Annotated in this window: 51 protein-coding genes, 3 pseudogenes and 1 CRISPR repeat array (1 of these 55 running past the window's edge); of the genes and pseudogenes, 10 read left to right on the forward strand and 44 right to left on the reverse strand. The window is 51.4% G+C overall.

Going from position 1 to position 57,671, the window contains the following annotated elements:
• Positions 1–1,404, forward strand: a 1,404-nt coding sequence (locus H8S80_RS18545; RefSeq protein ID WP_187049066.1) for a recombinase family protein, incomplete at its 5' end; no start/stop codon positions are given.
• Between the two features lie 21 nt (positions 1,405–1,425).
• Positions 1,426–1,506 (forward strand): annotated as a pseudogene (locus H8S80_RS35120) (Maff2 family mobile element protein); the annotation flags it as partial.
• On the opposite strand, the gene H8S80_RS18550 reads toward H8S80_RS35120, so the two are convergent.
• The 3 genes from H8S80_RS18550 to H8S80_RS18560 all read right to left on the reverse strand — a co-directional run bounded on the left by H8S80_RS18550 (position 1,482) and on the right by H8S80_RS18560 (position 6,432).
• Positions 1,482–2,954: a response regulator gene (locus tag H8S80_RS18550; RefSeq protein ID WP_187049067.1), complete on the reverse strand. Its 1,473-nt coding sequence runs from the start codon at positions 2,952–2,954 to the stop codon at positions 1,482–1,484. The pseudogene H8S80_RS35120 and the gene H8S80_RS18550 overlap by 25 nt on opposite strands.
• Positions 2,926–4,887, reverse strand: a complete 1,962-nt coding sequence (locus tag H8S80_RS18555; RefSeq protein ID WP_181987896.1) for a cache domain-containing sensor histidine kinase — start codon at positions 4,885–4,887, stop codon at positions 2,926–2,928. Before H8S80_RS18555 ends, H8S80_RS18550 begins: the two co-directional genes overlap by 29 nt.
• A 153-nt stretch (positions 4,888–5,040) precedes the next feature.
• Entirely contained in the window at positions 5,041–6,432 is a 1,392-nt protein-coding gene (locus tag H8S80_RS18560) for an extracellular solute-binding protein (protein ID WP_117631047.1), read from the reverse strand.
• Positions 6,433–6,710: 278 nt separating this feature from the next.
• On the opposite strand from H8S80_RS18560, the gene H8S80_RS18565 reads away from it, so the two are divergent.
• From H8S80_RS18565 to H8S80_RS18575, 3 genes are read left to right on the forward strand one after another with little or no spacing between them, the layout of a single operon-like run.
• Complete coding sequence (locus tag H8S80_RS18565) at positions 6,711–7,610, forward strand: carbohydrate ABC transporter permease (protein ID WP_117621366.1); 900 nt, start codon at positions 6,711–6,713, stop codon at positions 7,608–7,610.
• A gap of 15 nt (positions 7,611–7,625) precedes the next feature.
• Positions 7,626–8,993 carry a carbohydrate ABC transporter permease gene (locus tag H8S80_RS18570; RefSeq protein ID WP_117621367.1) on the forward strand — a complete coding sequence of 456 codons (1,368 nt, stop codon included), beginning with the start codon at positions 7,626–7,628 and terminating at the stop codon, positions 8,991–8,993.
• A 32-nt stretch (positions 8,994–9,025) separates the two neighbouring features.
• A complete protein-coding gene (locus tag H8S80_RS18575; protein ID WP_117621368.1) occupies positions 9,026–10,852 on the forward strand; it encodes a right-handed parallel beta-helix repeat-containing protein in 1,827 nt (608 codons plus the stop codon).
• A gap of 46 nt (positions 10,853–10,898) precedes the next feature.
• Here H8S80_RS18575 and H8S80_RS18580 read toward each other — a convergent pair whose 3' ends face one another.
• From H8S80_RS18580 to H8S80_RS18595, 4 genes are all read right to left on the reverse strand, one after another.
• Positions 10,899–12,689, reverse strand: a complete 1,791-nt coding sequence (locus H8S80_RS18580) for an ABC transporter ATP-binding protein (RefSeq protein WP_117621369.1) — start codon at positions 12,687–12,689, stop codon at positions 10,899–10,901.
• Entirely contained in the window at positions 12,679–14,424 is a 1,746-nt protein-coding gene (locus H8S80_RS18585) for an ABC transporter ATP-binding protein (RefSeq protein WP_117631049.1), read from the reverse strand. Before H8S80_RS18585 ends, H8S80_RS18580 begins: the two co-directional genes overlap by 11 nt.
• Before the next feature lie 180 nt (positions 14,425–14,604).
• Positions 14,605–21,045: a right-handed parallel beta-helix repeat-containing protein gene (locus H8S80_RS34650; protein ID WP_117621371.1), complete on the reverse strand. Its 6,441-nt coding sequence runs from the start codon at positions 21,043–21,045 to the stop codon at positions 14,605–14,607.
• Positions 21,046–21,546: 501 nt separating this feature from the next.
• Complete coding sequence (locus tag H8S80_RS18595) at positions 21,547–21,990, reverse strand: PucR family transcriptional regulator (RefSeq protein WP_117621372.1); 444 nt, start codon at positions 21,988–21,990, stop codon at positions 21,547–21,549.
• A 203-nt stretch (positions 21,991–22,193) separates the two neighbouring features.
• Between H8S80_RS18595 and H8S80_RS18600 the strand changes: the two genes are divergently transcribed.
• Both H8S80_RS18600 and H8S80_RS18605 read left to right on the forward strand, forming a co-directional pair.
• On the forward strand, positions 22,194–22,763 hold the full coding sequence (locus H8S80_RS18600) for a hypothetical protein (protein ID WP_002601053.1): 570 nt from the start codon (positions 22,194–22,196) through the stop codon (positions 22,761–22,763).
• Between the two features lie 12 nt (positions 22,764–22,775).
• A complete protein-coding gene (locus H8S80_RS18605) occupies positions 22,776–23,243 on the forward strand; it encodes a GNAT family N-acetyltransferase (RefSeq protein ID WP_002601054.1) in 468 nt (155 codons plus the stop codon).
• Positions 23,244–23,436: 193 nt separating this feature from the next.
• On the opposite strand, the gene H8S80_RS18610 is transcribed toward H8S80_RS18605, so the two are convergent.
• Together H8S80_RS18610 and H8S80_RS34870 are read right to left on the reverse strand one after the other, a co-directional pair.
• Positions 23,437–24,276 carry a hypothetical protein gene (locus H8S80_RS18610; RefSeq protein WP_117621373.1) on the reverse strand — a complete coding sequence of 280 codons (840 nt, stop codon included), beginning with the start codon at positions 24,274–24,276 and terminating at the stop codon, positions 23,437–23,439.
• Positions 24,277–24,289: 13 nt separating this feature from the next.
• Positions 24,290–24,427, reverse strand: a pseudogene (locus H8S80_RS34870) (DUF6783 domain-containing protein); the annotation flags it as partial.
• Here H8S80_RS34870 and H8S80_RS34875 point away from each other — a divergent pair.
• Positions 24,413–24,634: pseudogene (locus H8S80_RS34875) on the forward strand (DUF6783 domain-containing protein). The pseudogenes H8S80_RS34870 and H8S80_RS34875 overlap by 15 nt on opposite strands.
• Here the strand turns inward: H8S80_RS34875 and H8S80_RS18615 are convergent.
• The 3 genes from H8S80_RS18615 to H8S80_RS18625 are packed head-to-tail and all read right to left on the reverse strand — an operon-like array spanning position 24,588 to position 27,013.
• A complete protein-coding gene (locus tag H8S80_RS18615) occupies positions 24,588–26,057 on the reverse strand; it encodes a UbiD family decarboxylase (RefSeq protein ID WP_117621375.1) in 1,470 nt (489 codons plus the stop codon). The pseudogene H8S80_RS34875 and the gene H8S80_RS18615 sit on opposite strands and share 47 nt — an antisense overlap.
• A gap of 31 nt (positions 26,058–26,088) precedes the next feature.
• Positions 26,089–26,445, reverse strand: coding sequence for a prenylated flavin chaperone LpdD (lpdD, locus tag H8S80_RS18620; protein WP_243007863.1), 357 nt, complete (start codon positions 26,443–26,445; stop codon positions 26,089–26,091).
• Positions 26,438–27,013 (reverse strand): UbiX family flavin prenyltransferase, encoded by a 576-nt coding sequence (locus H8S80_RS18625; RefSeq protein ID WP_117621376.1) that lies wholly within the window; start codon positions 27,011–27,013, stop codon positions 26,438–26,440. The genes lpdD and H8S80_RS18625 overlap by 8 nt, the downstream gene beginning before the upstream one ends.
• 208 nt (positions 27,014–27,221) lie before the next feature.
• On the opposite strand from H8S80_RS18625, the gene H8S80_RS18630 reads away from it, so the two are divergent.
• Positions 27,222–28,091: a LysR family transcriptional regulator gene (locus H8S80_RS18630; protein ID WP_029465506.1), complete on the forward strand. Its 870-nt coding sequence runs from the start codon at positions 27,222–27,224 to the stop codon at positions 28,089–28,091.
• 71 nt (positions 28,092–28,162) lie between these two features.
• Here the strand turns inward: H8S80_RS18630 and H8S80_RS18635 are convergent, their stop codons facing one another.
• The 13 genes from H8S80_RS18635 to spoIIIAA form a co-directional block, all read right to left on the reverse strand.
• Positions 28,163–28,549 (reverse strand): Asp23/Gls24 family envelope stress response protein, encoded by a 387-nt coding sequence (locus tag H8S80_RS18635; RefSeq protein WP_002601061.1) that lies wholly within the window; start codon positions 28,547–28,549, stop codon positions 28,163–28,165.
• An 87-nt stretch (positions 28,550–28,636) separates the two neighbouring features.
• The gene (locus H8S80_RS18640) at positions 28,637–29,707 is read right to left on the reverse strand and encodes a siderophore ABC transporter substrate-binding protein (RefSeq protein ID WP_117621378.1); all 1,071 of its coding nucleotides are present in this window, start codon (positions 29,705–29,707) and stop codon (positions 28,637–28,639) included.
• Positions 29,708–29,730: 23 nt separating this feature from the next.
• Positions 29,731–30,483: an iron ABC transporter ATP-binding protein gene (locus tag H8S80_RS18645; RefSeq protein ID WP_002601063.1), complete on the reverse strand. Its 753-nt coding sequence runs from the start codon at positions 30,481–30,483 to the stop codon at positions 29,731–29,733.
• A 34-nt stretch (positions 30,484–30,517) separates the two neighbouring features.
• Positions 30,518–31,504, reverse strand: a complete 987-nt coding sequence (locus H8S80_RS18650) for an iron chelate uptake ABC transporter family permease subunit (RefSeq protein ID WP_117621379.1) — start codon at positions 31,502–31,504, stop codon at positions 30,518–30,520.
• Positions 31,501–32,541 (reverse strand): ABC transporter permease, encoded by a 1,041-nt coding sequence (locus H8S80_RS18655; protein WP_002601065.1) that lies wholly within the window; start codon positions 32,539–32,541, stop codon positions 31,501–31,503. Before H8S80_RS18655 ends, H8S80_RS18650 begins: the two co-directional genes overlap by 4 nt.
• Before the next feature lie 343 nt (positions 32,542–32,884).
• Positions 32,885–33,748 carry a SpoIIIAH-like family protein gene (locus H8S80_RS18660; RefSeq protein WP_002601066.1) on the reverse strand — a complete coding sequence of 288 codons (864 nt, stop codon included), beginning with the start codon at positions 33,746–33,748 and terminating at the stop codon, positions 32,885–32,887.
• A gap of 16 nt (positions 33,749–33,764) precedes the next feature.
• A complete protein-coding gene (locus tag H8S80_RS18665) occupies positions 33,765–34,388 on the reverse strand; it encodes a SpoIIIAG-related protein (protein WP_025529551.1) in 624 nt (207 codons plus the stop codon).
• The gene (locus H8S80_RS18670; RefSeq protein ID WP_117621380.1) at positions 34,342–35,040 is read right to left on the reverse strand and encodes a stage III sporulation protein AF; all 699 of its coding nucleotides are present in this window, start codon (positions 35,038–35,040) and stop codon (positions 34,342–34,344) included. The genes H8S80_RS18665 and H8S80_RS18670 overlap by 47 nt, the downstream gene beginning before the upstream one ends.
• A 5-nt stretch (positions 35,041–35,045) precedes the next feature.
• A complete protein-coding gene (locus H8S80_RS18675; protein ID WP_117621381.1) occupies positions 35,046–36,290 on the reverse strand; it encodes a stage III sporulation protein AE in 1,245 nt (414 codons plus the stop codon).
• Positions 36,287–36,673 (reverse strand): stage III sporulation AC/AD family protein, encoded by a 387-nt coding sequence (locus H8S80_RS18680; RefSeq protein ID WP_002601070.1) that lies wholly within the window; start codon positions 36,671–36,673, stop codon positions 36,287–36,289. Before H8S80_RS18680 ends, H8S80_RS18675 begins: the two co-directional genes overlap by 4 nt.
• Positions 36,674–36,686: 13 nt before the next feature.
• The gene (gene spoIIIAC, locus H8S80_RS18685) at positions 36,687–36,881 is read right to left on the reverse strand and encodes a stage III sporulation protein AC (RefSeq protein WP_002601071.1); all 195 of its coding nucleotides are present in this window, start codon (positions 36,879–36,881) and stop codon (positions 36,687–36,689) included.
• A gap of 12 nt (positions 36,882–36,893) precedes the next feature.
• Positions 36,894–37,424: a stage III sporulation protein AB gene (locus tag H8S80_RS18690; RefSeq protein ID WP_002601072.1), complete on the reverse strand. Its 531-nt coding sequence runs from the start codon at positions 37,422–37,424 to the stop codon at positions 36,894–36,896.
• Entirely contained in the window at positions 37,417–38,421 is a 1,005-nt protein-coding gene (spoIIIAA, locus tag H8S80_RS18695) for a stage III sporulation protein AA (protein WP_002601073.1), read from the reverse strand. The genes H8S80_RS18690 and spoIIIAA overlap by 8 nt, the downstream gene beginning before the upstream one ends.
• Positions 38,422–38,597: 176 nt before the next feature.
• Between spoIIIAA and H8S80_RS18700 the strand changes: the two genes are divergently transcribed.
• Entirely contained in the window at positions 38,598–40,109 is a 1,512-nt protein-coding gene (locus H8S80_RS18700) for a DUF4454 domain-containing protein (RefSeq protein WP_117621382.1), read from the forward strand.
• A 164-nt stretch (positions 40,110–40,273) separates the two neighbouring features.
• Positions 40,274–40,641: a CRISPR direct-repeat array (repeat unit 33 nt; unit sequence ATTTCAATCCGCACCTTCCTCACAGAAGGTGAC).
• Between the two features lie 213 nt (positions 40,642–40,854).
• On the opposite strand, the gene H8S80_RS18705 is transcribed toward H8S80_RS18700, so the two are convergent.
• From H8S80_RS18705 to H8S80_RS18795, 19 genes are all read right to left on the reverse strand, one after another.
• A complete protein-coding gene (locus H8S80_RS18705) occupies positions 40,855–41,373 on the reverse strand; it encodes a flavin reductase (protein ID WP_117621383.1) in 519 nt (172 codons plus the stop codon).
• A 236-nt stretch (positions 41,374–41,609) separates the two neighbouring features.
• Positions 41,610–43,484 carry an aryl-sulfate sulfotransferase gene (locus H8S80_RS18710; protein ID WP_117621384.1) on the reverse strand — a complete coding sequence of 625 codons (1,875 nt, stop codon included), beginning with the start codon at positions 43,482–43,484 and terminating at the stop codon, positions 41,610–41,612.
• Between the two features lie 21 nt (positions 43,485–43,505).
• Complete coding sequence (locus tag H8S80_RS18715; RefSeq protein ID WP_117621385.1) at positions 43,506–44,447, reverse strand: NAD(P)/FAD-dependent oxidoreductase; 942 nt, start codon at positions 44,445–44,447, stop codon at positions 43,506–43,508.
• Between the two features lie 10 nt (positions 44,448–44,457).
• Positions 44,458–45,870: an SLC13 family permease gene (locus H8S80_RS18720; protein ID WP_243007864.1), complete on the reverse strand. Its 1,413-nt coding sequence runs from the start codon at positions 45,868–45,870 to the stop codon at positions 44,458–44,460.
• Between the two features lie 69 nt (positions 45,871–45,939).
• Positions 45,940–46,770: a phosphoenolpyruvate hydrolase family protein gene (locus H8S80_RS18725; RefSeq protein ID WP_110321500.1), complete on the reverse strand. Its 831-nt coding sequence runs from the start codon at positions 46,768–46,770 to the stop codon at positions 45,940–45,942.
• 19 nt (positions 46,771–46,789) lie between these two features.
• Positions 46,790–48,013, reverse strand: coding sequence for a Tm-1-like ATP-binding domain-containing protein (locus tag H8S80_RS18730; RefSeq protein WP_117621387.1), 1,224 nt, complete (start codon positions 48,011–48,013; stop codon positions 46,790–46,792).
• A gap of 343 nt (positions 48,014–48,356) precedes the next feature.
• Complete coding sequence (locus H8S80_RS18735; protein WP_038256803.1) at positions 48,357–48,725, reverse strand: hypothetical protein; 369 nt, start codon at positions 48,723–48,725, stop codon at positions 48,357–48,359.
• Positions 48,726–48,762: 37 nt separating this feature from the next.
• Complete coding sequence (locus H8S80_RS18740; protein WP_117621388.1) at positions 48,763–49,218, reverse strand: GNAT family N-acetyltransferase; 456 nt, start codon at positions 49,216–49,218, stop codon at positions 48,763–48,765.
• A 16-nt stretch (positions 49,219–49,234) separates the two neighbouring features.
• A complete protein-coding gene (locus tag H8S80_RS18745) occupies positions 49,235–50,068 on the reverse strand; it encodes a creatininase family protein (protein WP_117621389.1) in 834 nt (277 codons plus the stop codon).
• A 1-nt stretch (position 50,069) separates the two neighbouring features.
• A complete protein-coding gene (locus H8S80_RS18750) occupies positions 50,070–50,375 on the reverse strand; it encodes a hypothetical protein (protein ID WP_147338533.1) in 306 nt (101 codons plus the stop codon).
• 41 nt (positions 50,376–50,416) lie between these two features.
• Positions 50,417–50,746, reverse strand: coding sequence for a YqfO family protein (locus H8S80_RS18755; RefSeq protein ID WP_117621391.1), 330 nt, complete (start codon positions 50,744–50,746; stop codon positions 50,417–50,419).
• Positions 50,747–50,793: 47 nt separating this feature from the next.
• On the reverse strand, positions 50,794–51,651 hold the full coding sequence (locus tag H8S80_RS18760; RefSeq protein WP_029465494.1) for an alpha/beta fold hydrolase: 858 nt from the start codon (positions 51,649–51,651) through the stop codon (positions 50,794–50,796).
• Positions 51,638–52,846, reverse strand: a complete 1,209-nt coding sequence (locus tag H8S80_RS18765) for a phosphoenolpyruvate hydrolase family protein (protein ID WP_117621392.1) — start codon at positions 52,844–52,846, stop codon at positions 51,638–51,640. The genes H8S80_RS18760 and H8S80_RS18765 overlap by 14 nt, the downstream gene beginning before the upstream one ends.
• 190 nt (positions 52,847–53,036) lie before the next feature.
• Positions 53,037–53,588 carry a hypothetical protein gene (locus H8S80_RS18770; RefSeq protein WP_025529536.1) on the reverse strand — a complete coding sequence of 184 codons (552 nt, stop codon included), beginning with the start codon at positions 53,586–53,588 and terminating at the stop codon, positions 53,037–53,039.
• Positions 53,589–53,711: 123 nt separating this feature from the next.
• Positions 53,712–54,323, reverse strand: a complete 612-nt coding sequence (locus H8S80_RS18775; protein ID WP_002601086.1) for a sugar O-acetyltransferase — start codon at positions 54,321–54,323, stop codon at positions 53,712–53,714.
• A 64-nt stretch (positions 54,324–54,387) separates the two neighbouring features.
• The gene (locus H8S80_RS18780; protein ID WP_117621393.1) at positions 54,388–55,383 is read right to left on the reverse strand and encodes an ROK family protein; all 996 of its coding nucleotides are present in this window, start codon (positions 55,381–55,383) and stop codon (positions 54,388–54,390) included.
• A gap of 185 nt (positions 55,384–55,568) precedes the next feature.
• On the reverse strand, positions 55,569–56,504 hold the full coding sequence (locus H8S80_RS18785; protein ID WP_117621394.1) for a M14 family metallopeptidase: 936 nt from the start codon (positions 56,502–56,504) through the stop codon (positions 55,569–55,571).
• Positions 56,501–57,439, reverse strand: coding sequence for a M14 family metallopeptidase (locus tag H8S80_RS18790; protein ID WP_117621395.1), 939 nt, complete (start codon positions 57,437–57,439; stop codon positions 56,501–56,503). Before H8S80_RS18790 ends, H8S80_RS18785 begins: the two co-directional genes overlap by 4 nt.
• Positions 57,440–57,572: 133 nt before the next feature.
• Positions 57,573–57,671, reverse strand: the 3' portion of a protein-coding gene (locus H8S80_RS18795) for an ABC-2 transporter permease (RefSeq protein WP_117621396.1). The gene runs 981 nt beyond the window's last position; 99 of the gene's 1,080 nt are visible here — the last part of the coding sequence; its start codon lies off the right edge, out of view; its stop codon occupies positions 57,573–57,575.

Here is a 57,671-nt window from a genome sequence, read left to right on the forward strand (position 1 = left end):
ATGCTTGCGGACATTGAAGCCGGGAAAGTCGGGACAGTTATCGTAAAGGATATGTCGAGGTTAGGGCGAAACTACCTGCAAGTGGGAATGTACACGGAAATGATTTTCCCACAGAAAGGCGTCCGCTTCATCGCTATCAACGACGGAGTGGACAGTGCACAGGGCGACAATGATTTTGCCCCTCTGCGGAATATTTTTAACGAATGGCTGGTGAGAGATACGAGTAAGAAAATACGGGCGGTAAAACGCTCAAAAGGCATGAGCGGCAAGCCGATCACGAGCAAGCCCGTGTATGGCTACCTCATGGACGAGGACGAAAATTTCATCATTGACGAGGAAGCCGCACCCGTAGTCAGGCAGATATACAATCTCTGCCTTGCCGGGAACGGTCCGACCAAGATAGCCCGTATGCTCACGGAGCAGCAAATCCCCACGCCGGGGACGCTGGAATACCGCAGGACGGGACACACCCACCGTTACCACCCCGGCTATGAGTGCAAGTGGGCGACCAATACCGTTGTGCATATCCTTGAAAACCGGGAATACACGGGCTGTCTGGTAAACTTCAAGACTACCACGCAATCCTACAAGTGCAGCAAAATCATTTACAATGACGAGGATAAGCAGGCGGTCTTTGAGAACCACCATGAGCCTATCATAGACACCCAGACATGGGAACGGGTGCAGGAATTACGCAAACAGCGTAAACGCCCAAACCGCTATGATGAAGTGGGCTTGTTCTCTGGCATACTGTTCTGTGCCGACTGCGGCAGCGTGATGTATCAGCAGCGATACCAGACGGACAAGCGCAAGCAGGACTGTTATATCTGCGGCAGCTACAAGAAGCGTACCCATGACTGTACGGCGCACTTTATCCGTACAGACCTTTTGACTGCCGGGGTACTCTCCAATCTGCGGAAAGTGACCAGCTATGCGGCAAAGCATGAAGCCCGGTTTATGAAGCTCTTGATTGAGCAGAACGAGGACGGGGGCAAGCGCAGGAACGCCGCCAAGAAAAAGGAGCTGGAAGCCGCCGAGAAACGCATAGCCGAGTTATCCGCTATCTTCAAGCGGCTGTATGAGGACAGCGTGACCGGGCGCATATCGGACGAGCGTTTCACAGAACTGTCGGCAGACTATGAAGCCGAGCAGAAAGAACTGAAAGAAAGAGTTGCCGCTCTCCAAGCGGAGCTTTCCAAAGCGCAGGAAGCCACCGTGAACGCTGAAAAGTTTATGAATGTTGTCCGGCGGCATACCAGCTTTGAAGAACTTACCCCTACTCTGCTGCGGGAGTTTGTAGAGAAAATCGTTGTGCATGAGTGCAGCTATGACGAAAACAAGACCCGCAGACAGGACATTGAGATTTATTATTCTTTTGTTGGCAAGGTGGACTTGCCCGAATAACCGCCCGACCTATCCGACACAATGCGCAAGTGCCGGATAGGAACGGCAAAATTTTTTACACTTCTATTACTTCTTTATCACACATCTGCAAAATACCTTGGATTCTCATATCCGGCCATCATGCTGATATCGGACACCTTCTTTTCCGGGTCGGTCAGCATCTCCTTCACCTTCTCCATGCGCACCTCTGTCATATACTCCACGAAATTCTTACCGGTTTTTTCCTTAAACAGGCGGCTCAGATAATTGGGATGCAGATAGAACTGGTCGGCCAGCATATTGAGCGTGATTGTCTCATTGTAATGGCGACGGATAAACAGCTGGACCTCCTTGATCACTCCGCCGCCCAGCTGCACCTCATCGGTATCATTCAGCTTCTGCACCAGCATGCCGGCATAGCCGGTCATACAGTCAATGGTCATCCGGTAATTGTCGCAGAGCAGAATCTTCTCCAGCATCTTATTCAGCTGGCCGTGCAGATCTATGCCGTCCCCCTTCATGCCCTGCAGCAGTCCATTCAGCTCGATCAGACACCGGATACATACGGTCTGAAACTGCATCACGGTCATTTTCTGCGCGCAGATACTCTCCAGTGCGGATTCCAGCTGAGAAACCGCGCAGCCGCGCTCTTCGGGATTGGCCAGGACGCCAACCAGCTCCCGGAGGATCTCCTGAGTCTCCGGCAGGTCCTGGGAAAACAGGGTTTCTATATTTTTATACCAGATCATCCCCCGCTTCTCGCTGGCCCGATGGTAGCGCAGGGCCTTTCCGGACTCCTCATAGGCTTCTCTCAGCGCGCCGATGCCGTGCTTGAACTTGCTGATTCCGCAGGACCACTCCAGCCCCACCTGACAGGTCTGTTCCAGGATATCCACAAAGTGGTCGGCCTCCGCCTCATTTTTGCAGGGAATGATTGCAAACAGCTCATAGACATTGCAGTCCAGCAGGTACGCCTCCGGCACAATGGCCATGATCTTCGCCCGGAGAAGCTTCTTTTTCTCGAGAATCTCCTCCTCCGACAGTTCACGGCTTAAGAGCTCCATAGACAGTCCGTGCCACCATTCCAGGACGGGCAGCTGGTATTTCTCCTGCTCCAGCCTGGAATAGCCCTTTACAGCGGAAAGGAGCAGGCCCTCAATCCGGTTGTTCCGCACCTCCTGAGCACGCCTTTCCTCCATAAAGTCTTTCCCCAGGCGCTCCAGCAGCTCTTCCACCTCTTTTAGGTTCACCGGTTTGTTTAAATAGTCCACCGCACCATACCGTATGGCCTCCCTCGCATAGGAGAATTCGCTGAAACCGCTGAGAATCACGGATTTGACGCCCGGATACGACTTCTGGATGATCTGGAGCATATCCAGCCCCGTCTTCCCCGGCATCCGGATATCCATAAATACCACATCCATGGCGGTTCTCTCCATCAGTGCCAGGGCTTCATCCACGCTGTAGGCAATCCCCTCCACCGAGAAACCGTACTCCTGCCATTTGACGAATTTTGCCAGTCCTCTGCATACAATTTCCTCATCATCTACAATTAAAACTTTGTATGCCATCTTCCTCTCCTTTGCTCTTTTCCATATTCTCCGAATGCTTCCGCACAGGCAGGGTGATCCTGATCTCGGTCCCCTCCCCTAAACGGCTGGTGATGCCTATGCCGCACGCATCCCCGTAAAACAGCCGGATCCGCTGATAGACATTGACGAGACCTATGTTTTCATCAGCCAGATCCGTTCTTTCCATGTTGGCAGTCAGCTGGTCCACTTCCTCCCTGGACATGCCTTTTCCGTTATCCCTTACGGTTATCTGCAGATCTGCACCTGTGATACACGCCCGGATCACGATCCGGTATCCGCTGCTGCCGTCGTCGAAGGCGTGCACGACGGCATTTTCCATGATGGGCTGCAGCATAAACTGGGGAATATAGATGGCTTCCTCATCTGCCTGCATATCGATCTCCAGCTGGATTTTCTCTCTGTGCCGGAAATTAATGACGTCCAGATACGTTCTGGCGTGCTCGATTCCCTCTTTCAGCGTGATCGTATTGCCGCCGGTGCGCATCCCCATGCGGCACAGCCTGCTGAATTTCTCAATCATCTGGGTCACGGCGCTTTCCCCCTCCGCCTCGTACATGGCCTCCCACCGGATAATATCCAGGGTGTTGTACAGGAAATGGGGGTTGATCTGCATGAGCAGCGCATCCAGGCGGGCGTTGGCCCAGCTTATGGAGATCTTCTGCCGTTTGATTTCGGACAGATACACCTGGTCGATCAGCTGGTCCGTCTTGTCCGCCATTTCATTAAACCGGTCTCCCAGTATGGTGATCTCATCGTGACCGGAGTTTTCATACCGCGCGTTCCATTTGCCGTCTCCAGTCTTTTTCATGACCCGGACTAACTGGCTGACCGGCTCCGAAATGCTGCAGGTCACGTAATAGGAGATGATAAAGCAGGCGACAACGATCAGAAGGAGCACCAGGATGCACAAGTTTCTGATTCGATACGTCCCCCTATAAAGGACCGCCAGCTCCGCGATATAGGCCACGAACACGCCGGTATTGGGAATCTGCTCATAGGCCAGTATCACCTTTTTTCCGTCGATCTTCTTTTCCCGGATGCCCTGTCCATCCTGCTTCATCTCCTGGAACAGCAGATCGTCCTTGGGAAATGCGGGGGCGGTAAGGCTGGGATTGAACCACATCAAAACGCCGTCCTCTCCGATCAAAAAGGTATTTCCGTCCTTATAGGCCTCATAGCCCTCCATGGCACCGGAAAATGCGTTCAGGTTGACATTCATTAACAGCACGCCTAAAAACTCCCGGTTTCCCGGCGCGTAGACGCCGATTCCCAGCGTGATGATATTGGGATAGCCGTAGATGCTCTGCTCATTCTGATAGAAGATGTTGGTCTGCTCCGCCATATCAAACCAGACGGGATACCCCTTCTTCTCCTGGGGAATGAGGTAGATATCCGTCTTATAAAACTCTTCGAGGTTGCGGATGCAGCCGCCTCTCCGGTATCCGTCCGGTTCCACCATGTAGTACTGTTCCCGGGGCGTCACAAACTGGACATTGACGATATACTTCTGGTTGTAGCGCATATTGTATAGCCTGCTCTCCACAAAGTAGCGGTTTTCCTCGTACTTATTTTTATCCGCCTCCGTTTTAAAGGGATACAGCTGCGCGTTCTCCTTGAGCGCACGGATCACCTTGCTGTCATCATAAAATGTCAGGGCGGACTCTTCGTATTCCTGCATGGTGTCCTGAATCTTTAATTCCACGTTCTGGACTAATAAGGAGCTGTACCGGTCGATATTGGCTCTGATCTCGGCGGAATATTTGTAAAAGCTGAAGAAGGTCAGGAATATGGCAGCCGTCATAATCAACAGCATAAAGGAGAGATTCAGGCGGCGGAAAATACTGACCCGGCGCAGCACGGCCTTAATGCTGTGGTCCCATCTTTGTTTCATTTCTTTCAGTTTCTGCATCATGGCCATACATCTCCCCGTCCCTTTCCTGTTACAGTTTTTGCATCGTAAGTGACTATTATATCATAAGAATGCCAAAAGGCCAAAAAGTGCAGGCTGTTATCCTCGCACTTTTTGGCTGTTCTATGGATCTGTACTGTCGGTCTGTTCTGTCTGTTATCTCTTATTTGCCTCATTGAAAGCCTGCAATGCCTCGCTGGCACAGAGATCCTGCGCTGCGCTGAATTCTTTTTCCGGGTCGGCATTCGGATCTACTAAAATTTTCTGTACCGCACGGTCAACGTAGGAACCGAAATCAGATTTTCCGTAGAATTCAAGACGGCCTACGGATTTGGCGGCTTCCAGAACCTGATTGTACTCTTCCGGGAACTCGTAGAAATCCGTTACGCTGATGTCATCTCTTGGAATGATAACCGGATTTAACGCGCCCTTGGTAGCCAGATTCTCAAAGAAGGAAGACAGATACGCCCTGCTCGTATAGAAACTGATATATTCCCAGGCGGCGTCCTTCTTCGCCTGATCGGTCTTGGCATTGATGGCATAGCAGGTTCCTGCGATCGCGGTGGTGCGTTCTCCGGATGGTCCTGCCGGAGGAAGGCTTAATCCGATGTCGTCGGGATCGATTCCCTTTTCAGCCGCTTCCGCTACCCAGTCGCCGGCAAATGGCATCATGCCGATCTTTCCCAGTCCAAAGTTTGTTACAAGATCGCCGAACTTCAGGGTTAAGTCACTTTGAAGCACGCCCTCGCTGCGCAGCTTCTGATAGTATTTTGCAGCTTCGATAACGGCCGGATCGGTAAAGGTAAGCTCTGCCGTTCCATCTGCATTTTCTTTCGTCAGATCTCCGCCGGCCTGCCATACGTAATACTGGAAGAACCACTCGGTCCATTCAGCGGCCAACGTCGCATATCCGGTAATCTGCTTATCCGGATTGTTGATCTTCTTCGCATCCTCGACTGCCTCATCCCAGGTTGCCGGCGGCTCTGCGATTCCCGCCTCTTTAAACAGCGCTTTGTTATAACCGAACAGCATGGGCGCTACCTGATACGGCAGACCGTAGTAGCTGCCGTCCTTTTTAAACATATCGATGTACTCGCTTGTGAAATTGCCCCATTCATCCCAGTTGTCCGTATACCTGTTCAAAGGCTCCAGGATTCCCGCCGCAATGTATGTATTCATCATGGTGAAGGAGGAATCTACCAGATCCGGTGCGTTGCCTGCGGCTACGGCCTGATAGAATTCGTTGCCGGGATCCCCCTCTTTTACTACTTTATTTAATGTGATCCATGGATGCTCCTCCAGGAACTGATCTTCCATCTGTACGTACCAGTCGTCCTTGTTGCGGCTGGTAAGCCAGATTGTAAGCTCCACGGGTTCTTTCTCAGCAGTATTCTGCGCTTTTGTCGTCTCCGGAGCTTCGGTTTTCCCCGTCTCGGCCGCCTGTGGGGCCGCCGTCGTAGCGTTGGTCTCCGCGGGCTTGCTCCCACAGCCAGTCATCAAACCTGCTGCCATGGACATACTTAACGCGATTGCCAATGTTTTTTTCATGAATGATCCTCCTTCTTGCCTGTCACACCTCATCGCTGAAGTGATTATTTTTTAGATGAATTAATCATAACAGATGAACGGTTTCATGAAAAGAATAGAAAATTAACGGATACACAGAAATATGTCATTATTCTTAACCTGTTTCCGCCCGGAAGCAAAATACTTTAAGAATAGTGACCTCAATGTTTATTGAATCCATTATAAATAAAAATGGTTGCTTTTATAATAGAACCAGCGTAACAGTTCAGCATCTATATAGAAAGAAATCGGAGGTTTTTATGAAGAGACATCTATTTTCAGCAAGTTTCGGCAGCTACTCTTTCAGAAAAAAGATAACACCCTGGTGTATCCTGGCGCTGCCCATGATTTTTACGGTCTGGTTAAAATATTACCCGATCCTCAGCGCCTTTTATATTTCCCTGTTTCAATACGATCCTATCCAATCACCGGGTACTTTTGTGGGCTTGTCCAACTATGTCAGCATGTTTAAGATGCCTTATTATTGGGAAGCGTGGAAAAATACGTTTATCTTCCTGCTGCTGCAGCTGGCCATGTGCTTTTTTATCCCCCTGATCCAGGCGCTCTTCCTCAATGAGCTGACAAAGCTTCAGAAAAGCCTGACCACCCTGTACATACTTCCGGCGCTGATTCCCACGTCAGTAAATGTCATTATCTGGAGATGGATCTGGCATCCGGATTACGGCGTCGCCAACCAGATTCTCAAATTCTTCGGCGGCCAGCCCCAGACATGGTTAAGCGATCCCAATCTCGTAAAGTTCTGTATCATTTTCCCCGGAATCTTAGGGGGCGGGCTGACGGTGCTCCTGTATCTCTCGGCCATTCAGGGGATTTCCACCGATATTATGGAATCGGCTTCTCTCGATGGCTGTACCGGATTTGGCCGAATCATCCATATTATACTGCCGAACATCTCTTTTATGATCTTTATTCAGCTGATTATGAGCGTCATCACCACCATGCAGCTGCTGGACGCACCTTACATGTATGCTTCCGGAGGGCCGAGCGGCGCTTCCACCACACAGGGCATATTCATCTATAATGCGTTTAACCAGGACTTGAACTACGGGCGCGGTTCAGCCGCATCGGTGATTCTTCTGCTCGTCATCGCGGCCCTGACCATCATGCAGATGCATTTTGAAAAATCAGAGAAGGAATAGGAGGAGCCAGACAGAATGAAAAAGAACACAACGACGAAAAAGACGAAAATCAAATACGGGGCCGCCGAACGCAGGCTGAAAATCTGCGCCGTCGCGGTATCCCTCCTCTTTGCCGCTTTGATGCTTTATCCGCTGATTTTCGCGGTATCCAGCGCCATGAAGGACAATGCAAAGATCTATGAAGTTCCTCCGAAGCTGCTTCCTGAGAAGGCCAACAGCCTCGCCCTCGTCATCGACTACTCCGGCATGGAGTTTGCAGACGAAGAACAGATGAAGGACACCATGATGCAGGACAATGTTCTGGCAATGTTCGGCATCAACTACAAGCTTTCCGATGATTCCATCATGGAGATCTCTGTATACGGGGTCAGAGACGGCAAGACGCTGTTTTACTCCAGGGCGCATCAGATGAAGCTGCAGCTGGAAAAGGACTACGGTATCTACGCCCATTCCGCGGTGAAAAAGGAAGTGCTGATCCATGGAGACCGCTATACCAGGGCCTGCGATTCCTTCGGCTATGAATTTGACGTAAACGGCTTATCCCGGACAGCGCCAGCCGGCTCCGGTATGGCCCATGCATTTCAGACAAAAGTCATGGAAGTCCTGGCTGAGAAGTACCCCTTAAGCGGCAGTCTCACCACCGTGGGAAATAAAACGAATCATCTGCTTAATCTGGAAAGTTTCAAATATTACTTACAAATGCCCGCATACATCTACCCGAAGAATGAGGTTATCGCCAGGTTTGGTTTCCTGACCTTTGTCATGAACAGCATCCTTGTCATCGGCTTCGCAATGGTGTCTCAGGTTATTCTATGTTCGGTATCGGCCTTCGTCATCAGCCGTATGCTTTCCAGGAAGGCCGGAAACCTGGTACTCCTGTTCTTCATGGGCGGCATGATGATTCCCTTTGCCAGCATCATGCTTCCCCAGTTAATTATGTATCAGAAAATGGGGGCCTACAACAATTATGCCGCGCTTCTGCTGCCATTTTTGTATCCCTTCGGTTTCTACGTCTATCTATACAAGGGCTTCTTTGACCAGATTCCAGGCAGCTACTTCGAGGCGGCTTCCTTAGACGGCGCCAGCCCGTTTTACCTCTATAAGGCCATCTGCATGCCGCTGTCCAAGCCCATTATCTCCCTGATTGCCCTGCAGACCTTTATCGGCAACTGGAATGACTTCTTCTGGGCCTGGCTGGTCACGGAGGATCAGAAGCTGTGGACGCTGAATGTGGCCCTGTATAATATATCCAACAATTCCGGGACGAAGCAGAATGCCCTGATGGGGCTGGCGGTGGTCACGATCACCCCTGTCATCCTGCTGTCGATTCTCTTCTCCAAGCAGTTAAAACAAAGTATTATGGCATCCGGTGTAAAAGGATAAACAATAACGGCAATTTGAAAGGAACAAGGCATATGAATCAGACAGATATCTCTGTATTTGAACAATTGGAACTGGAACTGGCGGCTCTTCGGATTGAACTGCCGTCCGAAGGCCGCAGCGTCACGGTCACCGACTTTGGCGCGAGGGCGGACAGCGATTTCTGCAACACGGAGGCCTTTAACCAGGCGCTTACGTACTGCCGGAGGGAAAAGGCAGAGAAGCTGATTATTCCAAAAGGCGTTTACCGCTTTAAAGAGTGCAGTCAGAACGCGCATCTCATCCTTGACGACATGGAAAACTTCACGCTGGAGGGCCAGGGCAGTGAGCTGATCTTCGAATCACTGAGCTCCTACTTATCCATCTGCCGCTCCAGCCGCATTCTGGTTCGCGATCTGATCCTGGACTGGAACTGGGAGAAGGCCCCGCTCTCCAGCGTGGGCGTCGTCTCTGAAGTGGCGGAGGACGGCAGTTATATCGAATGTGTCTTTCCGGCTTACGGGGAGATCGCAGAGGATATGGCATTTTCCATCGTCGGCCCCTTCGATCCATGCCGCTATACGCCTGGCTGTCCGGGCGGCATGGAATTCCGGCCCTATCAGAATGACCATGTGAAGAAAAGCGGCGATGAGAAGACCGATGCGCAGATGCAGGAGCTGGTTCGTGAGCTGTCCAATGTCTTCCTTCCCAGGCAGGAAAAGACTGCCGCCAACAGGCTGCGTTTTTATACCTCAGACCCGGATTTTACGAGGAGGCATTTCCACGTTGGAAACTGCTTTAACTTCCGCCATTATGAGTATGACATCCTGACCATCCCCATCCAGGATACCCGGGACTGCACGCTGGACAACGTCGTGATCTACTCCTCGCCGGGAAGCGGCTTCGTAGGCAACGGAGATATCCACGGGCTCCATTTAAAGGGCTGCCGCGTCACGGTCCGTCCGGGCACCTCCCGCAGTGTATCGACGGCTACGGACTGCCTCCATGTCTGCAACTCGCAGGGAAGCTTCATCATTGAAGACTGCGATTTCGGCTATGCCGGAGACGACTGCATCAACATCCACGATAATTCCTCCATGGGAATCCAGCTTCTCGATTCCCATACCCTGCTGGCCAGGAGGGTCACGAAGGAATCGGTCCTGTTTGAGACCGGCTATCCGGTAGAGCTTCGGAATCCGGATCTGTCCCCCACCGGCTTTTCCTCCCTGCTCACCGCCGTGCAGTACTTGCCCGGGACGAAGACCTGCCGCCTTACCTTTGCAGACGCCCTTCCCGAGGGGCTTTCCACGGATACCGTCCTATGGAACAAACGCTTCTCCACGCAGAACTATATCATACGCGGCTGCCGTTTCACCAACAACCGGGCGCGGGGTGTCCTGCTTCAGGGATCGAACGGCATGCTGGTCAACAACGTCTTTGAAAATATTCAGGGCGCCGCCATCCAGATCGAAACCGGATGTGAATCCCGGTGGAGCGAGGGCCATGGCGTCAGAAACCTGATTATACGCGGCAATGTCATCCGCCGCTGTGACTTAAACGCCTGGCAGATGGCCGTGCTTTATATGGGAGTCTATCTCCCGGGAGGCCGGACGGAGGAACCCGTCTTCCAGAATATCCTGATCGAGCAGAATTCCTTTATCGACTGTCCGAGACAGGCCATGTTCCTGTCCTCCTGCCGGAATGTCATCGTCCGCGGCAATACAGTCATCAATGCGCTGAAGCTGGATTTAGAAGCACCGTGCTACGGCTCCAGCACAATGGAAAAACCGATTTATGGAGAACACTACGAAGGCGTGATCCAGTTTGAGAAGGCGTCGGACTGGATCAAGGAGAATAACCATATCTTTTCCACTCGGATATAAGGAAGCAGCCATGCTTCCTTATCCGATTCTCCTCAGCCGATTTTCCTTAGCCGTTTTCCTTGGCAAACTGGCTGTTATACAGCTTTGCATAAAGCCCATCCCGGACCATCAGCTCCCTGTGGTTTCCCACCTCCCTGATATCTCCGCCCTCCATATACAGTATCATGTCCGCGTCCTTGATGGTGGAGAGTCTGTGGGCAATCACGAAGCTGGTGCGCCCCCTCATGAGAACCGCCATGGCCTCCTGAATCAGGACCTCTGTACGCGTATCGACGGAGCTGGTCGCCTCATCGAGAATCATGATCGGGCTGTCCGAGAGGATGGCCCTGGCAATGGTCAGAAGCTGCCGCTCTCCCTGGGCCAGATTCGTCGCCCCCTCCTGCAGCCTGAAATGATACCCGCCCGGCAAGGTGTGGATAAAGGAGTCTGCTCTGGCCGCCCTGGCCGCTTCCATCACCTCTTCATCTCCTGCCCCCAGTCGTCCGTAACGGATATTTTCCATGATGCTGCCGGTAAACAGCCACGTATCCTGAAGAACCAGGCCGAATACGGCCCGGAGGTCTTTCCGCGTCATCTCCCTGATATTTATGCCGCTCACGCGGATTTCACCGTCGTTCACATCATAGAAGCGCAGCAGCAGATTGATCAGGGTGGTTTTTCCTGCACCGGTGGGGCCGACGATAGCCACCTTGCTTCCTGGCTTCACTTCCAGACTCACATCGTGCATCAGGGTGTGGTACGGCAGATACCCAAATTTTACATGGATAAATTCCACTGAGCCATCCACAGGCTCCGGGACCACAGGATGTTCCGGATCCGGACTCTCCTCCCTCTCATCGATGAACTCGAATACCCTGGCCGCTGCCGCCGCAGTGGACTGAAGGATGTTGGCGATCTGCACCGTCTGGTTGATGGGCTGTGAAAACTGTCTTAAATACTGGATAAAGGACTGAATCATACCGATGGTCATCCGGTTGTCGATGACGAAGGAGCCGCCCACGATCACGACGAACACGTAACCCAGATTCGCCATCCCCTGGGTAACCGGCATCATGGTGCTGGACATAAACTGGGACTTCCATCCGCTGTCATACAGGGTCCGGTTGGTCTCTGAAAACTCATCGATGGTCTCTTCCTCCGTACCGTAGGCGCTGACAATGGTATGGCCCGTATACATTTCCTCCACGTATCCATTCATCTCCCCCAGCGTCTCCTGCTGGGTCTTAAAGTACTTCTGCGAGGCCCCTGCTATCTTCATGGAAAACACAAGCGCGAGGGGGACGGTCACGATACCGATCAGCGTCAGCATGGGGCTGATATAGAGCATCATGGCCAGAATGAAGATGACGGAGGTCACCGCCGTCACGATCTGCTCCAGACTCTGCTGGAGGCTGTTGGAGATGGTGTCCACATCGTTGGTGATGCGGCTGAGCACATCCCCGTAGGAGTTCGTATCAAAGTAGTTCAGGGGAAGCTTCTGAAACTTCCGGTCGATATCATTTCTCAAGTCACGGATCGTTTTCTGGGAGACCCGGACAAGGATAACCGTGCTGATATACTTGAAAAATGCATACAAAATATAAATGGAGGCCAACAGAATCAGTATGGTGATGAATCTGCGTATCTCGCTGTAAACCGGCTCCCCGCCTGTCACAAGCCCTGCCAGCGCATCCGTCGCCCGCCCCAGCACGAACGGCCCGAAGCTGTTGAAGAGGGAGGAGAGGATGATGCAGATTACGGAGACGGTCAGGCCTTTGCGATAAGGGCCCATAAACCGGAGCAGACGCCGGAAAACGGTGCCGGAATCCGCTTTTTGATTGTGGGTATTAGACTTCATCTTTCTCGGCCTCCTCCTGGGTAAGCTGGGAATACACGATCTCCCGGTATACCTCACAGCTCTTCATCAGTTCCTCGTGCCTGCCCTGGCCAACACAGCAGCCATCTTCCAGCACCAGGATTCTGTCCGCATTTTTAATGGTGCTGACTCTCTGTGCCACCAGAATCACGGTGGCCTCCTTCGCTTCAGACAGCAGGGCCTTTCTCAGCGCCGCGTCTGTCTTATAATCCAGCGCGGAAAAGCTGTCGTCAAAGATATAGATTTCCGGTTTTCTGGCAATCGCCCTTGCGATGGCGAGACGCTGACGCTGGCCTCCCGATACATTGGCTCCGCCCTGGGATATGGGCGCGTCAAAGCCGCCCTCCTTGGCAGTCACAAAATCATAGGACTGCGCAGTCATCACGGCGTGCTCCACATTTGCCTGGTTCGGCTCTTCCTGACCATATCCCACATTTTCAGCAATGGTTCCCCGGAAGAGAAACGCCTTCTGGGGCACCAGTCCGATCTTTCCCCGGAGTGTTTCCAGGCTCATCTCCTTCACATTTACCCCGTCTACCAGAATCTCTCCCTCCTGTACGTCGTAAAACCGGGGAATTAAGTTGATCAGGGTGGATTTGCCGCTTCCCGTGGAGCCGATCACGGCCGTAACTTCCCCCGGAGAAGAATCAAAGGATATGTGCTCGAGCGCCGGCGCCTCCGCGTTGGGAAAGGTAAATGTCACATCCCGGAAGGAAACGTATCCCTTTATCCCTGTCTCTGTCACCGCTCCGTCACAGTCTGCCACGACAGGCACCGTGTCCAGCACTTCATTGATTCTTCCCGCAGATACGGCCGCCCTGGGATACATGACAAATATCATGGACAGCATCATCACCGACATCATAATCTGCATCACGTACTGGATGACGGCAATGATATCGCCAATCGGGATCGCCGTATGAATATTTATGATCTGGTAGCCGCCGAAGGCAATTAAGGCAACCATGGTTGCATACAGAATCAGGCTCAGCCCGGGAATCATGATCCCCATGACGCTGTTCATGCGGACGGTATTGACCATGAATTCGTCATTGACCCGGTTAAACCGCTCTTCCTCAAACTGCTCTGTTCCAAAGGCTCTGGCCACACGGATCCCCGTCAGCTTCTCCCTGGTGACCAGATTGATCTCATCCAGCTTTTCCTGCATTTTCCGGGACAGCGGGGAGGCCAGCCGGGCAATGATCAGGACAAATGCGATCATGACCGGAAGGGACACGATCAGGATCATCGACATGGTCACGCTCTTGGCCAGGGCCAGCACCACTCCGCCGATACACATAATAGGCGCCATCAGACAGACCTTCAGAAGCATATTCATAAAGGTCTGAACCTGGACGACATCATTATTCGTTCTGGTAATCAGGGATGAGGTGGAGAATCCGTCAAATTCCGTCTGGGAATAATACTGCACCTTTCGGAATATCCGGCTCCGCACATTTCTTCCAAATCCAACCGATGCCAGGGACGCAAAAAAGCCGGTTCCCACGCTGCACAGGACTCCCAGCAGTACAAACAGCAGCATGGTTCCCCCGATGGACACGATCCGGACTTTATCTCCCGCCGGGATTGCAGTGTTGATCACCTCGGAAAGATACATGGGCAGCGCGAGATTCGCGGCCACGGAACCAATCACAGTCAGGATCAGCAGCAAAAGCGCCCATTTAAACAAAAACAATTCCTTGTACATTTTTTTCATGCCAGACCTCCATTTTCTATCTGGTCACATTATGCGCGGTTTTATGGTGTTAAATACCTTTTTTGGGGGCAGGCAGAGGAGAAGAGATAAAAAAACGGCTTTTACAGCAAAAAAACACCGGTTAATCACAGACTAACCGGTGTTTCAAACTATATCTTACAAAGATCTCACAGAAGTCTTTTATGGATTCGTGCAGGCCCCTTTTTCATTGAAGGAGTAAACCTTTCCTCCAATCTCTTTGGAAGCCGTCTCCATATCCCCATTCTGATTCAGATAGTACCATTTTCCGTCCAGCTTGATCCAGCCTGCGGCCATGGAACCGTCTGCATTTAAGTAATACCACTTGTCTCCGGTGAATAACCAGCCTGTGAACATTGCTCCGTCCGGCTTTAAGTAGTACCAGATGCCGTTTACCTGCTGCCATCCGGTCACCATATAGCCGTCTCCGTTAAAGTAATACCACTGTCCGGCGATATCACACCACTCGGCCGCCGGGTAGCCGCCGCTCTTCTTCTGGAACCACCAGCCGCGGGCATCCTGCTTCCAGACACCCTGTAATCCGCTGGTTACCGATTGGCTCTGGCCTCCTCCGGAGGACTTATGGCCGGAACCGGGATCCGGGGTTGGGTCTGGGTCTGGGGCCGGATCGGGATTTGGATCGGGTGTCGGATCAGGATCCGGGGTTGGGTCGGGATCCGGCGTCGGATCGGATTTTGCCGTTACAAATGCAAAGGTGCTGAATTCCTTCACGGTCATCTGGAACAGGCCGCCGCCCAGAAGCTCCGGCGTAATCGTTTCTTTCAGGATTCCGCCATGGTAGCGCAGCACACGGAACGCTTTCCCTTCGGTTCCCTCCGGCACCGGCATAACGAGTGTCACCGGAACGGACAGGGCTCCCGTCACACCCTGTAAGGTGATCTCCACCTGAAGGGCGGTGTCGTATTTGTCCCCATCAACCGCAGCTTCCTTTTCAGGCATTGAAAGCCTGACGGTCACATTGCCGCCGTTGGAATTATAGGCCGCACCGATCACGCGCATAAGACCGGCATCAATCTCCTCTGCAATGGCGTCATCTGCTTCAATCACGACCTCTATACCTTTCTTTTCCATGTAGGACTCTTCCAGGATGGAGAGATTTTCAGCAAAGACTTTGTCGTTCTTCATTGCCTGACAGATCGTTTCCACGTCGTAATCCGTCACTGCGTTAAATATCTGATCCGCTGTGTAGGAATCCGGATCGGCCGCCATATTGGCTACCAGCTCTTCCAGAGTCACGTCTTCCATATCCTCTGACAGCCTTGCGCCGGCGCCCGCCTGATCCAGTTCGCTTCCCTTTGCGATCTTTAAGAAATCGCCGAAAACTATCCTGCCATCCTTCCAGGAGAAGCAGTCTGCCTCGTCCAGGGATACGAAGCTATCAGCGCTGACGCTGTTTTCTCCGTCCGCATACAGGAAGTTATTCATCTTGATCACTGCGGATATCTTGTCGTCATAGACCTTGTCAAGCCCTGCGGAGAATGCAGCCGTGCGGTAGGAGGCGTTGTTCTTCACCGTTCCGTCCGCCGTCAGATTCCCATCCGCATCCGTCTTATAGGGACTCGGTCTCAGTATCATATTGAATCTGTAGTTGTCAAAGCTCGTGTTGTTCTGTATATTCAGGGCGCCCGGATTGAAGTTGTCCGTGATTCCATCCAGCTTATTGTGGAAGGCCACGCTGTTTTTCAGCACGTGGGCCACTTCGCGTCCTTCGCCGCCCAACTTAAAGCCGTTGTTGCCGTTGCCGTAAGCCACGCAGTTCTCGATGATGGTCCTTCCGTTAGGGCCGTCCTGAAGCGTGTTATATAAATCCCAGCCGTCATCTGCGTTGTCATGGGAAACACAGTTTACAAAACGGTTGTCGTCGCCGGAACAGGATTTCGATGCAAAGCCGTCGGCATTGATGCCGGACTCGTCCCTGTTTCGGTAGGATTCACAGTTCTGTATCAGGTTATAGGACGGCCATAAGGTCCGGCTTCCCCTGTTCTTCGTAATGGTCAGGCCCGCGTCGCTGGAGGTGTCGTGGATCAGACACCGTTCAATGATGTTGTGGCTTCCGTGAATCATAAAGCCTCTGGAGCCGGCTACATTTTTACCATCGACATCGAGTCCCGTTATATTCCAGTAGTCACTGTCCAGCACAAACAGCTTTCCGGAACCTCCGGTGATAACCACGCTTCCCTCCGCCGTCAGAGATTTTCTGGCTTCTTCATTTCCGGAGGCGGTGTATGGAATGGTAAACGGACTGTAGGTTCCTTCCAGCATATATACGGTTCCCCCCGGTATGACTTTCCGGACTGCCGCGTCAACGCTCATTGGATTTTCTCTCGTTCCGTCCCCGTCATCGGTCCCGTCGGGTGATGCGTAGAGCTCTTCCCCATAGGTCTCTCTCTTCACAGTCACGGACGCCGTCTTTTCCACGCCTTCATCATGGCCTTCCAATGCGGTATACGTAACAGCAAACGCCGAGGAGGCGCCTTCGATCACCGACGGCACGGTAAACTGTTCTCCGCCGGTTACGGACATACGGTCCGCAATTGTTCTGCCATCCTGCGTGACGCTCACGGTTCCATCCAGATTAACCATTCCCTGCAGGGTGTAGCTGCTGCTGTTTGTATAATCGGAGGAGGCAATGAAAAGGGAGGAGCCTTCCACATTCGGCGCCACGTAAGCCGGTGTCTCATCCGGATTCTGCACGTCGGATAAGGCGAGCGAGATGTTTTCCACCCGGATTCTGGCGTTTCTGGATGCGAAGAATCCTACATTCATGGTATCCTCATCCAGATGTGCCACAATGTTTGGCGTCACGTTCTGATCGGTAAAGCGGTAGGTCTTTGTAACTCCGTCTTCGCCGGTATAGCTTTCGCTGAATCCTTCATCCGTTCTCTCCAGAGTCAGCTTCATTTTCGCATGATAGAAATTCGTCTTGTACGGCGCGCTCTCCGGAGCCTGGCTGTTGTCAGCCGACGCCACATTTGTGGCAAAGGTGCTGCCTGGCGTCGGGGTATTCAAGTTGCCTGCAGGGCTGTTGACGCCGTACCTGGCCATGGCCTTGATGCTGAGTCCCGCATCCACCTTCTTGCCTGCGGACAGAACCTCCAGCATTACCATATTGGAAGCGGCCGGATACTCCTCGTAGCCCTCTTCCAGGGGATCTTTTCTGGCCGGTCCGTTGACATCACGCACCATCAGTCCCGCGCCCTCCTGAAGATTGGGCGCCTTGCCGTTTTCCGGTCCCATGTGCTCTACCGTCACATCGGCGGACAGCACGAAATTCTTGTCGGTCGGTACTTCCGTGTAATAGAAGGTCAGTCCGTCGTGGCCTGACTGAATCTTTCCGCCTCTGGACTCGATGATCACGTCCTGGGCTTTCTCACCCTTTTCCGTAAGCGGAGTGTCGGAGCCGACCGGCCATACGTAGTTGGTTCCCACCTTTTCCGGGAGCACGTTGGAGCTGAAATTCATGTCGGTGGACTGGCCAAAGGCTGCTGCCTTCCAGAGACCGCTGCCCTTATCGTCCGGCTTCGTCCCGATGCTCGCTGTCGGCCCGCTGAAGGTCCAGTGGAACGGTCCGCTTCCATCCAGCGCCTTCCACCACGCGTCAGCCGCCTCTACCCGGAAGATATGATAATCTGTCACATCCAGCCCGCTCACGGTATAGGTGGTGTTCTTCGTCGTAAAAGCGCCGTTTACATGGTTAAAATAATCGCTGTCACTGGTATAGACACCATTTCCATCTACATAGACACGGTAGCCGTAAATTCCGGATTCATCCTCCGGCGCTGTCCACGTTAATACTATATCACTGCCGTTTACCGTCACTTCCAGCGTATCATCGGTCCATACCGGCGCCAGATGATCGTAATTCTTCGTGGTTGTGACTTTGGCCGTATCGTATTCAAAGGTCAGACCCGCGTCCGTAAACGCTTCAAGCCTTACCTCATTCTCCTGCTCCATCATTCTGCCGATGGTAGCGCTTAAGGAAGCCGCCGTCGCTCCGTCCTTTAACTGATAGTTATAGAAAGTCGCTGCCAGCTCGCCGCCTGCATAGGCGCGGTAGCCTCTCACGCGGGCATCTGTCTTCTTTGCTGACTGGAATGACGCGGTTCCCCACGTATAACCGATTCCTGAGAAGGTCAGCCTGCCGTTTTCCGGACCTTTGACCTTTGCCGTATCCTCGTCTCCTTCGGTAGTTACAGTTTCCGTCAGAGGTTCACTCCGGTTGCCGGTGGAATCCACTGCATAGACTTTGAATGTATAGGTGAGCGCAGAGGAAAGGCCCCCGGCGGTGTACGTGTTTGCATTGATCAGCGGCTGCTGGTCAATCATCACATCATCCAGATACGTCTCCACCACGTAACCGGCTATGGAACCGCTTCCGGCCGGCTGCTCTCCATCTTTCGCGTCAGACCATGTCAGTGTTACATTTACCGCTGTATCGTCCGCTTTCGCCGCGTTGGATGGACTGGCCTTCAGCTCGGCATCATCGCCCCAGACCGGAACCGCCATGGCGTTGTATGCGCTGGTTGACAGCGTGGTGCTGCCCATAAACCGCAATCCTGTGCTGTTGCTGATCGATGCCCATGCCTTATAGGCTCCGGCGGCCGCGTCGTCCTCTTCCTTCGCAATGCCGGTCCAGTCCATGGTTACGTCATAGAACGTGGTATCGCTGATTCCCTGAAGTACCTCGGATTTCTTCGCCAGCGACTTTGCTATATTGGTAAATGCAATATCCTGGAAATATAAGTCATGGTGCGTATGGTAAGTCTTGTAAGGCATCGTGTTATCAATATCTGCCACCATGGACATGGTGTTCTTCGTAATCACATCTGCCGTGATGTTATAAGCCTGAATATTCGCAAATTCAGCCGGTTTGTCAGCCGGTTCCACTGAAACGGTCTGATTCGCATCGCTGTAGGTGGTGCTGAGAACGAACACCTGCTGTGCATCGGAAACGGCACAGTCCCGGATCAGAATATTGGACACACCGCCGCCGTTGACCGGAGCGCTCTTGAACCGGAACGGCATATCGCTGTGGTTCATGACATTGTCTTCCACCAGCATGCCGCTGATTCCTGCTCCCGTATGGCTTCCCGCCGCAATGGCCCCGCCATGGCACTCTCGCAGGAAATTATTGAAGGTCCAGATATTGGCCGACGCCTGCTGTCCGGAATCCTGAACGCCTTTCCCCATACCGGTTGCAAAGTTGATTCCATCGTCTCCCGTATCGATAAAGTTATTGAAGATCACAACGTTCTGCGTATTTCCAATCTCGATTCCATCGGCGTTGTTGACGTCATAGGTAGAGAACTTCACGTTGCTGCACACCACGTCCTCACTGTCTAAGATCGCCACCGTGTGGAACGCCGGGTTCTCGGCCATGAAGCCCTCCAGATAGACGCCCTTCGTGCCTCTGAGAACCACCAGATTCGGCCGTGTAGAGTATGCCAGACTTGCGCTGAGCCCTCTCTCCTGGCCCTTCTTCGATGCATCCGCCGCCAGGATTCCATAGGATTTATCAGGGTTGCTCTTGTCGTACACCTTGGAGTTGCTGCCGGCTACCCAGCGTTTCAGCGCGTATCCCTTTAACGCATCGCTGGTCCAGTCAGGATCGCCGCTCTGTCTGGACTGATAGTACGGGCTGGTGCCGTCTCCCGAGATCGTGTCCTTTTCGCCGTACTTCCATCCGTTTCCGTAGATGGTGCCTTTTCCGACGATGCGGATATTCTCCAGCATTCCATTCTCATCGGAGCTGTAGCCGTTCACCAGTGCCCAGGAGCGGGTGTCCGTGGAATACGGATAGAGAAGGTAGTTCTGATCATAGTGATCCACATTCGGCGAACCGAACAGCACAGCGCCCTCTTTTAGTTCCAGTGTCATGTTGCTCTTTAAATAGATCGCGCCGCTCATCCAGATTCCTTTCGGAATCACAACCCTGCCGCCCTCGCTGCAGTCGTCAATCGCGGCCTGGATCGCCCTCGTGTTGGCAAGAATAAACGCGTTCTTTTCCTCGTCGTAGGTGGTATACCCTGTCTCCACGGTTTTGGCGCCATAGTCTTTGATGTTGAATTCCTCCGGCTTCCCGGTCGTGGACCACGAGATACTGCCGGCGCCTCCCAGCGCGGCACCGCTGTCATCGACGGCCACTACCTCGAATTCATATTCCGTATCCGGTTCCAGCCCGGTCGCCTTAAAGGAGTGGATATCGACATTTACCATGTCAACAGAACTTTTCTCTGTCTCATAGTAGTCGTAGAATGACTCCATATAGGCGGCCGCCCAGTCAGCATTCTCCGCGAAATTGCTTCTCGCGTCGCCAATCTTCTCGCCATCCTGGTATACGTAATAGTTCGCCACATCGTCATACTTCTCCGGCTTATCCCAGACCAGCGTGATCGAAGTGTCGTCATAGGCCAGCGTCGGTACCCGGACCTCCATGACATCGCTGCTTCCCTCCGAGCGGTCGAAGCGCTTTTCTTCGCCGTCGAAATCAAAAAAAACCGTTTTTTCCTTCTTTGCATTGCTTCCACTGGCTAAGCTGTCCGAAGAATTATGGTCTTTCTGCGGCCTGGATGCATTGCTCATGCTTGCGGGTTCCGATTCTGACAAGTCAGGTTGACTCGTACCCCCCCCCCCCCATGCAAACGTTTGCAAGTTTGCAGATGAAAAAGTCATGAGCATTGACAGCAGCATGGCCGTCCCCCTTTTCATCCGCTTTGTTTTTGCGTTCATATTCATGTTCCCTCCTGTCTGTGAAATAAATCCACCTTTTTTAAAGATAGCTTTATTATAGACTCATTCATTTTCAATTTCAATGCAAACGTTCTCATTTTTGACCATTTCGTCAATTTGCAGCAAGCTTGTCCCTTATTTTTTCAACATTCCGACTATTGTATTTTTTCCATTTTATTACTTTTTCCTATATTTCACGAAAAATTTTCATTATAATTCACAAAAATAAGTGATTTCTCCCCTCTTCTTACATTTTCTTTCATAACAGTCACTTTGCATTTCATTCAACAGACATCAAAAATACCGCTGCAAAATCAGAACATTGCTTTTGCAGCGGTATTCCCAGCTCCCCGGTCACTCATATCCGGTTTCCTTCATCCAGAGAGGAAGCAGGCGGCTGACTACCTCGAACAGCAGGCGGTCCTCCTCTCTCTGCAGGTCACAGCCCCACAAATTCTCCATCAGGCTGATCCGGTAACGGATGGTGTTGACGTGGGCGTACATGGCGTCCGCCGTCTTCTGGTAGTTAAAATGGTTCTGCACAAAGCAGCACATGGTATCCGACAGCGCATCCCGCTTCTCTTTCGGGTATTCCATCAGCTTGTCCGTCATCTGTTCCAGAATCCGGTTTACCGGAATTCCCGTGATATCCACGAGGCACTCCGCCTGATACTTTCCGCTCTGTAAGTCCAGCATCAGATCGGTTCCGCCCGCTATGATCCTTCCGCGCCCCTCATATCCGGCCAGCAGGTTCAGCGCCTCTTTGGCCTCCTTTGCCATAACGTAATTCTGTACCATAAGGAAATCAATCCTCCCTTCGTATTACCGTTTTCCGTTCCATTCGCATAGTTTTATTATAACAGCTTCCAATGGCCGCCATCTCCAAAAAGCGGCCGGGCATTTTTGTAGTTCCTATGGGAATCGTAACAGAATTTTCATAAATCCTTAAAGTCTTTTTTCCGCTTCGATGGTAGAATCATCCATTATAAGGAGGAGAGCCTATGAAAAAGAAAGCAGTATGGACCGCATCTGTCCTGGGAGCCGCGGCATTACTGGCGGCATTCTGTCTGTTGGTGCCGCGCCGCTATCCGGTTCCCGCGGATACGACCATCGGAACCCGCAGCATCCGGTACGAAGACCGGCCCAAAACCGCCGCCGAGATCACCGTAGCCCGTTACTTCCTTAACCAGATAACGGGAGATTTTAAAGAAATGAAGAAACTTCTTCCCAATACGGAACTTGACAGGATCACGCTGGAGAATGAAAAGGAAGCGTTCTTAAAGGGCGAATCCATGGAAACCTATATTATACGCTCCATCACGACCCTGGACCGTGAGCAGTACGCCGGAGACAACGAGGCGTTTTCCTATCCCGACGCCGAAACACGGGCACGGCAGGAGAACCTGAAGGATTATGCAGTCATTCACGTGGAATTCTATCAGAAATGGAATAATAAGGCCGAGTCGCATGCACCGCAGTGGAACTCCGGAGAATGCGGCAGGAATTTCCTGGTGGGCAAAAAAGCCCTGGATAAGAATTATAAAATATATGATTTTGGAATGATGATGTAAGGAGGAAAGATTATGGAGATCACTTTGACAAAGGCCAAACTTTCAAACTGTGAGGAGCTCTACAGCCTGCAGACCGCTTCCTTCCGTCCGCTTCTGGAGAAATACCAGGATTACGATTCCAATCCCGGCGCGGAGACGAAGGACCGTACACTTCAGCGGCTGAAGGATCCTTTTTCCGATTACTATTTTATCAGTTTAGACGGTAAGCATATCGGTGCCATCCGCATCTGCCATTTTGAAACATTATGTAAACTCAAGCAGCTGTTCATCCTTCCTGAGTTCCAGGGACACGGGTATGCACAACAGGCCATCGAACTGGCCGAAGCCCTGTATCCGGAGATTCCGAGATGGGAACTCGACACAATCAGCCAGGAGGCGAAGCTCTGCCATTTGTATGAGAAGATGGGGTATACGAAGACTGGTAAGGTGGAAAAGATTAAGGATGGGATGGATCTTGTCTATTATGCCAAATATGCATAGATATGGGAAATCAACCATGATGGTTTGCAGCAGCTGATTCGTTTTTTTCTCGTCTTTGGGTGCGGGACCGCGCAGGGAGACTTCATATCCCAGTGTGCCGCCGCCTGTATACGAACCATAAAAATGGCCGGGAATGGCAAACACATGCATTTTGTGTCTGACAATCCCGGCCATTTTTAGAACCGCTGATTTTCTATTGCCTTGAGTCCGCCGTCTCCCTTCCATCCGGCACTGCCCATGGCTGAAGCACTGACAGAAGCTCTGCATCATAGTCCAGACCGATGCTGTAGCTGTACTCCTGGCTTGGGAGGGTTCCCTGGGGATAGGATATCTCCAGGTGATCCGGGAAAAGGAGGATATACTCTGGCCGCAGAGCTGCCTCCATCTCTTTGCGCAGCGCCGGACTGACGGTGCCGGGGGCGTCTAAAAGCCATTGCCGGGCCGCGTCCTCCGACAGGCTGAATAAGTCCCAGTTGCTGTATACGGCCCCTGTCTCCCGGTTGAACACGGCCCCTAGCCGAAGCTCTTTAGCCTCCTGGCCGTTTACCGGGAGTGTGACCGTTGTAATAAAACTTACGGCTGTATCATTGGACGCGGAGGGCGTGATTTCCTGACGCACATGGCGTTCCTGGTACGCAGTCCCGTTCTCCCGGCAGGACAGGTAATCCCCGTAGGCCTTCTGAAGCTCTGCCTCCGTGTCGTAGAGCAGTCCCTGTTTCTCGTAGTAACCGTCTATGCCCTTCCGCGCAGATTCACTTAAATCATTGTAGCTTACCGTCCCGGCCACATAGCAGTTGGCAGGCCCAACGGTCTTATAGATGGTCAAAAGTCTGGTTCCATCCGGCAGTCTGTAGCTGTCGAAGGTATTGTGCTCGTCCTGCCACAGGTCCGCGCGCTCATCTCCGGGAAGGGAGGCGGCGTTTTCCTGGATCAGATGCAGTGTCTCTTCCTCCTGAACGGGAGCTTTCGAACAGCCCGCCAGGAATACAAGGGACAGGATCAGTGCTGATGCGTAAATTTGCCTCACTTTCATGGGTCATCCTCCTTTATAATTCCAGAGCGTGTCTGTAAGCTGCTTTCCGCCACGCTCTAGAGTGTGTTTGAAAATTGCTTTCTGACAGCTGTGCGTCACACTTTGTGGGAGATTTGGCCCCGATGAAGGAGGCGTAGTGGGCTACGCTGACTGAATTGGGGCAAAATATACCGCGAAGTGGGGCGTACAGATGGCAGGAATGAATTTTCAAACACGCTCTAACACTATGTTATACTCAAAACGGGAAAATGTCCACTGTTGTTACTGCAGGGAGGCCGTTCAGGTTACTGTTCAGCTCGTTTCCGGATCCATTATACCAACGGCCGGATCTCGTAGTCCTCCATATTCACTTCTTTAAATTTCGATCTCTGGAACCGGTCCTTTAGGCCGTATGGTACGGTGCAGTCGAAGATGGTTTTACAGCTGATTCCCCGGTCCTTAAGCATTGGATTGTATTCCGGCCCCTCGGTCGGATCCAGCGGATGGCAGCGGACTCCCGGAATCGTGATGGTATCCACGTCTCCCTGATAACGGGTGTTGAGCGCCCACAGCACATCGTCTGAATCGAAGATATCCACATCCTCATCCACCACGATCACATGCTTCAGCTCGGGAAATGCGGTGAGGGCAATGAGCGCCGCCTGACGCTGCCTTCCCTCGTCGCTGGGAACCTGTTTGGCGAACTGTATGACCGCCATGTACTTACCGCCGCCGGAGCGGTGGGCGTAAACATTTTTCACGAGCCCGGCAAGCGCCTTCTCTTCCATGGTCAGGATGCTGGCCTCCGTCGGGATTCCCGCCATGCTCACGTGTTCCTCGCTGGGTCCGATGCACGTCTGGATGATTGGATTTTTCCGATGGGTAACCGCTTTGATCTTTATTACCGGAAGCTCTCCCGACACGTGGCCGGTATATCCCGGGAACTCCGGCATGGCCTTTCCCGTGTTGGTGTTGATGTCCTCCCGCATCCGTTTTCCGGCCACCAGCTCGCCCTCGATGACAAACTCCGCGTTAGCGATGGCGTACTCGTCAATGGTCCGGCATTTTGCCATGCGGACCGGCTTTTTGCGGAGCGCGCCTGCGATGGACAGCTCATTAAAACCCAAAGGCGTTGTGGGCGGTTCGAAGCAGGAAGCGATCTCAATGGCCGGATCCACGCCGATGCTGATACTGATCGGCAGATTCACGCCTTCCCGTTCCGCTTTTTCCCGAAATGCGTCCAGGTGACGCACCCCTGGGGTGAAAAACATGGTCATCTCGTCCGCCGACTGCAGGCAGAGACGGTGAATGGTCACATCCCCTTCCCCCGTAACCGGATCGGAGGCGTAGCACATTCCCATGGTGATATAAGGACCGGCATCCTCCTCCGTATTCTGAGGGGCCGGGAGAAGCTTCCGAATATCGAAGCCCTCCTCCGATGCATAATGGATTTCCTCCTGGCACGGCACGTCTCCGCCTGCCGTAAACTCCGGCATAATGGGATTCGCGGCCGCGTCCTTTAAGAGAAATCCCAGCTTATCCGGCGGACAGTCCAGCAGGCAGCCCACCCGTTTTCTGGAAGCCAGAAGGCCGATCAGCACCTGTTTGTCCGGGAAGCCTTTGATATTACGGAAGAGGAGCGCCGGTCCCTCTTTAGTCGGACGCTTTACCGTCCCCCCCGCCCCGACATAGCGGTAAATCCCTGCGACTTCCGCGTAGGAATCTACCTCTGTATCTGTACAGGCAATCTGATTATCATACTTTTTCAGTTCCTCCAACGCACTCCGTAAATCTTCAATCATTCTGATTTCCTCCTTTTTCTTCCTTCTGCTCTTACTGATACTCTCTCAAACCGGCGGCGATCCGGTGAGCGCCTTCTTCGCACAGCGCTACGACGCCGGTGATCTGTTCCTTCGTGATTCCGGCCACATGGATGCCGGCCAGCACGGCCAGTCCCCCGGAAACCACCGATTTCAGTTCCCGGTAAATCAGCTCCGTCACCACGCCTTCCCTGTGGCCCTCTCTGGCATTTGACAGGCATTCGCCTCTATCCCCGAAGGCAATGGCTCCGATATGGCCCGTATCACCGCCCGCTGCCAGCACCAGACAGTCGGTTCCCATCCGGAGCACCTTAAACTGCACGGAGACGCCGTGGCCTGTCATGGTAAAATCCATCAGTTCCTCAAACACGGTCCTGCACCTTCTCTCCCCATCGTTTCGCGCCTTCACAGGGAATCCGGAACTGGTCCAGTATCTTTATGATCTGGTGATTTACAATGTCCTCCACGGTCTCCGGATGGTTATAAAATGCCGGCATGGGCGGCGCTATGACAGCTCCCATCTGCGAAAGCTCATACATATGTTTTAAATGAATGGTATTAAGCGGCGTCTCCCGGGGACAGATCACCAGCCTCCGCCGTTCCTTTAAGGCGACGTCACAGACGCGGGTGATTAAGTTGTCCGCGTATCCATTAGCGATTCCCGACAGCGTCTTCATGCTGCACGGCAGGATAATCACGCCATCCGCCGGATAGGAGCCGCTGGAGATGCAGGCCGCCAAGTCGCGGTTATCATAGCTGTGGTCCGCCAAAGACAGGACGTCTTCTTTCGTATATCCTGTTTCAATCTCCAGATTTACCCAGGCGTAATCGCTGAATATCACATGGGTCGTCACTGACTCTGTCTTTTTTAATGCCTCCAGCAGCTTTACCGCGTATATGGTTCCGCTGGCTCCTGTCACTCCGATAATCAGATCCATGAGAGTTCCTCCTTTTGCTTCTGCTTTTGCTGTTTTGCTTTTACTGTCTCTATTGCTGTTTAGAGGCACGTTGGCCTGTTACAGTTCACAGCCCTGTCGGTCTCCGCTTCCCGGTCTTCCCCTTCACTGTACCGGAAATCGCCTGTACAATCAATTCATTTTATGGTATCATTGTTTCCATAACGGAATGATTGAACGGAGGCGGAATATGACATTGGAACAACTGCAGTACTTTGTGGCGATCGTGGAAAGCGCCACATTCTTTGACGCGGCGGAAAGCCTTCATATCGCTCAGTCCACCCTGTCCAAACAGATACGGAATCTGGAACTGGAGCTGGACGTCCAGCTGTTTGACAGAAGCCGCCGCCACGCCTCCTTAACGGATGCCGGGCGCATCCTCTATCCCGATGCGGTGAAGCTGTTAAAAGGCGTTCAGGGAATGAAGCAGCATCTTGCTCCATATCAGGACAGCCGGAGATCCATCCTGCATTTGGGAGTCCTTCCCATCCTGCATCAGTACCGGTTGAATCCCGTTCTGAGGCAGTTTGCCGAGTCTCACCCGGAGATCACCCTCATGATCGACGAGGTGGAGGATGAACCGCTGCGGCAGGGCTTCCGCCAGGGCAGCTACGATCTGATCATCGGCCGCCCGGAACTGCTTACCGGCGTGCAGAGCACATGCCATCTGCTGGCTCACGACCGGCTGGTGCTTCTGACTCCCGCAGGCCATCCGCTGGCAGGCAGACCAGCCGTTCCCCTGGAAGAGCTGTCCGGAGAATCGTTTATTCTGATGCATCCCAGCAGCAGCATCTACCGCCTGTGCCTCACGGCCTGCCAAAAAAAAGGATTCCAGCCCGCTGTCACCCGGACAGCCAAGATAGAATCCATTGTCAGCGCAGTCGCCGCCGGAGAGGCGGTGAGCCTGCTTCCTTACAGTAATCTCGATGTATTCCGCCATGAAAATGTCGCAGTGATCCCGCTGCAGGAGCCAGTCGCCGCCGATGTCGTCCTGGCCTGCCTGTCCCCGAAGAAACTCCCGCTCTGCGGCAGGACACTCTGGAAATACTTTTCCGCCTGAACCATTTTAACGAAAAAGGAAGCTGTGCAGAATTCTCACTCTGCGCAGCTTCCTCTCTCTTTTTCACGTTCTTACCGGTTTTCTTCCATCGACACGCCGGCGATCTTGATGTTCACGTCCAGCACGGTAAGTCCTGTCATGTTCTCAATCGCACTCTTTACCTTGTCCTGCACCTTTTCACATACTTCCGGAATGCTGAAGCCGTACTTGATGTTTAAGGATAAGTCAACGGATACGTGCTCTTCCGTTACTTCGACTTTAACGCCCTTGGATAAATTCTTCATGCCCAGCTTTCCAACCAGTTCATTGGTAATGTTGCCGGCCATGGAATCCACGCCGTCTACTTCCGTCGCCGCAAGGCCTGCGATGATGGCTACTACTTCATCCGCAATCTGTACTTCGCCGATTTTATCTTTTTCATATACTTTATGAGTATTTCTGTTCTCTGTCTCTGCCACAATGATTCCCTCCTGTTTTCAATTCGATGTGTTACTTGGATTATAGACTATTATAACAAAGACAGCCACAGTTTGCAAAACATTTTTCTATTCCTGGCCCAGAATACCCGCTTCTAAGTCACTTAACATCACATCAGCAGCCGTAATGCCGCCTTCCGCCAGGTACCATACGGTTGGTGTCAGGTAGACAATGTGACCGTTTTTGTATGCTTCCGTCTTCTTCACCAGCTCATTATCCATCACTTCCGCCGCAAGCTTGGCGCCTTCCGTGTTGATTGCGGAATCGCGGTCCAGGACAAAGATGTAATCCGGGTTTAAGGAAACGAGAAGCTCGAAGGAGGATTCATTGCCGTGCGTGGAATCCACGTCGTTGGCCAGATTGGTGAAGCCGACTTCATTGCCGATCAGGGAGCAGCGGCTTCCGTCACCCAATGTGTTGAAATTGCTGCTGGTCACCATTCCGATGACTGCTGTCTTTCCCTCGGCCGCCTGGCGGAGCGTCTCCACACGTGCATCGAATCCAGCCAGTTCTTCCGCCGCCCGCTCTTCCTCACCGAAGATGGAAGCGATCATGGCCGCGTTATTTTTCACACTCTGAATCACTCCTTCCTCATAATCCACCGCAGTGTATACGACAGGAGCAATCTTCGACAGTTCGTCATACTGCGCGCTTAAACGGCCTCCGATGAAGATCACATCCGGCTCGCTGGCCATGAGTGCCTCCATGTCCACTTCCTTTAAGGTGCCGAGGTTTACGATATCCTCGTTGTTGTTATACTCCATCAGATAATCGATTTTGGAGGATTTCGGCATTCCCACGATCTGGCCGCCCAGATCCCAGTTATCCATCATGTCAAGCACCGCCATATCCAGAATGGCCACCCGCTCCGGATTATAGGGAACCTCCAGCTCCACCTTTTCGCCGTTTCCATTCAGCGTCGTCACGGTGACGGATTCCGGTGTCTCCGAGGCCTGTGCATCTTCATTTTCACCTTCCCCGGAGCCGGACTGGGACTCTGTATCTGTGGACGCGGCTTCGGAAGAAGTCGTCTCGCCAGCCTGTCCGCCTGTTGTTCCGGCCTGTCCGGTGCCCTGCCCGCAGGCTGTCATGGAAAGGGCTGCTGCCATTGCAAGTGTCAGTAATGTCATTTTTTTCATAGTTAGTATCTCCTTTTTTGGGGTTAGTAATAGATCGACAGTGGTTTTCCTTCTATTTCCAGAATCTCGAAGTCCACGCGGTAGATTTCGGAGAGATTTTCCTTTGTCATCACTTCCTCCACCGTACCGAATTTTGATATTTTTCCATCCACGAATGCGCAGATGTAATCAGAATAAAACGCTGCGTAATTGATTTCATGCAGCACGAGAATCACGGTTTTTCCCAGTTCATCACACAGCCTCCGGACGATTTTCATCATGTTGGTGGCGTGGTAAATGTCCAGGTTATTGGTCGGCTCATCCAACAGGACGTATTCCGTATCCTGTGCAATGACCATGGCTATGTAGGCGCGCTGGCGCTGGCCGCCGGACAGTTCGTCAATGAACCGGTCCTCAAATTCCTCCAGTTCCATGTAGGCGATGGCCTTTTCGATGATTTCCTCATCCTCAGCCGTAATCCGATTGCCGCTGTAGGGAAAGCGACCGAAGGCCACCAGCTCCCGGACTGTCAGTTTCATCTGGACGTGGTTGCTCTGAGTCAGAATGGCCAGCCGCCTGGCCAGATCCCGGCTCTTCCATTTGGACATGTCCTTTCCCTCGAAATCCACCGAACCGTCATCCTGTGCGATCAGCCTGGAGATCATTCCCATAACCGTTGATTTACCGGCTCCGTTGGGGCCGATCAGCGAGATCACCTTTCCCTTCGGCAGTTCGAAGGAGACGCCGTCCACCACGGTTTTTCCATTGTATTTTTTCAAAAGTTCTTTGACAAACATCGTTATGACCTCCTTGTGTTGGTTTTTTCACACCCTATGCGGAGCGGCTCGTTCGCAGCAGCAGATAGAGAAAATAGATTCCGCCTCCGACAGTAATAAATACGCTGACCGGGACGCCGTAGGCAAATACCTGCTCCACAAGCAATTGGCCGCCTGCCAGTATCACCATACCGATTAATGCCGAGCCGGCGATCAAATAGCTGTGGCGGAACGTCTTAAACAGCTGTCTCGATAAATTGGCGATAATCAGGCCCAGGAAGGATATCGGACCTACCATGGCGGTCGCTATGGCGATAAACAGTGTCACCCCCAGAAGCAGTCTGCGCACGGTGCGGTCATAGTCCACCCCCAGATTAATCGCCTGCGCCTTTCCCAGTGTAATGACATCCAGCAGCGCCAGTTCCCGGCGCAGGACAAAGAGCAGAACTGCAATCAGGATCAGGGAAAAGAATATGATTTCCGTGTTTACATTCGTAAAGCTGGCGACCAGCGACGCCAGAAGGCTGTCGTACTCGTTGGGATCCATGATGCGCGTCAGCGTCGTCTGCATACTGGTGAAAAAGGTGGACAGCACCGTTCCGGCCAGCAGGACATACAGCACATTATGGCTTGTCTTCTTAAATAAGTAGCTGTAAATGATGGTGGCGATGATCGCCATAAGTACCAGATCCACCGCGAAGGAAAGGTTCGTATTGCGGGCCAGAAGACTGGTGGAGCCGAAAAAGAATACAACAGCCGTATGGATCAGCGTATAGAGGGAGTTCATCCCCAGCAGGCACGGCGTCACGATGGTATTGTTGATCACCGACTGGAAGATGACGGAAGCCCCGCCGATGCAGAACGCCGTGATCAGCATGACCGCCAGCTTTGGAATCCGCAGGCTCATGGCGTAGCTGAAATATTTCATATTCACATTCAGAAAGAGATAGAGCACGGCGGCGGCCGCTGCCAGCAGCGATAGGATCACCAGCTTCTTTCCGTTGATGTTTCCGGTCCTTCTGCTCATTTTTTCCTGCTTCATGCCTCCGTTCCTCCCGTCTGCGGCGAAGGTACCGCCGCGGCTCTCCTTTTCCCGAAGGGAAGGGTGATGCTTTTCCGGCCGTGATTTAACCGGTAGATCAGCATACCTACGAAAATCACACTTCCGATGACACCGATAATCAATTCAATCGGCAGCTCATAGGGGGTGATCACAGTCCGGCCGATCATGTCGCAGACCAGAACGAACAGCGCTCCAAACAGGGCGGTATCCAGCAGAGTCCCCCGTATCCGGTCGCCTTTAAACATCGCCACCAGGTTGGGCACGATCAGTCCGATATAGGAAACGCTTCCGACGACTACCACAATGCTGGCTGTAATCATGGCGGCGATGCTCAGTCCCAGAAAGAGCACGACATTGTAGTTGACACCCAGATTTTTCGAGAAATTCTTCCCCATTCCAACAATATTGAAATGATTGGCAAATAAAAAGGCCAGAAGCACCAGCGGAAGCGTTAAATACACCAGTTCATAGCGTCCTCTGATTACCAGGGAAAAATGTCCCACCAGCCAGGAGGAAAGGGCCTGTGTCATATCGTATTTATAGGCCAGATAGCTGGTCATGCCTCCGATCACATTGCCGAACATGATTCCCACTAACGGAACCATGACCACGTCCTTAAACTGGATTCTCTGAATGAAGCAGACGAAGATCCATGTCCCCGCGATCGCCGCGATAAAAGCGAAGACGGCCCGTCCCCACAGCGAGGATGACGGCATAAACAAAAGCGCCAGCAGAATACCGAACTGCGCCGAGGAAATCGTCGCGCCTGTGGTCGGGGAAACGAATTTATTCATACAGAGCTGCTGCATGATCAGGCCGGAAATACTCATACCGACTCCGGTACAGAGTATCGCCAGAAGACGGGGCAGCCGGGATATCAACAGGATCTCCACCTGTTCAAAATCCCCGCGCAGCACGCCTCCGAGGCTTATATCCATGACACCCAGAAACAGTGATACCACCGACAGAATGACCAGTGCTGCCGCCAGAAGGATGGTTAGAGTCTTTGGTTTCATTTTGGGTTCCTCCTCTCAAATCAAATGATGTACAGTGTTTTAGTTAGCCTAAGCTAACCAAAAAGGCAAAAAAATACAACTCGCAAGATATCACATCACATGCATACTGGACTTACATGTATCTCACACCGCGCGCTGCCCTAATATCATAACACAGGGAGTTAGCCATAGGCAACTCCATAAAATGCACAAACTTTTCTCAATAGGGGACAGAAAAAACAGCGAAATCAGGAGGCTGGGAATAGATGGAAAAAGAAACAAGGACGCGAAAAAGCCATATGCGGCTTTTTCGCATCCTTGTTCATTCTTTCAGATTTATTCGCGCCTGGGTGCTTCATTTCCTCTATTCTTCCAGCTTCATCAGTGTGATCACGATATTCTCTGCTCCCACTTCCGTTTTGCGCTTTACGATGTCCTCAATCTGGGCGCGCTGCGGATCGGTAATGCTGGAAGCGTTGATGACGACGTCAACCTTGCCGCTGGTAATGCTGACAACCGGATCGGAGAAGCCCTTTGCCATCAGAAGAGTCTCTGCGGCATTCTCTTTCTCGGATACTGCGGTCATGTCGATCATTTCCTGAATCGCTTCCTGTTTGGCAGCTTCTTCAATGTTCTCATTGTTGATTAAATTCATCAGAGTCTCTTTGTTCTTGGCACGGACCTGCTCTCTGCTCAGCTGCACGTTCGCTATGTAGTCGGATACATTCATACCGCTGGTTAAGACCGCTTCACCCGGATTTTCCAGACCGGTTTCCAGATCGCCTGTCGTCTCATTGGCTGCCAGCTGTCCGCCTTCCGCCGCCGAATTGTCGGCTACATTGGTGGTGTCCGCTGCTGCGTCTCCTGCCACGCCTTCCTGATTGCTGGCCACTGCGCTGCCGGAGCCATCTGTCTCCTGAGCCGCCAGACTCTCGTCGTTAGGGTCATTGTCAAGGCTTGCAATCTCCTGGTAATTTCCCGGGTCGCCTGTCAGCGCCTGGTTTTCAGCCAGAATGTCCTCATCGGAAATATCCGTCACACCGGCCTCGTACACATCAGTTCCCGACGCCATTTCCTGCTTCCCGGCGTAGTTTAGGTATCCGGCAGCTGCGATCATGACCGCCAGCGTTGTGATGATAATCTGATTTCTTCTGAACAGTTTCTTCATATTCATTTTCTTTGGGGTTCTCGGGACTTTGGATTCTCTGATATCTTTTAAGCTTCTCATTCCTAACACTCCTTCTTTATTCCACCCTCTTTAATACTTTTATTTTATGTGGCGGCAAGTCAAATAATGCTTCCATAGCGCCTGAAATTTCAGCTTTTACAGTTGGACTGCCTCCGCCCTGGGCGCTGATGATGATTCCTTCGATTTCGGGACGGATTTCTTTCTCCACGATCGGCGCCGTATTTTCCCCGGTTCCGGTCAAAATTGTACTTTCCTGCTGTTCCGCGCTGCTGCTCTTCCTCGTTCCGCCGCCGCTGTCCTGTTCCTCAGTGCTGGAGCTGGAGGTATTTTTGTCCACACGCAGCACCTTCTCCTCGGAAGACTTGAGCACGATCATCACGTCAACGGTCCCGACTCCATCCACGGTCTTTAGAATCTGCTTCACCCGCTGCTCCAGCTGCTGTTCATAGGTGCGGTCCGCATTTGCGGCCACGGCGACCGGTTCCCCCGCCTCTGTCACCAGCCCTTCCTGTAAGGAGGCTTCTGTCCCCGAAGCGGCGTCTTTTAACATCTTCTTTTCCGTCTCCGGACCGGAAGGAATCGTGAGGACCAGGAGCAGAAGTCCCACCGCCAGCAGAATCAGCCATTTATCCTTACCTATTTTCCAGTTGAATTTCAATGTCCTGTTCCTCCAAATCATAATATTCAGAAATGCGCCGTCTCAGACCAGCCAAAGCAGAATTTTCTTCCTGCCGCTTATCCGGCTGCCCGGCCGATGCACCGACCGTCTCCGATACCTCCTCGCTCCCGCCGTTCAGTTCCACGCGGATCTGTTCCACCGGTTCGATGGGTTCCACAGGCTCTACCGGCTCCATCGGCTGGATACCGGAACTACTTCCGCCCTGGTCCGTCTGCCCGGAGCTGTCAGGAGCCAGCCGGAGACTGACAGATACCACATGACCGAAGGTCTCCTTCTTCTCATCCCCGTCGATCCCGGCCTCGGCCTTCCTACAGATGAATCCCGACGATTCCGCCATGGTGCGCAGGTCATTTTCCACCGCCTCCTCGTACTGGCTCACCATGCTCTTCAGCCTCACGCCTTCCATATCGGTGAGCTGGGACGAGAGTTCCGACGCCTCCTTCTGAAAGCTGATGGACTCGAAGTAATAGGCCAGCTTGTCATCCAGCCGCAGGCCGCCTGTAAATGGTTTTAACACCAGCAGAATGAGCACCATGCCCGCAAACAGCCGGAAATATTTTTCATACTTCTTATCGGGAAGAAGATTGGTTACCACTGTCATAAAGATCAGATAATATGTGATATTTCTGATCCACTCATATAAACCTTCCATGTCAATCACCCTGCGTAATACGTTACATTAGTGGAGGCGCACACCACCGCGATGGTCACCACGAACAGCACGATAGCCGAAGCCGCGATGGACAGCAGGATTCTGTGTCCCTTGGCCATATCCGAAATACAGGATACAATCCTTTTATCGCATACCGGCTGGAGGACGGCAGCCACACACTGATACAGGAGCATGAGAATCACCAGCTTCATCATGGGAATCAGGGTGATAATCACCAGGATCACCACTCCGGCGGCCCCCATGGTGTTCTTTACCAGGACACCCGAACCGATGACCATCTGTGTCACGGCGCTGGCTCCCTGCCCCACTCCCGGTATAATTCCGATCAGCTTCTGGATTGCCCCCGTTTTCATGGAATCCACATAGGGGAGCACCAGTCCCTGGATCAGGTGAAATCCCAGCACGATCCCGACCATGGTCTTAAGGCTCCAGGTAATCACGTCGCTTAAGAGCTCCGTCAGCTTCGACAGGATGTCCTCCTTTGCAATATGGCCGGCCATGACGAGAAGCGCATAGACCTTCACCATAGGCAGAAGGACAGCGGCGGTAATCGTCTGAGCCACCGTGATGGCAAACAGCGTAAATTCATAGGATGCGACCGCCGAAACGCTCCCTCCCACAAATGCCGCCGCCAGAAAATATGCCGGCATCAGCGCCTTCATAAATCCCAGAATCTGATTGACCACATTTCCTGCAATGGTAATGCTCGTAAAAAAGCTGGCTGCCAGATAGGTAAACAGTAACAGATAGGTGACAAAGAATCCCGTTTCCGATATCTGGCTTCCCGTAAATACATTGGAGAAGTTGGCAAACACAGCGCCAATAATTCCCAGAATTATGATCTGACCCATCATATGGCCGTTATTTCTGACCTCCGAAAACAGTGCATCGCGGAGCCCCTCGCCAATCTGCCCCATCACGTCCCCCAACCTGCCCGCCATGATGTCCTTCATCATCTGCTTAAAGGACAAGTTCCATCCGCTCGTCCCCTGAGAATTAATATAATCCTGAATCTCCGTTAAGTCATACTGTTCCAAATCCATGGAGACCTCTTTCGTCTCCGCTTCGTCCACCGTCTCCCCGGAATCGGCAGGAGACCCGCCACCGTGCTCCGCCGCACAGCTGATCATGACCGTGGACAGCCCTCCTGCAAAAAACAGGCCTCCCGTTCCCGACAGGACCGCCGCCAGCACCAGTAATACGGCTGTTTTGTACAGACGCCCCTTCATGACAGAAATACCTGCAGAGTCTCGATAAGCGCTAAGAGAATCGGCATACTGACGGCAAGCACTGACAGTTTGCCGAAGATTTCAATCTGCGTGCCCACGGCGCCGTATCCCGCATCCTTGCAGATTCCGGCGGCGAATTCCGCCACGTAGGTGATCCCGATCATTTTAATCAGGGTGGACAGATAGACGCTGTTGATCCTGATATAAGACTGAACCTGTTTGATGGTATCCAGAATTGTGGTCAGCTTTCCGACTCCGTAAAAAAATATGAAAAATCCGGCTGCCATCACCAGATAGGTTCCGTACTCCCCTTTCATGCCCTTCAGCGCAACGGCCAGAAGGACTGCCGTGATACCGACTACGGCTATGGTCACTACCGTCATATTCTCATTACCCCTACAATGCAAACAGATTTTTAATGGTTTCAAACAGCTGATAAATGTAAGGCACCAGCCAGAACAGCACCAGGATTAAACCAGCGAGACTCGTCAAAAATGCCTGTTCTTCCCGCCCGCTGTGCTTAAGTACCTGGCAGATGACGGAAACCAGGATTCCAACCGCCGCTATTTTAAATATCAGATTGACCCCCATGCTATCCTCCCTCTAATACATCATAATCGTTATGAAGATGCCGCCCATAATACCAAGGCTGGTATAGAGACGGCTCCGTTCCTGCTTATGTTCCCTCAGATAACCGATGGATAGATCCAGCTGCTCCAGATAGAGGAGAATCGTCCTCTCCTGCATCTCCAGGTCCAGATATCCAAGATGCTCGCCCAGCCCTTTCAAACTCTGCCTGTCCTCTTTTGAAAGACAGAAGGCTTTGGGAAGCTTATCGATCTCCTCCTGCCAGATATCGTAAAATGGCTCCCCCCGCTGTCCCTCCATCCGCTCGGCCACCCGGATAAACAGGTCGCCGATCTCTCCTCCGCCCTTCTTCCCCGTCCGATCGAAGCTTTCAGGGAGCGCGGAGCGGGCGTATACGATCTCTCCTTTCAGCAGGAAGATCATTTTTCTTAAGTGTTCCATGGTTTTCAGCCGTTCTCCCCACTGCCCCGCCATAAAAAATCCCATGCCGGAGCAGGAAATCACGACGAGAACGGCTCCCAGAATTCTGATTCCCGTGTTATCCATACGCCATGCACTCCTCGCTGTTCCATCTTTTCCCCATACGGTGGACCTCCGCCTTATAAAGCTGCGTCCCGCGGGAATCGTAGATCTGATCGATATTGCCGATCTTTCCTTTATTATTCAGCACGATATACCGCTCAAAAATCCGCTCATCCACCAGTCTTCGCAGCACCGGCTTCTGCTTCAGATCGTCGATGGAGCTGCCGTGCACCGTGGCGATCAGCTTGCAGCCGCAGTTCATAACGTACTCCATGGCCTCTAAGTCTTCCCTGCTTCCGATTTCATCCACGGCTATCACCCGCGGCGACATGGTACGGATCAGCATCATCATGCCTCTGGCCTTCGGACAGCAGTCAAGGATATCGGTGCGGATTCCCAGCTCATTCTGGGGCATTCCCTGATAGCAGGCGCCGATTTCCGACCGTTCGTCCACCACTCCCACCGTCATGCCTGCGTGATCCTTTGTCCCATTGGAAATCTGCCGGATCAGATCACGGAGCAGCGTCGTCTTCCCGCACCGCGGCGGCGAAATGATCAGGGTGTGCAGAATTTCTTCCTTGTCATAGAGATACGGTAGAACCGGGGAAGCACATCCCTTCACCTGATGCGACAGTCTTACATTGATAAAGGAAATAAACTTCATCGTCTTAATTCCCGACTCGTCCAAAATGGTTTTACCCGCAACGCCGATGCGGTGGCCCCCCTGGATGGTAAGAAATCCCTGCTTCATCTCTTCCTCAAATGCATACAGGGAATAATTGCTCATGTATTCCATGGTTTCCTTTAACTCGCCCCGGCTCACCAGATAGGCATCCCGGCAGTCCTGGCTCAGCTGTCCCAAACGGCTTATGTAGTACTCTTCATTCTTATAGACCATCAAAAGCGGTGCCGCCACCCGCAGGCGGATCTCCTGCACTTCATCAAAGTCAACAGCGACCCGGTTTAGAATCTCTCTTATATTCTTTGAAAAGATTTTTATGAGCTCGTCTTTTTTCTCCACCTTCATCCCTCCTCTTACCTCAATATATGTGAAGGGGGACAAATTATGACGGGGAATTATTTTCATTTTCAGAGGTATATGGTATGATAGCGGTACAGAATATCAGGATAACGAATGGAACGTAAGCCGCCGGGCCGTACAGGCACGGTGCTTCACGATGGAAAGGAAGAACGCGGATGAAGAGAAAACTGTTGCTGGGATGTGTCATTGTAATTAGTATCTTATCCTCTGCCTGCCATACGGACCGGGCTTCGAACAATACGGCAGATTTCACGCAGGAGCCTTACTCCAATCAGGAAAAATCGCAGGAAGGTAATCAGACAGAAAACGCTTCCCCGCCGGAGAAATCCTCCGGTGCAGAGGACCAGAGTCCGATTTCACCGGATGGTTCTTCCTCTGGGGCAGCTGCTCTAAAATTTGATATAAAAGCATTGAAAAACCTGGATGCCGACACTGAGCTGATATCCAGCAGGTATTTTAAAGCAGGCGACGTGCGGTCCGCCATATCCTTTTCGCTCACACAGGATTGGAGGGATTCCGGTCGTCTGACCTGCGATTTCCTGTCCCAGGATAACCAATATGAAAGCTTCTGGAATGGGCTTGCTCAAGCGGCCGTTGATACGGAGAGCGGAAAAATAGATTACAGCATCATACCGGAATTCCACGACGCAGCCCAGGAAAAAGGAACGTGCAGCATTACCTTCTATTTAAATGACGCGGTTCCACATATTACAGTAGACGGCGACGCTCGTCTGGAGGGGGATTACTATTCCTTCCAGCGTTCTTTCAGCAGACCGGAGGTATTCACCCGTTATTTAAGCAAGGCGGATTTATACTTATATCCGACCGAAGACCTGTGGCTGCTCAGAAATGAAATTTACGCGGCGCATGGACGAAAATTTGATTCCGAGGTCTTAAGCCAGTATTTTTCCAATGAAGTCTGGTATCGGAGCCTCCTGGATCCGGACAAATTTTCGGATTCCCTGCTTTCTGATATCGAGAAAAAGAATATTACGCTGATTCGGGGACTGGAAGAGGAACCTTTTGACAAAAGAAATATCATAGACGGAATCGATTATGCAGGCGAATGGGACCGCCTTCCGCTTGCGCCTTACCTCTCGTACCTGCATACCGGCAGGGAAACCGGGCTGTCCGCAGACATGACGAAGGCGAAAGATATGGGCGTGTACTACAGCGCTCCCGGCACGATCTCTGTTCCCGCCTCCATGACGCAGGAACAGTTTTCTGCAGTGCAAAACGGCGGGGAAGCCGAAGTGGTTTTAAACGCGCTGACCGGCGAAAGCCAACTAATTTCCCTGGATCCCAACGCAGGGGACTCGAATTCATACGGCTATCTGATGTATGACAAGGGAACAACGCCTTCCTCACAAGGCAGTGAAACAGGAGTCATCGCAGATCTGGAAAATGGAACCTATACTTTGTGGCAGACCAGCGCAGACACTGTGATGAAGACGGTATATGAAGGGGACATTTACATTCTGAAAGGAGCCGTGACAGGCGCTTATACCAGCCTGGCAGAAGCATCGAAAACTCAGACTGAGATCTGTGCTGGTGCATCGGAGCGCGGCGGGGAGACGGAGGCGCTGGCTGACAGCAGCGTACTTGGGAATGCGCTTTATTATAATAGTAAGGGGTATTTTACGGCGGTTTATTATCTTGGGGATTAGAGAGGATATTGTTATCAGAAAAAGAGAACCTTTAGAAGCATTTGCTTTCTGAAGGTTCTTTTTGTTGTGATGAGAGGTTGGAAGGGAGGATATGGTTATTTCAAGACATATGGTCATTACAGAAAGGGACTAGAGAAAGTGTATGATTTGCACTTCCTTCAGAGATTTCAATCTACACATTCCTCACAGAAGGTGACAGCTGGTAACTTTACGAATACGGCATCAGCTGGGATTTCAATCCACACTTTCCTCACAGAAGGTGACGACTAAGACGTATACATGGGCTGAGAAGATTGGAATTTCAATCCACACCTTCCTCACAGAAGGTGACTATGTATTGGGATTGACGGAACAGGACATAATGAATTTCAATCCACACCTTCCTCACAGAAGGTGACATATTTTTTCATATACTTCCTTCTTTCTCCGGCGATTTCAATCCGCACCTTCCTCACAGAAGGTGACAGCGTCTCCCCTGTGGAGGCCAGAAGCAGCAGGAATTTCAATCCGCACCTTCCTCACAGAAGGTGACCGCAATTCTCCACAACACCTCCCCCACTCCCTCCCCCTATCATTAACTATATTGTACAATATTCTCCAACAAAATCAATAGCGATCTTTCTTCTTCTACCTATTCTCTCATTTTCCCGGTGCGAATCCCCCGGTATTTTCATGCTTACTTCAGATTCGCACCAGCTTACTACCCTCTTATCTGACTTTTATCTAAGACGAAATCCCTTCACAATTAGTCAGCCTGGCAATCTGCCACAAGCACTTTCACAATCTCCGACACATACATCGTATGATAGTCTTTATTCGGATAACATTTCTGATCAATTTCCTTATCCAGGAAATTTTCAGCTGGCATGGGATCGGAGTACAGTTTCCGCAGGACAAAAATCATATTCGCTTCCTCAAATGCTGTGGTACCGTCAATAAAACAGGGGGTCAGGCCTGCCTCCTTCACCTTGTCGCAGTCGCGCCCGGACTTTGATCCGCAGATGTTCAACGCCTTTCTGTACTCCTTATCGTAAAAAGATACGGTGAACAGCTCATTGGCATCGACAAATTCTTTTGTATAGCGCTGAGGCCGGATATAAGCAGTAATCACCTTCTTGTTCCACATAATTCCCATTCCGCCCCAGCTGGCCGTCATCGTATTAAAATTCTTCTCATCGCCCGCCGTAATCAGCATCCACTCCGTGCCAATCTTTGTAAATGGATTAAAATTCAATTCTTCCACTGCTATCTCTTTAAATCCCATATCGTTTTCTCCTTTTCTCACTGCTGTTTTCATTCTACAATTGCTATGATTCATCTCTTCTCTTGAGAACTGCTGAATACATATATTTTATCATTTTCATCTCTAAAGTCAAACACCAATATTCCGGACTTCACAGCAAAAAGCCGCTGTATCCCTCGCATTTCCATGCTCCGAACACAGCGGCCCTGCCCGCTTGCTATCCCGGTTCTTCTTCTCTTTCCTGCTCTGCTGGTCTGCTATTCCATACGGATTTCGACGCCGGTCTCATAGATTTTGTCTTCCAGCAGCACACGGACCTTCACGTTTTTGCTTATCCCGCATTTATTAACATACACATCTACATTTCTGGGATCATTCTTCAGAAACGTTCCGACACACATTGCCTCGAAATTTTTCGCAGCCGACGTGTTGATATAATAGCGGTGCACACCACCGTCCTCCTCTTCCAGCAGGAGCATGGCCAGCTCCCCCTTCTCAAAGGTAGCATTAAACAGGATTCGGTCCTCCTCCTCCGTAACGGAAGCCTCGTAATGCTCCGGAATCAGTTCCCCCGTACAGGCAGCCGGAATCTCTGTCGCAAATTCTCCAGTTCTGCTCATGGAACCAAGTGTTTTCCCTGCTCCCAGTTCCGCCGTCTCACCGGCATAATACATAGGCAGCTTCTCAGCACGGAATACATTGGAAGGTACGTGCAGCTCATAGACTACCTCATCATTTACCAGCTCGCAGGTAATTGCATTCAGCGTACAGCCCTCACCGGTTCCATCCATGCTCCCCAGCCCCTCTAACGGTTCCCCGTCCTTATAGGCAATTCCACCGGAATGCACCATATAGCGGCCTTCATCGTAATATTCCACATTACAGATATATGGCGAAAAGAAGTCTGCGCCTCTCTCCTTTCCATACTGCCATACCTGTTCGATAGACCGTGCCTCTCTGTCGATATGGTAGCGCACGCCTCTGGAATAGCTGTCCTTCGCCTTGCTGTAATGAGCCTTTACCTTGGAACGATAGTGACCGTTATCAAACATCATAATATCTCCGTCCGGGCACACCACCACGCCGTGCTGCTCGTAAGACCATTCAAACGGTTCACTGATCGGCCGGAAGAAATACTTCTCCACGTACTCTTCCGGCCATCCCTCCGGATCTCCCAGAATCCAGTTGAGGGCTCCTGTTTTGAAGTCTATATTAATCACCGCATCCTGATGCCGGCCGGAAAGCGTGATGGAATCCGTCTTCTTATCGTACCATACCGCATTATTATGGAACCAGTCGTGTGCGGAGGCCGATCCGGACCAGGTCGTCTGGCAGTCGTAAGGCAAAATCTCCCTGTAATCCCAGGTTCTCACGATCGCTCCCGTCTGGCGGTCGACAAGGACCAGCACATCTTCTACGGTATCCCGGTCCGGAATCTGAGACAGCATCAGGATATTGCCGTCTTCCATCTCAAAGGTATCATGGTGATAACCGCCCGGAAGCCTGTATTCCCGGTATATTTTTCCGTGTACCCCCATCTCATACACACCGCTCACGTAATACGGCAGCTTGATCAGCCGGTCCGTACCGACAAGCAGATGGCCGTTCGCAAGACGCTTCATATCAAAGCAGACGTTTACCGTCAGATACCACCTTACGTCCCCGCGGTAATCACATGCCAGCGCATCGGCCTTCGACGTCTGTGTCAGAAAAATCACATTGTCTCCCATATGCACTCCGCTGCCCTTGCAGAATGTGGGAACCGGTACCTCTGGGGGAAGCGGCTCGGTTTTAATCATAACCGTCTCCCGTTCTCCTCCCGACAAAATGAGCTCCACCGTATTTTCGCAGTCCGCATACAGACCATAAACCGGAAGAATATGGACCGTATCGGCCGGAAATGTATGGCTGATATCGCCTTCCGGCTCCTTCCCCTTTACCGTCAGCGTGACCTCCTGCTTTACAGCGGTCTTAAAAAGAATCATCGCCGTCAGCGGAGAGATCAGATACGGATTTCTCACTACCAGCGGGCTGGATGCCGTGTATGCTCCCGCCTCGAATGTCTCCAGAAACTTCTGTTCCGCTTCCGCCTGCTGTGTAATCAGGCTGTTTTTCTTCTCATATCGAATCATCTGTTATCCCTTCCTTCCCATTTATCCCATACATTTCTTCTTATACGCCGCCGCTGACTGAGCGGCCACTGCGCCATCCGAGCAGGCAGTCACGATCTGCCGGAGCAGCTTGCTGTTACTATCACCGGCACCGAAGATTCCCGGCACCGCCGTCTCCATCCGCTCGTTCGCTTCAATATAACCGTGTGATTCCAGAATGCCGAGACCGGCAAATGGCTCCGTTACCGGCTGAAGCCCGATATATTCGAACGCGCCGTCTCCGTATACTACGATTTCCTCCCCTGTTTTGCTGGAAACCGCACGCAGGCCGGTAAATACAGCCCCAGGCAGAAATTCTTTGATATCAAACCACTCATGGACTTCCACATTGGGCAGAGACTTCAGTTTATCGCAGGCCATCGGGTCTGCGGTGAGATCAAGCATGGTTACCACCGTCACCTTTTTTGCCATTTCCGCCAGGTAGATGGATTCCTCCACCGCGGAATTGCCTCCGCCAATCACGATGACCGATTTATCCCGGTATTTTGCTCCATCACAGATGGCGCACCAGCTAATGGATTTTCCTGCAAAATCCAGCTCATTCGGCACGTGGAGCATACGCGGCTTTGTTCCCGCAGCCAGAATGACTGCCAGGGAACGGTATGTTTTTCCTTCCGCACACGTCACTATCTTTATGGTACCGCAGCCGCCGTCTTCCCGTTCCTCTGTCTCAATTTTCTCCACAGTGCCGTAATCGAATTCGATTCCCAGAGCCTGGGTATGCTCAAACACCTGCATCGCCAGATCGGCTCCATTGACCGAACTGAAGCCCGGATAGTTCTGTATTTCATATGTATTGATGATCTGCCCGCCCGGCGCCAGTTTATCTAAAAGGAGAACGTCAAGATTCGCTCTCTTCGCATATATCGCGGCCGTCATCCCGGCAGGTCCGCTCCCCACAATGATCACATCATATATTTTCATGCTTCCTCTCCTATCTTAAAAATCCAGTCATCATCCAGTACGGATAAATCAGAAACGCCAGGAAAATGATGCTGAGTATTGTGCGGACGGTACAGAATTTCATGGCTTTTTTCATATCAAAGACGTCGTAGCTGAACAGAATCAGGAACAGCGCCCACTCATAGGGGAAGAACAGCTGCTCCACGCCCCATACGAAACTGAAGGTGGTTCCCACCACGCTGAGTCCCAGCTTCGCCGCAATGTCAATAAAGAGCGGTGAAAATGCCGCCATACCGGCCAGAGGAGTCATCATCATATCGGTGATCACACCGGTCAGCCATGCAAACAGGATCAATCCAAAATTTCCGACATTCTGGAGAATCGGCATCATCAGCTCGCTCACCAGACCGGCTACGCCAACGGCATTTGACATGCTTCCGATCGCCATGGTTGCCGCCACGAAGAATACCATCGGGAAATTCACCTGCTTCATATCCTCGATATCCGCAACGTCCACTCCCGGAAGGAAACAGGCGATTACAGCCAGAATAAAGAGCCAGCCTGCGTCAATTCCCGAAAATACCATCGCAATAACGAGTAAAATCAGGATAACCAGAAACTTGATTTCCTTTTTCGACATTTTTCCGAGAGATTCCTGTTTTTCTTTAAAATACTCTTTTCCGTCAATGGAGGCATCCTGTTTAAACAGAATCCGCACCATGATCAGAAGAACGATCAGCCATAAAAGCATGACGGGAAAGTTACTGATAAAATACTGCATCCAGCTGACGCTGTTTCCCGTTTCCTTTAAGTAGGAATTGACCAGCTGAAGGTTCTCGCTTGCGGATAGATACAGCCAGGATGGTGCGATTGCCGCCACGAAACCGGCAAACATGATTCCGGCTCCGGTATTGCTGTTCTTCGGTATCTTTAACGCGTTGTAGATTCCAAAACACAGGGCGCAGTAGAGGGCGACACGACCGGTCATATTGGGGACCAGAAGCCCCACCACGATACCGGACAGTGTGATTCCCGTTATGATCCCCTTATAGGAACCGCCGGATTTTACAATAAAAAAGTACGCGATCCGCTGCATCAGCCCGCTTTTCTCAAAGATCACGGAAAGCGTCAGACCGCCCAGAGACAGCCATACGACCGAACCGGTCCACGGTGACAGGACGACATTGGCGGGGGCCACTCCCCAAAGAATCGCTCCTACCGTTAAGAGCAGGCCGGAAATGTAAACCGGAAGCAGATTCATCGCCCAGGTCAGAATCGCCCACGCGGTGCATACGAAGAATTTTCTCATTTCCAGTGAGACGGCCTCCGTCTGCGGAATTGCAAAGTAAAGGATGCAGGGAACTCCGATTGCGATCCCCCATTTTATAAAAAACTTTAAATCAAACACCGTCTTTTTATCTGCTGTAATCCCCTGTTTGTCCATATTTTTCCCCTTCTCCATTTCTATTCAGCTTATGCCCTGCGGCAGTGCAGCCCCAGGGCATATTGGTATTTATTTTTCAATGGCCTTAAATGCTTCTGTCTGTGCGGTCATTCCACGTTCTGATGCAAGGCGCTCGATGGAGGAGGCGCCGAAGAATCCGTCGATTTCAGGCACATGTTTGATTACGTAGGCGGCATCCTCAGGATCTGCGATCGGGCCGCCATGGCAGATAACCATAATATCCTGGCGCACTTCTCTTCCCGCCTTGATAATCTCCCTGATCTTTACGCAGCAGTCGTCCAGCGTGAGCGCTGTCTCCGCGCCGATGCTTCCCTTGGTGGTCAGTCCCATATGGGCAACCAATATATCCGCTCCGGCTTCCGCCATGGCTTTTGCCTGCTCCGGATCGAAGACGTATGGACAGGTGAGCATATCCAGCTTGTGTGCTTCACGGACCATGTCAACCTCCAGTCCGTATCCCATTCCTGTCTCCTCCAGGTTAGCTCTGAATTTGCCGTCAATTAATCCTACGGTCGGGAAATTCTGCACACCGTTGAAGCCCTGGTCCTTCAGCTGTTTCAGAAACAGGTCCATCACACGGAAAGGATCCGTACCGCAGACACCGGCGAGAACCGGAGTGTTTTTCACGACCGGAAGTACCTCGGAGCCCATTTCCTGTACGATCTTATTGGCATCGCCATACGCCAGCAGCCCTGACAGGGAACCGCGGCCAGCCATACGGAAACGACCGGAATTGTAGATAATCAGCATGTCAGCTCCGCCCTTTTCACTGCATTTCGCCGTAATTCCGGTTCCTGCGCCAACGCCTACCAGGATTCTTCCCTCTTCCACCTCTTTGTGGAATTTTTCCATGATCTCACTTCTTGTCATTCTGTTCATTTTTAAATCCTCCTTGTTCTTATGCTTCTCTTTCCATAAGTTCCATTAATTTTTCAGCCGCACATACGGCAAATTCCTTATCGTTGATGTTGTAATCCAGTTCCATGATCTCAACAGCGTCCCGGTTCACCCCGTCACGCAGTGTCTGAAACAGCACCTGATCTTCCTTTGGTCCGTAGAATGGCTGGCCCTCCGCGTCGATGGCCGATACGCCTTTTAACGGAAGCAGCAGCGCAGTCTTTCCGGAAGCCAGATTCAGCTTCTCAGCCAGCTTTTCTCCAACCTCTCTATTTTCATCGGCCGTGGTCCTCATCAGGGTAACGGTCGGGTTATGTTTATAGAGATTTCTTCCCGCAAATTTCTGCGGAACCGTATCGAACGGCCCGAAATTCACCATATCCATGGCCCCTACGGAAACCACCTGGGGAATCCCGCAGCGGGCCGCCGCCTCACAGCGCGTCTGGCCTGCTGCCAGGACTCCGCCCACCACCTCGTCACACCACTCCGTCGTGGTCAGATCCAGCACGCCCTTAAAGAATCCGGCGTCCGTCAGCGCTTCCATCGTCCGCCCCCCGGTACCGGTCGCATGAAATACCAGGACTTCATACCCATGCGTCTCCAGACACTCCTTTGCAAATCCAACACACGGCGTCGTAACACCGAACATGGTCGCAGCAACCAGAGGCTTGTGATCCCCTATCTCCGGCTTCAGCTCCTCTTTCAGCCTCACCATTCCGCAGACGGCAAGGACTGCATTTCTGAAAATCACCTTTGAGATGGAGTTCAGCCCGGCCACATCTACAATGGACGGCATCATCACAATATCGCTGGTGCCCACATACTGTTCCACGTTGCCGGAAGCCATGGTTGACACCATAAGCTTGGGAACTCCGATGGGCAGCGCCCGCATGGCAGGAGTCACCATGGAAGTTCCCCCTGAACCTCCAAATGACAGAATCCCGTCAAACCTGCCTTCCCCGTACAGCTGCAAAACCAGTGTCTCCATTCCTTTCGACAGCGCCTCTGTCGCCATGGCCCGGTCCTTTCGTTCGACAATGGCACGGATATCGTATCCGGCCGCGGCTGCTACCTCCGCGTTGGACACGTCCGGCGTAAACTCTGGTTCAAACACGCCGGTATGTATGGTTAATGCGTGCAGCCCCAGCTCCTCAACCAGTCCCTTTACGTAGAGATATTCCTTTCCTTTCGTATCAAAGGTTCCTGCGATTGCTATTGTTTTCATGTAAACCTCTCCTTCTTTTCAGCGAAACCCGGCCGTGATTTTCGCTGTATTTCTATCCCCATTTTTGCTTCCCTGCTACAAATATATTGTACACTTCCCTCATTTCCGAATAAATGTTGTTAGTTTATCTTCTCTTGTGTTTATATTTCTAAATGTTGTTGTTTTTATTAACTCTCCTTGTGTTTATATTAGATTTTGAATTTAAAGCGATTTGCAGTGCCTGGAGATGCGTTTTCCCGCTTTTTTACTTTTGGGTACAAAAATGAGAGGCAGCGGTACTTTTGCGGTATCGCTGCCTCTCTGTTCATGATTTGATCTTTTTTCAATTGTATAAAGTGATCTTCTACTTCATATACGCATTGAGAAGAATGGAATCATCCTCTGCATTTACATGGAGCCGTCCCCAGTCAAAAAGCAGGAAGCCCTCCTCGTCCGTTCCAGTCGAAGCGGATTGATAATGTTCCATTAATTCGTCATAGTCATCCTCTGTGGTATTTTCAAATGTCACCGCCAGATAAGACCGATAATCCTTGTTGTCTGATTTCCCAAAAGAAGTAAAATACGTATTTCCCACTGTACCCACCGTTTTTTCCAGAATATCAGGAATATCCGCATCGTCTATATTGGGATAAACACTGCTTGATGTGTTTGCCCTTCCGCCGCATGCGGTCAGGGACAGTGGTATCATGATCAGCAGAACACATGCAAGCATTGTGATCTTCCTTAATTTCCTAAACGTGCAATCTTTCTTAGCGCTCCATATAGAAAGTAATAACCTCCACATTTCCATCCATCTCCTTATTCCCAGTATGAAATCCACATTTTTTCGTATAGAATGCGATGTTCTCCTCTTTATCCGCAGGCGTTTCCAGCGTAATCCGCTTCCAGTCAGGAAAAACGGACAGCATATGCCGAAATGCCCGGGAACCGATTCCCTTCCCCTGATATTCCGGAATAATACATAAACACCCCAGATGGTACTGTCCATCTCCTCTGTTCACGAGAGAAATCACACCAGCAGGGACTTCCTTACTCAAAATAATGTATTTGGGAAATCCGGCAATGGATAATTCCATCGCTTCCTTCGTCTTCCCATACGCCGGGCATTCCCCGTAGCGAATGTAATCCGCATGGAAGGCCGCATTATACATTTCAATCAGAAGTTCCGCGTCGTCCTGCACGGCTTTTCTATAATTCAGTTCCATTTTATCCTGCCTTCCATCATAGCCTCATTTGGCTTACGATATTTTCCACCTGCATATCCAGCATTTCCGCCACGTGTTTGGCGACAGCGCGATGCCCCGCCGGATTACCCGCATAGCCCAGAGGAGCAGCCTCCCTGATTACACTGCCGCCCTGGAGCCATTTTTCCATGCCTTCCTCATTCAGCGATGATGAGACCAACTGTTCCGCAGTCTCCAAATCAACCAGTTCCGGACAAAAATAATGAAGAACCGCAGTCTCAAACGCACCTGCATGAATATCCTGCAAGCCGTGTTCTGAAGGTTCCTCCTCTTCAAACCACTCCACTGGATAGTCCGGATCCACAACCAACAGAAAATTCTCATCTCCCCGCCAGCCATACAGTGGTAAATCCATTGCATTCACGACCAGTTTGACCGAAAGATCCAGCTTTTCATTTACTTCTTTAATTGTTTCAATAATACTGTTTACATGGCAGGAATCTCCATGATAGTTAAAGCAGTATACCTGGCGGAAGGAAAAATCCTTTACATTTTCAAATATTTCAAACAGCACCTGCCTCATAGTCTCCGGCTTCAGCGAAAATGTCCCCGGAAAGCTCCCGGTACAGTGATTCACTCCCCAATAGTACGGCGGAAGTATCACGCTCTCTTTCCCCATATGCTTTCGTTTTTCCTTCACAATCCTGCACATCGCATAACTCCAGTAAATATCAGCGCCTAACGGAAGATGCGGTCCATGCTCTTCAATGACACCCAGAGGAAAAAGTGCCGGTATATTCTCAGCCCCCTGTTTCTGGACTTCCTGCCAGTTCTCCTCAGCCATTGTCTTCTGAAAAATCGATTGAAACATATCATTCCCCTCCTAAAGTGTTGAAATTATCTGAAATTCCTATTCGGATTAACTCCTCGATGTATTTGGGCGTAAATGCTGCATACCGATCAGATACATCAAATGGTATTGCCAGATCGCGTACGCCCTTACGGCTGTCTTTTGTAATTCTTAAAACCGGACAATACATATTACAATCTGCAAGAAAGGAATGGTCATCCGCCAATATATGGACCACCGGTTCGCCCCCGGCCCCCGCCTCTGCAAACCACCAGTACACGTTCCCGTCTATCATAATTTTCCGCTTACCTTTTTTACTGACTCCCACAACTCCTCCTTTTATGAAAATACTTCCGGCTTGACTCCCCATTAAAACTCCAATAGCGGAATGACATTTATGACCGGTTCCTCATATGGGTGAATCTTTTTAACCGTATTGACCGCATTCTCTGCCAGTTCAACCGGACAGCGCACCTCCATTTTGACTTCAGTGCCGCAGCAAATTTCTCCAATTGCCCCGTTAAAGGGATTGCTGTTTTCCAATGGTCTCCACGTCCCCTTTATACTATGGTAAGAGACCACGTGATCGTAGTTACCGACCCGGCATGCACCGATCCGCACCAGCGCCTCCCGTATTGGTTCAACATACGCTTCCGGCACGTACAGTTCCATTTTCACATTTTTCACGTCGACAGTCATAAGCTTCCTCCTGAATGCAGCTGCATTTTCCATGAAATGATGACACCTCATTTCAAAAAATCCACGATCCAGCCCTTGACCTTTTCCGGCAGAACGTGCATATGGCCGCTGTCCTTTAATTCATATACCTTACAATTTGGAAATAGCTGTTTTGCTCTGGGCAGCACCTTTTTCGCCGGAAATAAACAATCCTTTTCCGAAGCAATGACAAGTGTTGGAGCATGATATCCCGATAGTTTCCTTCTCTCTATATTTGTCGGCATACCGACTTTTGTTTTTACATGTTCAAAGCTGTCTTTTAATATATCTAAGGTGTCTTTATCAAGAACCTCTCTGTGTAATGCCATATAGAGCGCAGTCTTAATCAGATACTTCTCCTTCTTCGTAATGCGGTACTGTAATAGAGGTATCATCATTCTGACAGAGGATACCGGCACCGCGTTATGGATACCTGCAGGTACAATAAAAACGGCTTTTTCAACTTTTTGCGGAGCCGTACATAACAGCTTTGCCAGGATACCGCCGCCAAACGAGCCCCCAAAACAGGCAATCCGGTCATATCCGATTTTTTCAATCACTTCGCCTGCCCATCGCCCATAGTCGTATCCTCTGGGAGACAGACAGACTTCATCACTCTTTCCCGGATGTCCGATTGTGTCAACCGCATAGATATGGAAATCCGCCAGGAGGAAACGGCACAACAGCAAATTATAGGAAGAGGTACTGTTTCCACCATGAAAAACGAGTAATGGCCTTCCCTCCTTGTTTCCCGTATCAACGATATGAGTCTTGCCGAAGGATGTATCTGCATAGATATCGGAAAATGGCAGCTGCAGTTTCGCAAGCTGTCTGTCATATAATTCCAGCGATTTTCTTCGCCCTGCCTCTGATTTATATATGCTCATGACTTTCCCTCCCTTTCCTTGCATATTCCACCGGCGGAATGCCCGTATACTTCTTAAACATTCTGGAAAACTGGGCGTAATCTTCATATCCTACCATGGCGGCAACCTCCTTGCAGGAGGCATTTTTCTGCTCGAACAATTCCTTCGCCTTGTTCATACGGAACCGCACCAGATACTCTGTGAAGCTGCATCCGACTTCCTTCTTAAATTTGACACTTAAATAAGAACCTGACACGTGGGCTACCACCGCCAAATCCCTCAGCTGAATTTCCTTCATATAGTGCTCTTCGATATATTTTTTCACAAATTCCACGTAATCGCCCGGATTCCAGTTTCCGTTCAGAAGCTTAGACATGGGGTCTTTTTCGTCAAAGCTTCCGTAGCTTTTGAACGCCTTCGTCGTATTTAAAATCGCCCGTTCCGTAGGAATCCGGTCGAAGGTTGAACCGCCTATGTAGCCCTGACATTTTGTATTCTGGTACAGATACAGCATGTCGATCGGCGTATTGGCCGGTCCGGCATAGATCATCTTTATGACATCGCTTCGAATCTCGTCACTGGCATTGAATATCTCGTCCGATATCTTTCTCGCATCATTGATGGAGATGTACTTTTTCGCCCCCAGAAATCCGCCCTTGGTCAGCCCCAGATGAGCGCAGATCACATCGGCTCCGGCCAGCGTCATCTTCCTGGCCTGCTCCGCGTCCACGACAAAAGCAATGGTGAATAAATCAAGAAAGTGAGCCAGCTTAATGGCCTCCACTTCCTTCTCATAGGTATTCCCCTCTTCGCTCAGTGCTTCCCCGAACTTCCCGTCAATCAGTGACAGCGTCGGGTAATTTACAACGCCGGAAAAACCATTTTCACGGATCTTTTGCAGATAATCATAGAGATTGATCATCGGATCACTGGCAAACAGGCCAAAAAGCACCGGCGTATCCTTTATGATTGGCAGCAGTTCATTGCAGCCCATATCCATCACGATCGTGTTGCTGTCGCCATAACACAGATAGCTGGAGAAGGAGCTTCTTCCCATAATCCTGAACTTCCCGGCGCTCAGCGCCAGAAGTAAATCCGCCCCTCCCATGGCCGAATATCTGGCAGTCATGCCCGAGCCTGCCACCGTACCTATAATGTGTCCATTTACGTTGATCTGCGCGCGAAGGCGCTTTAGAATTTCATTTCTGGGAATCATTTTGCCTCCTGGGAGTATGTCATGTTCCTTGTATATCATGTTCCTTGTATTTTACCGCGTTGTAGGGGAAATGTAAACGTGTTGGGAAAAGATTGCTTCCTCTGTCGTAACAGTTTAACCTCTGTCAGTACAAAAAAACCGGGGGCTTCCGCCCCCGGATCACTATCCATCTGAAAATATTTAACAAAGACTACACTCTTCTATATTCCAACGGCAGATCATATCCAAACGTCCGTTTTCCGTTCACCTCAAAGGTCTCTGAGACCTCCAGCACCTCACTGTCGAATCTCTCCTCCAGCTTAAATTTCAGCACCGGCGAAAACATGCTGACACCTTTTCCCACAAAGGCTCCGTTCTCCTCGTGATAAATGATCGGCGTGAACTTCTCTGAAATCTTCAGACTTTCCCATGCAGTCTCTTTTAAGTTGTCGCTGGTAAAGTTCTCCTTCGTGTATCCCTCCGGCATATCGTAGGAAGTCAGCTTGATGCCTCCCTCTTCCTCCGTAAACAGGAACAGATGCGGCATTGCATTCGTCTTGCCGTCCGTCGTATAATAGCTCTCCTCCAGAACGAATACTCCAGAAAAATCTGCCGGCAGCCCCGTTATCCGGTCATTGCACACGGTATTCCTGTGCTCCGCCCTGGGATAACCGGTGATCCCTTCTCTTTCGAACCGTTCCAGCTGCTGCGAATTATCAAAATGGCCTGTTAAGTAACCAATCAATCGTTCCATCATCGTCATATGGCATTCTCCTTTCGTATCACATCATTTTCCAGAAATCAGCCATATCATACCACGATAGTAGGAAACTGTAAATAATTCTCAGGGAAAGATCACAAAAGTTTCACACTCTGGCGGTCCTTCCTATTTATAATCGTCTACGTCAAACTCCCGGTCTTTGAAATAGTATTTCCGGTCTTCTTCCGTAATGTAGCGGATCACACGGCAGGGATTGCCCACGGCTATCGCATTATCAGGAATATCCTTTGTCACAACGCTGCCGGAACCGATTACAACGTTATTGCCGATATGGACGCCCGGATTGATGACGGAATTTCCGCCGACCCAGACATTATCCCCGATTGTCACGCCGATTCCGTACTCATATCCACTGTTTCTCGAATCGGGATGAACCGGATGGCCAGCCGTATAGACCGCCACATTGGGGGCAAACATGACATTTTCGCCGATTACCACCTTTGCCACATCCAGGATAACACAGTTGAAATTCGCATAGAAATTATTTCCGGCTTCAATGTGGGTTCCATAATCACAGCGGAACGGCGCCTCCACAAAGATATTCTCACCCGTTTTTCCGAAGATCTCACGGATCAGCGCATCTTTCTCTTTTTCCGCCTCCGGAGGCAGATTGTTATAGCGGTGAACCCGTTTTCTGCTCTCCTTCCGCTCCTCCTCGAGTCCATCCTCCCACGCCTTATATGGCAGTTCGCTTAACATTCTTTCTCTCTGATTCATCTTTACTTCCTCCTCATGTTCGATTCTGTCTCTGTTTCATCACTGTTTCAACACTTCTTCATCTTTATTCCATTTCTTCCCACAGCGCTTCCAGGGCCAGCCGCTTCATTCCTTCTTCGTAATCCCGTTCCAGATTTTCTGCGAAGATAAGATCCATATGGAATTTTCCTTCCAGAAGCTTCCCGCTGTATGCCCTCAGCTGCTCCTGCAGCTCCCCTGTAAAGAAATCACCATAAAATATGAGCGTTTCCGGAGCTACCGTAAACCCATACACCGCGGTCAGCAGCTTTAGGTTCTCCAGGACGTCGTTCTCTCGCCCATAATCCAGTGAATCCCATGAAACCGGCACGGGAAGACCGGCGAGCTCGCCAGCACAGTGGGACGTTCCATAATAGATCTTCCCCTGAATTACGAGTCCTGCGCCCGGCGGATAAATTCTCGGGAGATAGATTCCCGCCACCGTAGCCTTTTCCACGTCCCCTTCCCGGCAGGCGCCGTAGGTCATGGCATTGATATCGTTCTCGAAGACTACCGGAAGATGGTAGCGCTCCTTATAATGGGCCATAAATTCCGGCCCGACGAGCGCCTGGTAATCATGAATGGTCACCACATCATCCACGACCTCCCCCGGGAGCCCAAAAGCCAGCAGACCGATTTCCGGAAAACGGCCGATCACATCGTCGAGAACCGCCTCAAAGCTCTCCAACAGGATCTCGTCGAAATACTCTTCTTTCCGCCATACACACTCGCCCATCAGATTGACGACAGCCAGATGCATCAGATTTCTTCCTTCACTCTGATGGCCGTACAGCAGCACCGCATACCGGTAATCCGGCCGGTACTGGTACCGCGTGCTGGGGCGTCCTCCCCCGGAAGGGGCCAGCCCCGACTGCACAACCTCCCCTGTCTTCAACAAATCCTCCAGAAGGCTGTTGATCGTGACCACACTCAGTCCGGTACGGTCCGCCAGCTCAGGCTTGGTCGCCTCCTTACACTGCCGGAGGATCCGGCGAAGCTGCCGCTTATTCAATTCCTTCATCAGCTTTGCATCCGCTCCCATGCGCGCCTCCTTTCCTATGCAGAAGTTTTATCAGCTCCCATTACTAAAATATCTTTATAAAGTCTCTTTCATAAGTTATCACAGAAAAAGGAATCTGTCAATCGAATTTGCTTTAAGCCAGATTCCTTTTTGTAGGATACTCAGGTTAAAAGGATCGCCGTTCTTTAGAATCCGGAGGTCCGCCGTCATTCATGCAGCCGTTTAATAATCTTAAATATAATCGTTCCCTCCATCACCAGCGGCTGGGAATGTGCGAAAAACACGATTCCATCGGCCGGAGAGAGAATCTGGCTGATCACTTCCCCTTCATAGGGGTCGATAATCTCCGCCAGCACATCACCCCGCGCGACCTCTTCGCCCGGCCGGAAACGCGGTTTATAGAGTCCGGCCCGGTCGGTCCTGACGCTGGCGAGATCGCCCTCCTCGATCACCGTGGCGATATAACCGCTGTGGCTCTGATAGCGCACCATTCCCATCCGTGTGAGAAAGCGCAGCACCGCCGCCACCGCCCGCTTCGCCGACTCTTCGTCAATCTTATCGGTAGCGCTGGAGTACACGGAAAACGCATTGGTCTGATTCATCTGCCAGTTATAGTTTAACGTCGTCGTGTCAAACGGACTCACCTTCCGGACCACCACATAGGGCAGACCGAATAAGTTCGCCAGGCTCGGGTTCTGGTAGCCCGTGTCCATCATCCGCACATGCGGTACAAAGTCACCGGGTATGTAGAAACTCGTAAACTGTATGCCATAATTATACTGGCGCGCCACATCGAAGACACCGGAGGCGATCCGTTTCGTCGTCTCTCCGCCCGGATCCCCCGGATACATGCGGTTGATATCCGTATCATCGGTGGGCCAGAACCGCTTGCTGATATTCATGGAGGACGGATTGACGGAAGGGATCACCAGAATCTCGTTATTTTTTACGATCGCTCCCCGCTCCTCCAGCTCCTTTAATTTCCTGACCAGCTGGGAGCAGATGTAGAGCTGCTGAATTTCATTGCCACGGCAGGCGCCCACGATGCAGGCCGATTTCTCACCTTTTCCGAAATGATATCCGTAGATATTCATGTCCGCCCGGTACAAATTCTTCAGGGTATAGATGACTTCCTTCCTCATTCGCCCTCACCTCCCAGCACACGTGCGATCAGAGAGCCGTTGGAGACCACCGGATATTCCCGTAGTGTAAAGATCATGCCCTCCACCGGGGATACCACCGTCTCCAGAACAGTCCCGTCAAGAGGATTTAAGATCTCCCCGATCCGTTCCCCCACTCCCACCATCCCCTGGTGCTCCATCGATGGAAGGAAGATTCCCGCCGTATTGGCGTGAACCAGACCGATTTTTCTGTTATCCGAGGTCATGGGTTCCTTCGGAGCGATCGTCTCCCCTTCCCAGATGCCGAGCCGCTTCATCAGACACAGAATCCCCTCCGTCAGCCGGAGTCCGTAGCTCTTCGTAATCCTCATGCCCACGCCCATTTCCACCACAACCGTAGGCACGCCACTGGTATTCAGCCCGTGAGCCAGCGTGGATTCCAGGACAGTAGCCGCCCCGTGAACCCAGATAAAATCCGTATTCAGCAGCTTTGCGTAGGGAAGCAGCTGTTCTGCCGTCCCCTCACTCATGCGCACCTGCAGGATCTCGCGCAGGAAAATATTGCTGGCATGAATATCCACACAGAAATCCGCCCCTGAAATATCTTCCATAATCTGGGTAGCGATATGCTCCGTCACCGCCCCCTCCTCACTTCCCGGGAATATCCGGTTCATGTCGATATCAAACCCGGGGACGCCTCTCGTAATGGAATCCACGCCCAGCGGATTCATGGCCGGATAAATATCCACGATCCCCTTTACCCGTTCCTTCTGTTCCCTTAAAATCCGGTTCAGCTCATAGCAGACGTACTGTCCCTCCAGTTCATCCCCGTGTATGCCGGTCACGATGCAGATCCGTTTTTCATTTCCTGTCATTTTCTCCGGCTGTATTCTGTTTTTAAAGATCGTAAGCCGCTCGTCAATCGCGAGCCCTACGGATGCCACAGTCTCTATCATTTATCTCATCACCCTTTTCGGAAGCTGCTTCTTTACAATTCCAGTTAAGGATACCGCAGGCACCAAAAAAGGTCAAGCAAAAGGCGCAGGAATCAGATAGAGTATCATACGTCCGGTGCGCTGGCCATGGCGTTCAACAGACCTGATGTCTCGAGAAAATGTATCTGCATCCACCAGTGCCGGCAGCAGCCATCACGACCGCGACGCCCCCGACTGCAGCGAGAAGCGGAAT

The sequence above is a fragment of the Hungatella sp. L36 genome (genome assembly GCF_014288035.1).

Bases quoted from the DNA above. Each gene is read 5' to 3' on its own strand.
- H8S80_RS18705 (WP_117621383.1), bottom strand. From the start codon at position 41,373: ATGGGATTTAAAGAGATAGCAGTGGAAGAATTGAATTTTAATCCATTT.
- H8S80_RS18755 (WP_117621391.1), bottom strand. From the start codon at position 50,746: ATGACTGTCGACGTGAAAAATGTGAAAATGGAACTGTACGTGCCGGAA.
- H8S80_RS18570 (WP_117621367.1), top strand. From the start codon at position 7,626: ATGAAAAAGAACACAACGACGAAAAAGACGAAAATCAAATACGGGGCC.
- H8S80_RS18560 (WP_117631047.1), bottom strand. From the start codon at position 6,432: ATGAAAAAAACATTGGCAATCGCGTTAAGTATGTCCATGGCAGCAGGT.
- H8S80_RS18665 (WP_025529551.1), bottom strand. From the start codon at position 34,388: ATGATTTGGAGGAACAGGACATTGAAATTCAACTGGAAAATAGGTAAG.
- H8S80_RS34650 (WP_117621371.1), bottom strand. From the start codon at position 21,045: ATGAGCAATGCATCCAGGCCGCAGAAAGACCATAATTCTTCGGACAGC.
- H8S80_RS18675 (WP_117621381.1), bottom strand. From the start codon at position 36,290: ATGAAGGGGCGTCTGTACAAAACAGCCGTATTACTGGTGCTGGCGGCG.
- H8S80_RS18630 (WP_029465506.1), top strand. From the start codon at position 27,222: ATGACATTGGAACAACTGCAGTACTTTGTGGCGATCGTGGAAAGCGCC.
- H8S80_RS18550 (WP_187049067.1), bottom strand. From the start codon at position 2,954: ATGGCATACAAAGTTTTAATTGTAGATGATGAGGAAATTGTATGCAGA.
- H8S80_RS18565 (WP_117621366.1), top strand. From the start codon at position 6,711: ATGAAGAGACATCTATTTTCAGCAAGTTTCGGCAGCTACTCTTTCAGA.
- H8S80_RS18775 (WP_002601086.1), bottom strand. From the start codon at position 54,323: ATGAATCAGAGAGAAAGAATGTTAAGCGAACTGCCATATAAGGCGTGG.
- H8S80_RS18720 (WP_243007864.1), bottom strand. From the start codon at position 45,870: ATGGACAAACAGGGGATTACAGCAGATAAAAAGACGGTGTTTGATTTA.
- H8S80_RS18710 (WP_117621384.1), bottom strand. From the start codon at position 43,484: ATGATTCGATATGAGAAGAAAAACAGCCTGATTACACAGCAGGCGGAA.
- H8S80_RS18640 (WP_117621378.1), bottom strand. From the start codon at position 29,707: ATGAAAAAAATGACATTACTGACACTTGCAATGGCAGCAGCCCTTTCC.
- H8S80_RS18575 (WP_117621368.1), top strand. From the start codon at position 9,026: ATGAATCAGACAGATATCTCTGTATTTGAACAATTGGAACTGGAACTG.
- H8S80_RS18605 (WP_002601054.1), top strand. From the start codon at position 22,776: ATGGAGATCACTTTGACAAAGGCCAAACTTTCAAACTGTGAGGAGCTC.
- H8S80_RS18610 (WP_117621373.1), bottom strand. From the start codon at position 24,276: ATGAAAGTGAGGCAAATTTACGCATCAGCACTGATCCTGTCCCTTGTA.
- H8S80_RS18585 (WP_117631049.1), bottom strand. From the start codon at position 14,424: ATGAAAAAAATGTACAAGGAATTGTTTTTGTTTAAATGGGCGCTTTTG.
- H8S80_RS18745 (WP_117621389.1), bottom strand. From the start codon at position 50,068: ATGTTTCAATCGATTTTTCAGAAGACAATGGCTGAGGAGAACTGGCAG.
- H8S80_RS18780 (WP_117621393.1), bottom strand. From the start codon at position 55,383: ATGGGAGCGGATGCAAAGCTGATGAAGGAATTGAATAAGCGGCAGCTT.
- H8S80_RS18655 (WP_002601065.1), bottom strand. From the start codon at position 32,541: ATGAAACCAAAGACTCTAACCATCCTTCTGGCGGCAGCACTGGTCATT.
- H8S80_RS18715 (WP_117621385.1), bottom strand. From the start codon at position 44,447: ATGAAAATATATGATGTGATCATTGTGGGGAGCGGACCTGCCGGGATG.
- H8S80_RS18760 (WP_029465494.1), bottom strand. From the start codon at position 51,651: ATGAGCATATATAAATCAGAGGCAGGGCGAAGAAAATCGCTGGAATTA.
- spoIIIAC (WP_002601071.1), bottom strand. From the start codon at position 36,881: ATGGGGGTCAATCTGATATTTAAAATAGCGGCGGTTGGAATCCTGGTT.
- H8S80_RS18600 (WP_002601053.1), top strand. From the start codon at position 22,194: ATGAAAAAGAAAGCAGTATGGACCGCATCTGTCCTGGGAGCCGCGGCA.
- H8S80_RS18645 (WP_002601063.1), bottom strand. From the start codon at position 30,483: ATGTTTGTCAAAGAACTTTTGAAAAAATACAATGGAAAAACCGTGGTG.
- H8S80_RS18730 (WP_117621387.1), bottom strand. From the start codon at position 48,013: ATGAAAACAATAGCAATCGCAGGAACCTTTGATACGAAAGGAAAGGAA.
- H8S80_RS18555 (WP_181987896.1), bottom strand. From the start codon at position 4,887: ATGATGCAGAAACTGAAAGAAATGAAACAAAGATGGGACCACAGCATT.
- H8S80_RS18790 (WP_117621395.1), bottom strand. From the start codon at position 57,439: ATGATAGAGACTGTGGCATCCGTAGGGCTCGCGATTGACGAGCGGCTT.
- H8S80_RS18765 (WP_117621392.1), bottom strand. From the start codon at position 52,846: ATGATTCCCAGAAATGAAATTCTAAAGCGCCTTCGCGCGCAGATCAAC.
- H8S80_RS18690 (WP_002601072.1), bottom strand. From the start codon at position 37,424: ATGGATAACACGGGAATCAGAATTCTGGGAGCCGTTCTCGTCGTGATT.
- H8S80_RS18770 (WP_025529536.1), bottom strand. From the start codon at position 53,588: ATGACGATGATGGAACGATTGATTGGTTACTTAACAGGCCATTTTGAT.
- H8S80_RS18735 (WP_038256803.1), bottom strand. From the start codon at position 48,725: ATGCTTGCATGTGTTCTGCTGATCATGATACCACTGTCCCTGACCGCA.
- H8S80_RS18680 (WP_002601070.1), bottom strand. From the start codon at position 36,673: ATGACGGTAGTGACCATAGCCGTAGTCGGTATCACGGCAGTCCTTCTG.
- H8S80_RS18580 (WP_117621369.1), bottom strand. From the start codon at position 12,689: ATGAAGTCTAATACCCACAATCAAAAAGCGGATTCCGGCACCGTTTTC.
- H8S80_RS18615 (WP_117621375.1), bottom strand. From the start codon at position 26,057: ATGATTGAAGATTTACGGAGTGCGTTGGAGGAACTGAAAAAGTATGAT.
- H8S80_RS18740 (WP_117621388.1), bottom strand. From the start codon at position 49,218: ATGGAACTGAATTATAGAAAAGCCGTGCAGGACGACGCGGAACTTCTG.
- H8S80_RS18785 (WP_117621394.1), bottom strand. From the start codon at position 56,504: ATGAGGAAGGAAGTCATCTATACCCTGAAGAATTTGTACCGGGCGGAC.
- H8S80_RS18700 (WP_117621382.1), top strand. From the start codon at position 38,598: ATGAAGAGAAAACTGTTGCTGGGATGTGTCATTGTAATTAGTATCTTA.
- H8S80_RS18660 (WP_002601066.1), bottom strand. From the start codon at position 33,748: ATGAGAAGCTTAAAAGATATCAGAGAATCCAAAGTCCCGAGAACCCCA.
- H8S80_RS18670 (WP_117621380.1), bottom strand. From the start codon at position 35,040: ATGGAAGGTTTATATGAGTGGATCAGAAATATCACATATTATCTGATC.
- H8S80_RS18625 (WP_117621376.1), bottom strand. From the start codon at position 27,013: ATGGATCTGATTATCGGAGTGACAGGAGCCAGCGGAACCATATACGCG.
- H8S80_RS18650 (WP_117621379.1), bottom strand. From the start codon at position 31,504: ATGAAGCAGGAAAAAATGAGCAGAAGGACCGGAAACATCAACGGAAAG.
- H8S80_RS18725 (WP_110321500.1), bottom strand. From the start codon at position 46,770: ATGAACAGAATGACAAGAAGTGAGATCATGGAAAAATTCCACAAAGAG.
- H8S80_RS18595 (WP_117621372.1), bottom strand. From the start codon at position 21,990: ATGGTACAGAATTACGTTATGGCAAAGGAGGCCAAAGAGGCGCTGAAC.